The 54835-nt window shown below is 41.4% G+C and carries 74 protein-coding genes and 7 tRNA genes (2 of these 81 only partly in view); 70 read left to right on the forward strand and 11 right to left on the reverse strand.

Features of this window, described 5'->3' with window-relative positions:
• The 3 genes from AB5170_RS04900 to AB5170_RS04910 all read left to right on the forward strand — a co-directional run.
• On the forward strand, window positions 1–1132 hold the 3' portion of the coding sequence (locus AB5170_RS04900; protein WP_173734929.1) for a phosphodiester glycosidase family protein. 152 nt of this gene lie to the left of the window's left edge; the window shows 1132 of its 1284 coding nt (coding positions 153–1284); its start codon lies off the left edge, out of view; the stop codon is at window positions 1130–1132.
• 313 nt (window positions 1133–1445) lie between these two features.
• Window positions 1446–1979: a methylated-DNA--[protein]-cysteine S-methyltransferase gene (locus AB5170_RS04905; protein WP_148461765.1), complete on the forward strand. Its 534-nt coding sequence runs from the start codon at window positions 1446–1448 to the stop codon at window positions 1977–1979.
• 414 nt (window positions 1980–2393) lie between these two features.
• Window positions 2394–2564, forward strand: a complete 171-nt coding sequence (locus tag AB5170_RS04910) for a hypothetical protein (protein WP_173716171.1) — start codon at window positions 2394–2396, stop codon at window positions 2562–2564.
• 188 nt (window positions 2565–2752) lie between these two features.
• Here the strand turns inward: AB5170_RS04910 and AB5170_RS04915 are convergent, their stop codons facing one another.
• Window positions 2753–4237, reverse strand: coding sequence for a tagaturonate reductase (locus AB5170_RS04915; protein WP_118579823.1), 1485 nt, complete (start codon window positions 4235–4237; stop codon window positions 2753–2755).
• Between the two features lie 109 nt (window positions 4238–4346).
• Entirely contained in the window at window positions 4347–5828 is a 1482-nt protein-coding gene (locus AB5170_RS04920; protein WP_173771171.1) for a UxaA family hydrolase, read from the reverse strand.
• A gap of 258 nt (window positions 5829–6086) precedes the next feature.
• Between AB5170_RS04920 and uxaC the strand changes: the two genes are divergently transcribed.
• The 13 genes from uxaC (at window position 6087) to AB5170_RS04985 (ending at window position 12832) form a co-directional block, all read left to right on the forward strand.
• Window positions 6087–7493 (forward strand): glucuronate isomerase, encoded by a 1407-nt coding sequence (gene uxaC / locus AB5170_RS04925; protein WP_173771169.1) that lies wholly within the window; start codon window positions 6087–6089, stop codon window positions 7491–7493.
• A gap of 136 nt (window positions 7494–7629) precedes the next feature.
• Window positions 7630–8637, forward strand: a complete 1008-nt coding sequence (locus AB5170_RS04930) for a LacI family DNA-binding transcriptional regulator (RefSeq protein ID WP_368361488.1) — start codon at window positions 7630–7632, stop codon at window positions 8635–8637.
• 127 nt (window positions 8638–8764) lie between these two features.
• Window positions 8765–9082, forward strand: a complete 318-nt coding sequence (locus AB5170_RS04935) for a rhodanese-like domain-containing protein (RefSeq protein WP_118579811.1) — start codon at window positions 8765–8767, stop codon at window positions 9080–9082.
• Window positions 9083–9225: 143 nt separating this feature from the next.
• Entirely contained in the window at window positions 9226–9768 is a 543-nt protein-coding gene (yfcE, locus tag AB5170_RS04940) for a phosphodiesterase (RefSeq protein WP_342982016.1), read from the forward strand.
• Window positions 9769–9785: 17 nt separating this feature from the next.
• Window positions 9786–10967 (forward strand): class I SAM-dependent RNA methyltransferase, encoded by a 1182-nt coding sequence (locus tag AB5170_RS04945; protein ID WP_173773091.1) that lies wholly within the window; start codon window positions 9786–9788, stop codon window positions 10965–10967.
• A complete protein-coding gene (locus AB5170_RS04950; protein ID WP_195379511.1) occupies window positions 10964–11554 on the forward strand; it encodes an XTP/dITP diphosphatase in 591 nt (196 codons plus the stop codon). The genes AB5170_RS04945 and AB5170_RS04950 overlap by 4 nt, the downstream gene beginning before the upstream one ends.
• Window positions 11551–12030, forward strand: coding sequence for a metallophosphoesterase (locus AB5170_RS04955; RefSeq protein WP_148461758.1), 480 nt, complete (start codon window positions 11551–11553; stop codon window positions 12028–12030). Before AB5170_RS04950 ends, AB5170_RS04955 begins: the two co-directional genes overlap by 4 nt.
• Window positions 12031–12318: 288 nt before the next feature.
• Window positions 12319–12393 (forward strand) — tRNA-Pro (locus tag AB5170_RS04960).
• A gap of 33 nt (window positions 12394–12426) precedes the next feature.
• A tRNA-Gly gene (locus AB5170_RS04965) sits at window positions 12427–12497 on the forward strand.
• Between the two features lie 20 nt (window positions 12498–12517).
• Window positions 12518–12591 (forward strand) — tRNA-Arg (locus AB5170_RS04970).
• A 5-nt stretch (window positions 12592–12596) separates the two neighbouring features.
• A tRNA-His gene (locus AB5170_RS04975) sits at window positions 12597–12670 on the forward strand.
• 9 nt (window positions 12671–12679) lie between these two features.
• A tRNA-Gln gene (locus AB5170_RS04980) sits at window positions 12680–12751 on the forward strand.
• An 8-nt stretch (window positions 12752–12759) separates the two neighbouring features.
• Window positions 12760–12832: transfer RNA gene (locus AB5170_RS04985), tRNA-Lys, on the forward strand.
• 142 nt (window positions 12833–12974) lie between these two features.
• On the opposite strand, the gene AB5170_RS04990 is transcribed toward AB5170_RS04985, so the two are convergent.
• From AB5170_RS04990 to AB5170_RS05005, 4 genes are all read right to left on the reverse strand, one after another.
• Entirely contained in the window at window positions 12975–14069 is a 1095-nt protein-coding gene (locus tag AB5170_RS04990; RefSeq protein ID WP_368361487.1) for a tyrosine-type recombinase/integrase, read from the reverse strand.
• A 353-nt stretch (window positions 14070–14422) separates the two neighbouring features.
• Window positions 14423–14662, reverse strand: a complete 240-nt coding sequence (locus tag AB5170_RS04995) for a hypothetical protein (protein WP_173718585.1) — start codon at window positions 14660–14662, stop codon at window positions 14423–14425.
• Window positions 14663–14667: 5 nt separating this feature from the next.
• Entirely contained in the window at window positions 14668–14904 is a 237-nt protein-coding gene (locus AB5170_RS05000; protein WP_368361486.1) for a type II toxin-antitoxin system RelE/ParE family toxin, read from the reverse strand.
• 38 nt (window positions 14905–14942) lie between these two features.
• Window positions 14943–15998, reverse strand: coding sequence for a hypothetical protein (locus tag AB5170_RS05005; RefSeq protein ID WP_368361485.1), 1056 nt, complete (start codon window positions 15996–15998; stop codon window positions 14943–14945).
• Between the two features lie 95 nt (window positions 15999–16093).
• Here AB5170_RS05005 and AB5170_RS05010 point away from each other — a divergent pair, with 95 nt between their 5' ends.
• Window positions 16094–16267 (forward strand): helix-turn-helix transcriptional regulator, encoded by a 174-nt coding sequence (locus tag AB5170_RS05010; RefSeq protein WP_255610571.1) that lies wholly within the window; start codon window positions 16094–16096, stop codon window positions 16265–16267.
• A 188-nt stretch (window positions 16268–16455) separates the two neighbouring features.
• Complete coding sequence (locus tag AB5170_RS05015) at window positions 16456–16581, forward strand: hypothetical protein (RefSeq protein WP_255610567.1); 126 nt, start codon at window positions 16456–16458, stop codon at window positions 16579–16581.
• A 14-nt stretch (window positions 16582–16595) separates the two neighbouring features.
• Here AB5170_RS05015 and AB5170_RS05020 read toward each other — a convergent pair whose 3' ends face one another.
• The gene (locus tag AB5170_RS05020) at window positions 16596–16973 is read right to left on the reverse strand and encodes a helix-turn-helix domain-containing protein (RefSeq protein ID WP_187565580.1); all 378 of its coding nucleotides are present in this window, start codon (window positions 16971–16973) and stop codon (window positions 16596–16598) included.
• Window positions 16974–17077: 104 nt separating this feature from the next.
• Between AB5170_RS05020 and AB5170_RS05025 the strand changes: the two genes are divergently transcribed.
• Window positions 17078–17359 carry a helix-turn-helix transcriptional regulator gene (locus AB5170_RS05025; RefSeq protein WP_279310194.1) on the forward strand — a complete coding sequence of 94 codons (282 nt, stop codon included), beginning with the start codon at window positions 17078–17080 and terminating at the stop codon, window positions 17357–17359.
• Window positions 17343–17510: a hypothetical protein gene (locus AB5170_RS05030; protein ID WP_173773641.1), complete on the forward strand. Its 168-nt coding sequence runs from the start codon at window positions 17343–17345 to the stop codon at window positions 17508–17510. The genes AB5170_RS05025 and AB5170_RS05030 overlap by 17 nt, the downstream gene beginning before the upstream one ends.
• 6 nt (window positions 17511–17516) lie before the next feature.
• On the opposite strand, the gene AB5170_RS05035 is transcribed toward AB5170_RS05030, so the two are convergent.
• A complete protein-coding gene (locus AB5170_RS05035) occupies window positions 17517–17705 on the reverse strand; it encodes a hypothetical protein (protein WP_173773639.1) in 189 nt (62 codons plus the stop codon).
• A gap of 109 nt (window positions 17706–17814) precedes the next feature.
• On the opposite strand from AB5170_RS05035, the gene AB5170_RS05040 reads away from it, so the two are divergent.
• Window positions 17815–17976 (forward strand): hypothetical protein, encoded by a 162-nt coding sequence (locus AB5170_RS05040; RefSeq protein ID WP_173773637.1) that lies wholly within the window; start codon window positions 17815–17817, stop codon window positions 17974–17976.
• Complete coding sequence (locus tag AB5170_RS05045; RefSeq protein WP_368361484.1) at window positions 17954–18154, forward strand: hypothetical protein; 201 nt, start codon at window positions 17954–17956, stop codon at window positions 18152–18154. The genes AB5170_RS05040 and AB5170_RS05045 overlap by 23 nt, the downstream gene beginning before the upstream one ends.
• Here the strand turns inward: AB5170_RS05045 and AB5170_RS05050 are convergent.
• The gene (locus tag AB5170_RS05050; RefSeq protein WP_368361483.1) at window positions 18114–18452 is read right to left on the reverse strand and encodes a hypothetical protein; all 339 of its coding nucleotides are present in this window, start codon (window positions 18450–18452) and stop codon (window positions 18114–18116) included. The two genes, AB5170_RS05045 and AB5170_RS05050, sit on opposite strands and share 41 nt — an antisense overlap.
• Window positions 18453–18583: 131 nt before the next feature.
• On the opposite strand from AB5170_RS05050, the gene AB5170_RS05055 reads away from it, so the two are divergent.
• Window positions 18584–18730: a hypothetical protein gene (locus tag AB5170_RS05055; RefSeq protein ID WP_173718577.1), complete on the forward strand. Its 147-nt coding sequence runs from the start codon at window positions 18584–18586 to the stop codon at window positions 18728–18730.
• Between the two features lie 178 nt (window positions 18731–18908).
• Here the strand turns inward: AB5170_RS05055 and AB5170_RS05060 are convergent, their stop codons facing one another.
• Window positions 18909–19067, reverse strand: a complete 159-nt coding sequence (locus AB5170_RS05060; protein ID WP_173771042.1) for a hypothetical protein — start codon at window positions 19065–19067, stop codon at window positions 18909–18911.
• Window positions 19068–19182: 115 nt separating this feature from the next.
• Here AB5170_RS05060 and AB5170_RS05065 point away from each other — a divergent pair, with 115 nt between their 5' ends.
• The 3 genes from AB5170_RS05065 (at window position 19183) to AB5170_RS05075 (ending at window position 20136) form a co-directional block, all read left to right on the forward strand.
• The gene (locus AB5170_RS05065; RefSeq protein ID WP_368361482.1) at window positions 19183–19362 is read left to right on the forward strand and encodes a hypothetical protein; all 180 of its coding nucleotides are present in this window, start codon (window positions 19183–19185) and stop codon (window positions 19360–19362) included.
• Window positions 19363–19425: 63 nt separating this feature from the next.
• Window positions 19426–19878, forward strand: coding sequence for a hypothetical protein (locus tag AB5170_RS05070; protein WP_294432671.1), 453 nt, complete (start codon window positions 19426–19428; stop codon window positions 19876–19878).
• A 66-nt stretch (window positions 19879–19944) separates the two neighbouring features.
• Entirely contained in the window at window positions 19945–20136 is a 192-nt protein-coding gene (locus AB5170_RS05075) for a hypothetical protein (protein WP_368361481.1), read from the forward strand.
• Between the two features lie 322 nt (window positions 20137–20458).
• Here AB5170_RS05075 and AB5170_RS05080 read toward each other — a convergent pair whose 3' ends face one another.
• Window positions 20459–20998: a hypothetical protein gene (locus AB5170_RS05080; protein WP_294432680.1), complete on the reverse strand. Its 540-nt coding sequence runs from the start codon at window positions 20996–20998 to the stop codon at window positions 20459–20461.
• A 241-nt stretch (window positions 20999–21239) separates the two neighbouring features.
• Between AB5170_RS05080 and AB5170_RS05085 the strand changes: the two genes are divergently transcribed.
• The 44 genes from AB5170_RS05085 to pilV form a co-directional block, all read left to right on the forward strand.
• On the forward strand, window positions 21240–21476 hold the full coding sequence (locus AB5170_RS05085; protein ID WP_294432681.1) for a hypothetical protein: 237 nt from the start codon (window positions 21240–21242) through the stop codon (window positions 21474–21476).
• Window positions 21477–21675: 199 nt separating this feature from the next.
• Window positions 21676–22437: a hypothetical protein gene (locus tag AB5170_RS05090; protein ID WP_368361480.1), complete on the forward strand. Its 762-nt coding sequence runs from the start codon at window positions 21676–21678 to the stop codon at window positions 22435–22437.
• A 19-nt stretch (window positions 22438–22456) separates the two neighbouring features.
• Window positions 22457–22885, forward strand: coding sequence for a hypothetical protein (locus AB5170_RS05095; protein WP_294432684.1), 429 nt, complete (start codon window positions 22457–22459; stop codon window positions 22883–22885).
• Window positions 22872–23105, forward strand: coding sequence for a hypothetical protein (locus AB5170_RS05100; RefSeq protein ID WP_173718569.1), 234 nt, complete (start codon window positions 22872–22874; stop codon window positions 23103–23105). The genes AB5170_RS05095 and AB5170_RS05100 overlap by 14 nt, the downstream gene beginning before the upstream one ends.
• Before the next feature lie 13 nt (window positions 23106–23118).
• Window positions 23119–23925, forward strand: coding sequence for a ParA family protein (locus tag AB5170_RS05105; RefSeq protein ID WP_294432688.1), 807 nt, complete (start codon window positions 23119–23121; stop codon window positions 23923–23925).
• Entirely contained in the window at window positions 23925–26156 is a 2232-nt protein-coding gene (locus tag AB5170_RS05110; protein ID WP_294432689.1) for a ParB/RepB/Spo0J family partition protein, read from the forward strand. The genes AB5170_RS05105 and AB5170_RS05110 overlap by 1 nt, the downstream gene beginning before the upstream one ends.
• On the forward strand, window positions 26153–26614 hold the full coding sequence (locus AB5170_RS05115) for a hypothetical protein (RefSeq protein ID WP_368361479.1): 462 nt from the start codon (window positions 26153–26155) through the stop codon (window positions 26612–26614). The genes AB5170_RS05110 and AB5170_RS05115 overlap by 4 nt, the downstream gene beginning before the upstream one ends.
• A 3-nt stretch (window positions 26615–26617) precedes the next feature.
• Window positions 26618–27190 carry a helix-turn-helix domain-containing protein gene (locus tag AB5170_RS05120; protein WP_368361478.1) on the forward strand — a complete coding sequence of 191 codons (573 nt, stop codon included), beginning with the start codon at window positions 26618–26620 and terminating at the stop codon, window positions 27188–27190.
• Between the two features lie 43 nt (window positions 27191–27233).
• The gene (locus AB5170_RS05125) at window positions 27234–27494 is read left to right on the forward strand and encodes a hypothetical protein (protein WP_187565562.1); all 261 of its coding nucleotides are present in this window, start codon (window positions 27234–27236) and stop codon (window positions 27492–27494) included.
• A gap of 2 nt (window positions 27495–27496) precedes the next feature.
• Window positions 27497–27745: a hypothetical protein gene (locus tag AB5170_RS05130; RefSeq protein ID WP_187565561.1), complete on the forward strand. Its 249-nt coding sequence runs from the start codon at window positions 27497–27499 to the stop codon at window positions 27743–27745.
• On the forward strand, window positions 27742–28113 hold the full coding sequence (locus AB5170_RS05135) for a hypothetical protein (RefSeq protein ID WP_187565560.1): 372 nt from the start codon (window positions 27742–27744) through the stop codon (window positions 28111–28113). The genes AB5170_RS05130 and AB5170_RS05135 overlap by 4 nt, the downstream gene beginning before the upstream one ends.
• A gap of 222 nt (window positions 28114–28335) precedes the next feature.
• The gene (locus AB5170_RS05140) at window positions 28336–28497 is read left to right on the forward strand and encodes a hypothetical protein (RefSeq protein WP_204454212.1); all 162 of its coding nucleotides are present in this window, start codon (window positions 28336–28338) and stop codon (window positions 28495–28497) included.
• A gap of 4 nt (window positions 28498–28501) precedes the next feature.
• A complete protein-coding gene (locus AB5170_RS05145; RefSeq protein ID WP_187565558.1) occupies window positions 28502–28669 on the forward strand; it encodes a hypothetical protein in 168 nt (55 codons plus the stop codon).
• A gap of 1 nt (window position 28670) precedes the next feature.
• Window positions 28671–28940, forward strand: a complete 270-nt coding sequence (locus tag AB5170_RS05150; RefSeq protein WP_187565557.1) for a hypothetical protein — start codon at window positions 28671–28673, stop codon at window positions 28938–28940.
• Window positions 28937–29071 (forward strand): hypothetical protein, encoded by a 135-nt coding sequence (locus tag AB5170_RS05155; protein WP_368361477.1) that lies wholly within the window; start codon window positions 28937–28939, stop codon window positions 29069–29071. Before AB5170_RS05150 ends, AB5170_RS05155 begins: the two co-directional genes overlap by 4 nt.
• A gap of 220 nt (window positions 29072–29291) precedes the next feature.
• On the forward strand, window positions 29292–29723 hold the full coding sequence (locus tag AB5170_RS05160; RefSeq protein ID WP_187565555.1) for a single-stranded DNA-binding protein: 432 nt from the start codon (window positions 29292–29294) through the stop codon (window positions 29721–29723).
• 30 nt (window positions 29724–29753) lie between these two features.
• The gene (locus AB5170_RS05165) at window positions 29754–30089 is read left to right on the forward strand and encodes a hypothetical protein (RefSeq protein ID WP_187565554.1); all 336 of its coding nucleotides are present in this window, start codon (window positions 29754–29756) and stop codon (window positions 30087–30089) included.
• Complete coding sequence (locus AB5170_RS05170) at window positions 30086–30331, forward strand: hypothetical protein (RefSeq protein ID WP_187565553.1); 246 nt, start codon at window positions 30086–30088, stop codon at window positions 30329–30331. The genes AB5170_RS05165 and AB5170_RS05170 overlap by 4 nt, the downstream gene beginning before the upstream one ends.
• A 169-nt stretch (window positions 30332–30500) precedes the next feature.
• Window positions 30501–30884 (forward strand): hypothetical protein, encoded by a 384-nt coding sequence (locus AB5170_RS05175; protein ID WP_187565552.1) that lies wholly within the window; start codon window positions 30501–30503, stop codon window positions 30882–30884.
• Window positions 30871–31257, forward strand: coding sequence for a DUF551 domain-containing protein (locus AB5170_RS05180; protein ID WP_187565551.1), 387 nt, complete (start codon window positions 30871–30873; stop codon window positions 31255–31257). The genes AB5170_RS05175 and AB5170_RS05180 overlap by 14 nt, the downstream gene beginning before the upstream one ends.
• A 1-nt stretch (window position 31258) precedes the next feature.
• Window positions 31259–31540: a hypothetical protein gene (locus AB5170_RS05185; RefSeq protein ID WP_204454210.1), complete on the forward strand. Its 282-nt coding sequence runs from the start codon at window positions 31259–31261 to the stop codon at window positions 31538–31540.
• Window positions 31537–31728, forward strand: a complete 192-nt coding sequence (locus AB5170_RS05190; protein WP_368361476.1) for a hypothetical protein — start codon at window positions 31537–31539, stop codon at window positions 31726–31728. Before AB5170_RS05185 ends, AB5170_RS05190 begins: the two co-directional genes overlap by 4 nt.
• 182 nt (window positions 31729–31910) lie before the next feature.
• Window positions 31911–32330: an RNA polymerase subunit sigma-70 gene (locus AB5170_RS05195; RefSeq protein ID WP_187565547.1), complete on the forward strand. Its 420-nt coding sequence runs from the start codon at window positions 31911–31913 to the stop codon at window positions 32328–32330.
• 323 nt (window positions 32331–32653) lie between these two features.
• A tRNA-Ile gene (locus AB5170_RS05200) sits at window positions 32654–32727 on the forward strand.
• Window positions 32728–32813: 86 nt separating this feature from the next.
• Entirely contained in the window at window positions 32814–33161 is a 348-nt protein-coding gene (locus AB5170_RS05205) for a hypothetical protein (RefSeq protein WP_368361475.1), read from the forward strand.
• Window positions 33162–33246: 85 nt separating this feature from the next.
• Window positions 33247–33636, forward strand: a complete 390-nt coding sequence (locus AB5170_RS05210) for a hypothetical protein (protein ID WP_187565546.1) — start codon at window positions 33247–33249, stop codon at window positions 33634–33636.
• The gene (locus AB5170_RS05215; RefSeq protein ID WP_368361474.1) at window positions 33637–35292 is read left to right on the forward strand and encodes a terminase large subunit; all 1656 of its coding nucleotides are present in this window, start codon (window positions 33637–33639) and stop codon (window positions 35290–35292) included.
• 13 nt (window positions 35293–35305) lie between these two features.
• Complete coding sequence (locus AB5170_RS05220) at window positions 35306–36595, forward strand: phage portal protein (protein WP_368361473.1); 1290 nt, start codon at window positions 35306–35308, stop codon at window positions 36593–36595.
• A complete protein-coding gene (locus AB5170_RS05225; RefSeq protein WP_294432729.1) occupies window positions 36585–37304 on the forward strand; it encodes a head maturation protease, ClpP-related in 720 nt (239 codons plus the stop codon). Before AB5170_RS05220 ends, AB5170_RS05225 begins: the two co-directional genes overlap by 11 nt.
• Window positions 37305–37319: 15 nt before the next feature.
• The gene (locus AB5170_RS05230; RefSeq protein ID WP_294432730.1) at window positions 37320–38621 is read left to right on the forward strand and encodes a phage major capsid protein; all 1302 of its coding nucleotides are present in this window, start codon (window positions 37320–37322) and stop codon (window positions 38619–38621) included.
• 50 nt (window positions 38622–38671) lie between these two features.
• Window positions 38672–38773, forward strand: coding sequence for a Rho termination factor N-terminal domain-containing protein (locus AB5170_RS05235; RefSeq protein WP_368072577.1), 102 nt, complete (start codon window positions 38672–38674; stop codon window positions 38771–38773).
• The gene (locus tag AB5170_RS05240; protein ID WP_294432732.1) at window positions 38760–39059 is read left to right on the forward strand and encodes a DNA-packaging protein; all 300 of its coding nucleotides are present in this window, start codon (window positions 38760–38762) and stop codon (window positions 39057–39059) included. The genes AB5170_RS05235 and AB5170_RS05240 overlap by 14 nt, the downstream gene beginning before the upstream one ends.
• Window positions 39052–39369: a hypothetical protein gene (locus AB5170_RS05245; RefSeq protein WP_294432734.1), complete on the forward strand. Its 318-nt coding sequence runs from the start codon at window positions 39052–39054 to the stop codon at window positions 39367–39369. Before AB5170_RS05240 ends, AB5170_RS05245 begins: the two co-directional genes overlap by 8 nt.
• Window positions 39370–39379: 10 nt before the next feature.
• A complete protein-coding gene (locus AB5170_RS05250) occupies window positions 39380–39745 on the forward strand; it encodes a hypothetical protein (protein ID WP_302672389.1) in 366 nt (121 codons plus the stop codon).
• A gap of 4 nt (window positions 39746–39749) precedes the next feature.
• Entirely contained in the window at window positions 39750–40160 is a 411-nt protein-coding gene (locus AB5170_RS05255; protein WP_187565538.1) for an HK97-gp10 family putative phage morphogenesis protein, read from the forward strand.
• A 15-nt stretch (window positions 40161–40175) separates the two neighbouring features.
• On the forward strand, window positions 40176–40757 hold the full coding sequence (locus tag AB5170_RS05260) for a major tail protein (RefSeq protein WP_368361472.1): 582 nt from the start codon (window positions 40176–40178) through the stop codon (window positions 40755–40757).
• 10 nt (window positions 40758–40767) lie between these two features.
• A complete protein-coding gene (locus AB5170_RS05265) occupies window positions 40768–41157 on the forward strand; it encodes a hypothetical protein (RefSeq protein WP_187565536.1) in 390 nt (129 codons plus the stop codon).
• 213 nt (window positions 41158–41370) lie between these two features.
• On the forward strand, window positions 41371–47628 hold the full coding sequence (locus AB5170_RS05270; protein ID WP_368361471.1) for a phage tail tape measure protein: 6258 nt from the start codon (window positions 41371–41373) through the stop codon (window positions 47626–47628).
• Complete coding sequence (locus tag AB5170_RS05275) at window positions 47625–48386, forward strand: hypothetical protein (RefSeq protein WP_368361470.1); 762 nt, start codon at window positions 47625–47627, stop codon at window positions 48384–48386. Before AB5170_RS05270 ends, AB5170_RS05275 begins: the two co-directional genes overlap by 4 nt.
• Window positions 48387–48458: 72 nt before the next feature.
• Window positions 48459–48920, forward strand: coding sequence for a hypothetical protein (locus tag AB5170_RS05280; protein ID WP_368361469.1), 462 nt, complete (start codon window positions 48459–48461; stop codon window positions 48918–48920).
• Between the two features lie 14 nt (window positions 48921–48934).
• Window positions 48935–52048 carry a phage tail protein gene (locus AB5170_RS05285; protein WP_368361468.1) on the forward strand — a complete coding sequence of 1038 codons (3114 nt, stop codon included), beginning with the start codon at window positions 48935–48937 and terminating at the stop codon, window positions 52046–52048.
• A 1-nt stretch (window position 52049) separates the two neighbouring features.
• A complete protein-coding gene (locus tag AB5170_RS05290) occupies window positions 52050–52541 on the forward strand; it encodes a hypothetical protein (RefSeq protein WP_368361467.1) in 492 nt (163 codons plus the stop codon).
• Window positions 52542–53048: 507 nt separating this feature from the next.
• Window positions 53049–54041, forward strand: coding sequence for a tyrosine-type recombinase/integrase (locus AB5170_RS05295; protein ID WP_195477926.1), 993 nt, complete (start codon window positions 53049–53051; stop codon window positions 54039–54041).
• A gap of 668 nt (window positions 54042–54709) precedes the next feature.
• Window positions 54710–54835, forward strand: the beginning of a protein-coding gene (pilV, locus tag AB5170_RS05300) for a shufflon system plasmid conjugative transfer pilus tip adhesin PilV (protein WP_368361466.1). 1611 nt of this gene lie beyond the right edge of the window; only the first 126 of its 1737 coding nucleotides appear in the window; it begins with the start codon at window positions 54710–54712; its stop codon lies beyond the right edge, outside the window.

Genomic DNA, 54835 nt, shown 5'->3' on the forward strand with positions numbered 1-54835 from the left:
CTATTATTTTTATAATTCCAAGGGAAAACTGCTTTGGGGAAAAATTACCTACAAAGGTCAGCGTTATTACAGCACAAAGAATGGCAAACGCTATACAGGCTGGCTGAAATCAGGCGGAAAACGGTATTATTATAACCGGAAGAATGGCATTATGTTCCGTAACCGCTGGGCTACTGGAACAAAATACTCTTATTATTTTAATAAGTCAGGTGTTGCAATTGCCAACCGCTGGCTAAGCTACGGAGGAAAGCGATATTATTTCCTTCCTAATTCCAGAATGGCAACAGGATGGCAGAAAATTGGTGAATATCGTTATTATTTTGATAAGAAAACAGGTGCTTTGTATACAAATGTGTGGGTGGGGAAATATTATGTAAATGATAGCGGGAGAAGAACAGGACAAACCAGACCGGATGTGAAGGTGAATGATAACCGCTATACATATAAAAGCAGCTCTCTTAATATTGATCTGCGCAGAAAATTCACACATAATGTTCCTTACTGGGTAGCGCTGATAAAGATCAAAAATTCCAGACAGCTGAAATCTGCTCTGTCTTATGGAAGCTATGGTGGTGCCAGACAGACTACCTCCGGTGCAGTTTCTGGTAATGGGGGTATTATCGGAGTGAATGGAAGTGCGTTTAGTTACCAGACAGGGCGGCCGTCACCTCTTGGAATGTGCATCAAGAATGGTGTGATTTATGGAAATTATGAGACCAGTTACAGTGTAATGGCTGTAAGGTATGATGGCACTATTTATACACCAAAGCAGGGATTGAAAGGCGAAGCTCTTCTGGAAGAGGGGGTAAAAGATACCTATAATTTTGGCCCAATCCTGATCAAAGATGGCCAGGCCCAGCCGGCCTGGTCAGAAACAGCCAAATATTATCCGAGAACTGCTGTGGGAATGGTGAAACCTGGCATTTATGTGCTTCTTGTCACCGACACTGGCAGTTACGCCGGCCTGAACCACTGGGATCTTGTTAATATCTTCAACAGCTATGGCTGTCAGTACGCTTACAACCTGGACGGCGGCGGCTCCGCCACATTGTATTACAATGGTCAGGTCATGAATAAGCTGATTAATAATTACGAGAGACCATGTGGGGATTTTCTTTATTTTACGAATTGATGTGTTGACAATGAAAAGCATTTAAGGATCATGTTGTTTGAACGACGGTAGTGTAAAACGAATTAAGAAAAAATTATCTCTTTTTTCCTTGGTGCTGACCAAGTATATTTTACTTACGGAAACCCCGTCAAGGCTGAATTTTACGGGCTTTCAGCCCGGCCTTGACAGGTTTTCCAACGTAAAATTAAGGTCACCTAAACCAAAGAAAGGGGAGGTAAAGGCTATATAGCCCAGAATCGTTGATTTTACTGGGGGTGAGCCGATTTTGGAGGTATGAAGTTGACACTACCTCATGCATTTTTGAGGTATAAATATGATATACACATACAAATATAAATCGCCGTTAGGGCATATTTTACTGGCGGCAGATGAAGTGGGAATTACTGGTCTATGGTTTGAAGGACAGAAATATTTTGGGAATACACTTCCAGACAAGCATATTCCACAGGAAACAGAGATTCTCACGGAAGCGAAAAAATGGCTGGATGTTTATTTCTCCGGTGAAGAACCGAAATTTACTCCGCCACTTCATCCGGACGGCTCAACATTCAGACAGGCAGTGTGGAAGATTTTATTGCAGATTCCCTATGGACAGACGATCACATACGGAGAAATTGCCCGCAAAATGGCAGAGATGAAAAATGTATCCCGCATGTCTGCCCAGGCAGTTGGAGGTGCGGTTGGACACAATGAAATTTCTATTATCATTCCCTGCCATCGTGTGATAGGCACAAATGGAAGTCTGACAGGGTATGCCGGGGGAATTGATAAAAAGCTTTCGTTGCTTGAACTGGAACACGCGGATATGAGTTATTTATTTGTTCCAAAGAAAGGGACAGCATTGTAGGAGGCAGTGATAAAACTGTCCTCATTTTGGGTTATTTTGGAGAGCCAAGATTGGACGGAAAATAGAATCTTGGACATATTTTGGACATATCTATTAAATGTTACAGAAATATTACGAGAATGGTGAACCCCAAAACCCCGCAAACCCTTATAAATCCAAAGAGAAACACCCGGTAGGGGAGCTACCGGGTATTTCGAGGGGAGTATAAATAATTAAATAAGGGGTTATGTAAAAAAATTTTTGAAGGGTAAATTCTTTTACAAAGCCAATTATAATATAAATTGGAAAAAAAAGCAATATCATTTTGATGAATATTCTTTCTGCAATTGGTTACAATACACAAAGTAATTTGAAAACAGCTGCTGGGTGCGGAACAGAACGCGAACAGCGGCATTCAACAGGAGGAATACTCAAATGGCAAAAAATTATGAGTCTGAAAACAAGAACAGCAAAAATTCAACAAACAGATCTTATGAAAATGAGATGAATTCTCAGGATTGCAAGAATTCTTACTCAAAAAACAGCAGCAAAAACAAGAGTCGTAATTCTTACGAGTCTGGGGAAGATACTACTTCCAGATATTAAAATATTTTAAGAAAGGGCGCAGGGTCTGTTGACTCTGCGCCCATGTTGGGAGGTTTAATGTATGCCGGAGGTTTTTGATGAGCAATGCGGAAGAAAATCCAGAGCCTTTTTCAGACACGCTCTAACGTTGCACGCGTCCTGCACCGTCGCTTTCAATCATGGAAAGAACTTATGATTCAGTAATATATTTAAGCCAGTGCTTTCATTACTTCATACGCACCATTTTCACGGATCTGAGTTAAGTAATTGCATACAGCTGCTTCAAATCCGGAAATCTGTGTCAGATCTTCGCCCCAGAAGGAAGTATTGGTGCAGACTGCATGAACAAGATCCGCTGCGGAATCATCTTTATGTGCAAGGTAGAATTCGAGAACTGCTTTGTCATCTTTTACAGTGTATTCATTAGCTGCTCTTTTGGCTGTAAGTCCGTCTTCGCTCATAGCATATCCGTTATAGAATGCAATGTAGAAGGCGAAAGAAGCTGTGATGCATGCAGGAAGTGTACCTTTGCGTTCAACATATTTTTTGAGTGACGGCATAACACGTGCTTTCCATTTGGATGTAGAGTTCAGAGAAATGGAAAGAAGAGCGTGATCGATAAATGGGTTTTTGAAACGTTCTGTAACAGCAGCGGCAAAATCTTTGAGCTCTGCTTTTGGAAGGTCCAGAGTAGGGATGATCTCATCATAAATAGTTTTGTTCATAAATCCACAGATCACATCGTCGTTCATGCAGTCTCTGACAATATCCTGTCCTGCAAGGTAAGCACCCAGTACAAAGGAGGTATGAGCACCATTTAAGATACGTACTTTTCTCTGCTTGTATGGTTTGTGATTGTCTGTGATCAGGATTGGAAGGTTCGCTTTGTCAACCGGGAATTCGTCTTTGATTGACTGAGGTCCTTCGATTACCCAGAAGCCGAAGATTTCACCTGTGTCGATCAGGTTATCTTTATAGCCAAGTTCTTCACAGATTGCAGCAGCTTCATTTCTTGGATAACCTGTTACAATACGGTCTACAAGTGTAGAGCAGAAGATGTTTTCAGCTTTGATCCAGTTGATAAAGTCTTCACCAAGATTCCACTGTTCAGCATATTTTAATACACATTTTTCAAGCTCTTTTCCATTATCATCGATCAGCTCACAGGAAAGAATGATAAATCCTTTGCCGGCTTCCTGACCGAATTTCTGGAAACGGCGATACATAAATTGAGTAAGTTTTCCAGGATAGCTGCCAGCCGGAACATCAGTAAACTGACAGGAAGAATCATAAGTAATTCCGGCTTCTGTTGTATTACATGCGATAAAACGGAGGTCCGGGTTATCTGCACATGCGAGAACTGCTTCAAAATCCTTATATGGATTGAGACAACGGCTTACACAGGAGATAACACGCTTTTTATTTATTTTTTTGCCATCCTGGAATCCACGGAGAAATAAGGTATAAAGACCCTCTTGTTCGTTGAACCTGTCATCGAGATCTGGAGCGATTGGCTGGCACAGAACAACTTTGGAGTTGAATCCGGCTTTTTCGTTTAACTCATCTATAAAATAATCTACAAATGCACGGAGGAAGTTTCCTTCACCAAACTGAAGTACACGTTCCGGCGCTGATTCAAGAAGGTATCCATCATAGCCCTGTTCTTTTAAAACAGCATAAGATAATTTTTTCATTTTCATTTTTCCTCATATATAATGATATGAGTGTTAAAAGGTCTTTTGACACTCATTTGATATCCGGATTGCTACGCAGCTACGCTGCTTCCGCAATTCGATTTATGTTTTATAAAGTAACGCCCTGTTTGAAGATTGCCATATCATGGAAACCTGCTTCTTCGGATTTTGATTTCTTTCCGGATGCAATCTCAAGGACAAAATCCAGAAGATTTTCTGAAAGCTCATCAAGAGGAGTATCATTTACCATGACTCCACAGTTGAAATCAATCCAGTTCTGCTTCTTTTTTGCAAGCTGGTTATTTGTGGAGATTTTTACTGTAGGTACAGGACTTGCAAATGGTGTTCCGCGTCCGGTGGTAAAAAGTACAATGTGTGCACCGGATGCAGCAAGGGCAGTAGAGGCGACAAGATCATTGCCAGGTGCACTCAGCAGGTTTAATCCTTTTTCCTTTACAGGTTCTCCATAAGAAAGAACTCCCATGACAGGTGCACTTCCGGATTTTTGCGTACATCCGAGAGATTTATCTTCCAGACTGGAAATACCGCCTTTTTTGTTTCCAGGAGAAGGATTTTCATAAATGGTCTGGTTGTGACTTTTAAAATAGTTTTTGAAATCGTTGACAAGGGCAACTGTCTGGTTGAACAGATCTTCTGTCTCGCAGCGGTTCATAAGTAATTCCTCAGCACCGAACATTTCAGGAACTTCTGTAAGAATTGTAGATCCTCCCATAGAAATCAGTTTGTCAGAAAATGCACCAACAGTAGGGTTTGCCGTGATTCCGGACAAACCATCAGAGCCGCCGCATTTCATACCGATTATCAGTTCAGATGCACGGATTGGTTCACGTTTAAATGAGGATGCATAGGAAATCAGTTCTTTGACAGTTTCAATACCATCACGGATCTCGTCTTCACATTCCTGGGCAACGAGAAAACGTACACGCTCAGGATCATAGTTTCCGATAAATTTCTTTAATTCATCGATGTTGCTGTTTTCGCAGCCAAGTCCAAGAACCAGAACACCGCCTGCATTGGGATGGTTCACTAAATCAGCAAGAATCTGACGTGTGTTATTCTGATCATCACCCATCTGGGAACATCCGTAAGGATGGGGAAAAGCGCAGACACCATCAATCTGGTCTGTCATGTATTTCTGTGAGGCCCGCTCAATAGCAGATGCGACATTGTTAACGCAGCCTACTGTAGGGATGATCCAGATTTCATTACGTACACCAACACGGCCGTCTTTTCTGCGATAGCCCTGGAAGAATTTTGGCTTCTGGTGTGGAAGCTCTGTGACATTTTTATTGTATGTATAAGTAAGAAGATCTCCCAGCCCTGTTTTTAAATTGTGAGTATGAATCCAGGAACCTGCGGAAATTTCTGTGGTTGCACATCCAATGGGATTACCATATTTAATAATGGAATCACCAGGCTTGAGATTTTTTAATGCAAACTTGTGTCCCTGCATGATGTCTTCTGTAAGAGTGAGTGTGGAGTTATCAAGTTCGATCACAGTGCCTTTCGCCAGAGGCTGAAGCGCAACGGCTACATTATCTGAAGGATTAATTTTAATAAAAGATTTCAAGAAATCAACAACCTCCTTTATGTGAAAATAATATATGTAAGAGCTTACATTCAAATTACATCAACAAAACAGGAACGTCAATAGAAAATGGAAAAAAAGCTAAAAATGGTAAAAATACACAATATATCATGCGTAAATTTGGCTGTTCTTCAAATGCTGTATGAATTGAAAATGACACTTATTTATCGTATACTGTGATTAAAATGTAAGACCTTACATTTTCGCTGGAACGGATAGAGAGAAGAGGAGAATTATTCTATGAAAGCATTTATGGACAAAGATTTTTTACTTTCAACAGAAACTTCAAAAAAGTTATTTCATGAGTATGCAGAGACAATGCCAATTGTAGATTACCATTGCCATATCAATCCCCAGGAAATTGCAGAGGACCGTAAGTTTGAGAATATTACCCAGGTGTGGCTTGGCGGTGATCATTATAAATGGCGTCAGATGCGGTCAAATGGAGTAGATGAGTACTACATTACTGGTGGTGCCAGTGACCGTGAAAAATTCCAGAAATGGGCAGAAACTCTTGGTAAAGCAATCGGAAATCCGCTCTATCACTGGAGCCATCTGGAATTGCAGAGATATTTCGGATATACAGGATATCTGAACGGAGATACAGCCGAAGAAGTGTGGAACCTGTGTAACAAAAAGCTTCAGGAAGATGATATGTCTGTAAGAAACATTATTCGCAAATCCAATGTAAAATTAATCTGTACAACAGATGATCCGATAGATGATCTGAAATGGCATAAAGTTCTTGCAGAAGATGAAAGCTTTGAGGTAAAAGTGCTTCCTGCATGGCGTCCGGACAAGGCAATGAATCTGGAAAAACCGGAATATCCGGAATACATGAAAAAGCTTTCACAGGTTAGTGGCGTTGAAATTGCTGATTTCGCAGATCTGAAAGAAGCCCTTCTTAAGAGAATGGAATTCTTTGCACAGATGGGATGCAGTGTATCTGACCATGCACTGGAATATGTTATGTATGCGCCTGCGGCAGAAGAAAAAGTAAATGAAATCTTTAAAAAGAGACTGAATGGCGAAAGCATCTCAAGAGAAGAAGAAATGATCTTCAAGACAGCTTTTATGCAGTTTGTTGGAAAAGAATATCATAAAAAGAACTGGGTAATGCAGATCCATTATGGATGCAAGAGAGACAACAATGCATTTATGTATGAGCAGCTCGGACCGGATACCGGATATGACTGCATCAATAACTATGCGCCAAGTGCTCAGACAGCAGATTTCCTGAACTCTCTGATCGCATCAAATGAACTTCCAAAGACAATCCTGTACTCCCTCAATCCTAATGATAATGAGGCAATCGGAACAATCCTTGGCTGCTTCCAGGGAACAGAGGCAGCAGGCAAAATTCAGCAGGGAAGTGCATGGTGGTTCAACGATCACAAAACCGGTATGATCGCACAGATGACATCACTCGCAAATCTGGGACTGCTTGCAAACTTTGTTGGCATGCTTACTGATTCAAGAAGCTTTTTGTCTTATACCAGACATGAGTATTTCCGCAGAATTCTTTGCGAGCTTATTGGCGGATGGGTGGAAAATGGAGAGTATCCAGCTGATTATAAAACTTTAAAGGAAATTGTGTGCGGAATTTCGTACAATAATGCAGTAGACTATTTTGGATTTGACCTGTAAAATTATTGATGTTAAAATAAATAAACAGCTTGATAAAAGCATATCAGATATGAATCTGTCTGATATGCTTTTTCAATAGAATGTATTAAGCGAATGCTTATTTTCTATTATTACCAGAACGAACAGGAGAACTATAGTGAATATATATGATATTGCAAAGCTGGCAAATGTTTCCATCGCAACAGTATCCAGAGTGGTCAATAACAGTCCGAAAGTCAGCCCGAAGACAAAAGAAAAGGTTCTTACGGTTATGAAAGAAAATGAATACACGCCGAATGCGTTTGCCAGAGGCCTTGGTCTTGGATCGATGAAAACAGTAGGAATCATCTGTCCAAACATTGACGATATCTATATGGCAAAAGCAGTATCTTATCTGGAGCGAAATCTTCATGCTCATGGATATGACTGTATTCTTGGCTGCAGTGGATTTAAACAGGAAGAAAAGGAGGATTATGTCAGACTCCTTTTGTCTAAGAAAATAGACACGCTGATACTGGTTGGTTCTACATATGCAGGAAATGGTAAAGATGAATCTGACACAGATTATATTCGGGAGGCAGCGGAACAGGTTTCCATATTTATGATTAACGCAAAGGTTTCAGGCGATAATATTTACTGCACCTATGCGGATGATTTTCAGGCTACTTATGAAGTGACGAAAGCCTTTATACGGAGAGGAAAAGAGAAAATTCTTTTTATGTATGATTCAGAATCCTACAGTGCCAGGCAGAAAATGGCGGGATACGAAGCTGCATTGCAGGAAGCCGGATATCCGATTTGTGGAAATCTGAAATTCAAGACCAGAAATGACATTGAATATACACGGGATATGCTGCTTGAATACAACCGGACCCTTGATTTTGACAGTGTCCTTGCAACGGAGGATGGAATTGCAATCGGAGCAGTAAAGTATGCAAAGATTAAGGAACTGGCGATCCCTGAAGAGCTTCCGGTTGCCGGATATAATAATTCAATTCTTGCAATCAGCAGTGATCCTGAGCTCACGTCGGTGGACAGTAAGCTGGGCGTAATGTGCAAAAAGACAGTGGAACGAATGATCGATCTTCTTGAGAGAGAAATACAGATTGAAAAGAATGTGTGTGTTCCGTGCGAAATAGTCCGCAGGTGTACAACGGATTTCTGATCTTGATTTATATTTAACCGAATCAAGTAAGTCCCCTGCGGAGGTTACGAAAAGCAATACTTAAAAAAGGTGCATTTTGGCACCTTTTTTGTATTTGCGGATATACTGATAAAAAAGGGGATTTTCCATGTTTCCTGTAGAGCCGATTTCCGGAAAAATGCTGGATTATTATGTTGGACGGAAAGATTCCTTTCTTATAGATTTGAGAAATCCGAAAGAGTACCATACCGGACATATAAAGGGAGCGGTAAATGTGCCATATGAGAAGTTTGAAGAAATGCAGACATATGATTTTCCAAAAGGGAAAATACTGGTGCTGTATTGCGACAGAGGCGGGGCAAGTCTTCAGGCAGCCAGGATTCTGGCGCGAAATGGATATAAGACAAAAACGGTGATCGGGGGAATGAAGGAGTACAGAGGGAGAAATCTGATATGCGATATATGAGAAAAAATTCAAAAGAGTACTATCTTGTAATTTCCATCAAGGCATGATAATGTAAAGAAGAAAAATGTCCTTTTCATGAGGTTATGTAAACCGAAAAGGAGAGAGACAATTCGAACACTAAAAACAGAGGAGAAACCAAGTTTATGAAATATATGTTTGCTTCTGACATCCATGGTTCTGCTTACTATTGCAGGAAAATGCTGGATGCTTTTGAGAAAGAAGGGGCAGAGCGCCTGGTTCTGCTGGGCGATCTGCTTTATCACGGACCAAGAAATGATCTGCCAAAAGAATATGCACCGAAGCAGGTGATCCCCATGCTGAATGCCATGAAAGACAAAATTTATGCTGTGCGCGGTAACTGTGAGGCAGAAGTGGATCAGATGGTTCTGGAGTTTCCGGTGATGGCAGATTACTGCATTCTGTCAATTGACGGCAAGACACTTTATGCGACGCATGGACATGTTTATAATCAGAATAACCTTCCGCCTTTATGCAAGGGAGATATTCTGATCCATGGTCATACCCATGTTCTGAAAGCAGAGCAGATGGAGGGATACATTCTTTTGAATCCGGGTTCCGTATCCATTCCGAAAGAAGGAAATCCGCCTACCTATGCGGTGCTTGAGGACGGTGTTTTTTCCATCATGGATTTTGACGGAAATATTGTAAAAAGCATAGTGCTTTAAGAAGGGAAAAACGGTGAATGAGTACAGAAAGATTTGAACTGATCGCTCCCTGCCATTTTGGCCTGGAAGCGGTTTTGAAAAGAGAAATACTGGATCTGGGATATGAGATCAGCAAGGTGGAGGATGGCAAGGTTACTTTCCTGGCAGATGCCCAGGGAATTGCAGATGCCAATGTTTTTCTGCGTACTACAGAGCGTATTCTTCTGAAGGTTGCGGAAGTGAAAGCTGAGACATTTGATGAGCTTTTTGAGGCAACGAAGGCTTTGCCATGGGAACGTTATATTCCAGCAGATGGCAAATTCTGGATTGCGAAAGCCAATTCAGTGAAGAGTAAGCTGTTCAGCCCGTCTGATATCCAGTCTATTATGAAAAAAGCCATTGTAGAGCGTCTGAAGGGCGTATATAACGTGTCCTGGTTCCCGGAAGACGGAGCAAGTTTTCCTATCCGTGTGGCGTTTATGAAGGATGTGGCAACTATTGGAATCGATACTTCCGGTGTTTCTCTTCATAAGAGAGGATATCGTCAGATGACCGTGAAGGCACCTATTACAGAGACTCTTGCCAGCGCATTGATTATGTTAACTCCGTGGAAAAAGGACAGAAGTCTTGTGGATCCCTTTTGCGGAAGCGGTACTTTTCCAATCGAGGCGGCTATGATGGCTGCAGATATTGCACCGGGTATGAACCGTTCTTTCCTTGCAGAGGACTGGAAGCATGTTGTGCCGAGAAGATGCTGGTATGAGGCGGTAGAAGAGGCTCAGGACAGAGTGAATCTGAAAATCGAGACGGATATTCAGGGCTATGATATTGATGCTGAGGCACTGAAAGCGGCCAGGGCAAATGCGAAAATGGCAGGAGTAGAAAGCCTGATCCATTTTCAGCAGCGTCCGGTGAAGGAGCTTCATCACCCGAAGCCATACGGATTTATCATTACGAATCCCCCTTATGGCGAGCGTCTGGAAGAAAAAGCAGCTTTGCCGCAGCTTTACCGCGAGATCGGTGAGAGCTACCGCGGTCTGGATAAGTGGTCAATGTATCTGATCACTTCTTATGATAAAGCTGAGAATGACATTGGACGCAAGGCAGATAAGAACCGTAAAATCTATAACGGAATGCTGAAAACATATTTTTACCAGTTCCTGGGACCAAAGCCTCCAAGACGTGCGGCACAGGAAAAGAAAGAGGGCACTGATAAATGAAGAAGATAATTTTTGCAACAGGAAATGCAGATAAAATGAAAGAAATCCGTAAAATCCTGGCAGATCTGGATGCAGAAGTGGTATCCATGAAAGAGGCTGGAATCCAGGCGGATATTGTAGAAGATGGCAAAACCTTCGAGGAAAACGCAGTGATCAAGGCGACTGCCATCAGCAAGCTTACCGGTAATGGCGAAATTGTACTTGCAGATGACTCGGGGCTTGAGATTGATTATCTGAATAAAGAGCCGGGAGTTTATTCTGCACGTTATATGGGCGAGAATACAGACTATCATATTAAGAATGCAAATTTGATCCAGAGACTGGATGGCGTGCCGGATGAGCAGCGTACAGCCCGTTTTGTCTGCGCTATTGCAGCTGCCTTTCCAGACGGAAGAGTGGAAACTGTGCGCGGAACCATGGAAGGCCGTATTGGATATGAGGAAAAGGGTGCCAATGGATTTGGGTATGATCCTATCTTTTTCCTGCCGGAATATGGCTGTACATCTGCAGAGCTGTCTATGGAAGAAAAAAATAAAATCAGCCACAGAGGAAAAGCTTTGCAGGCAATAAAGGAAGAATTACGATGAAGGTGCTGGTTGTCAGTGATACTCATGGGAGAGATGAGTCACTGGAGATGGCAGTAGCTTTGGAGCAGCCCTTTGATTATCTGATCCATTGCGGCGACGTGGAGGGCAGGGAATTTTTTATTGAAGCGCTGGCAGAATGTCCCTGTACCATTGTGGCAGGAAATAATGATTTTTTCAGTGATCTTCCAAGAGAGGACGAGATTTTGCTGGAAGGACATAAGATCATGGTGACTCATGGGCACAATTATGGTGTGTCCATGGATCTTTATGGGGTTTCGGAAGAGGCGGCAGCCAGAGGCTGTGAGATTGTTTGCTTCGGACATACCCATAAGCCAGTGGTGGAGAAGAAAAATGGTGTACTGGTGATCAATCCGGGAAGCCTTTCTTTTCCGAGACAGGAAGGCCGCAGACCAAGTTATGCGGTGATGGAGCTGTATAAAGGGGAAGAGCCGGAAATTGAAATTCGGTATTTGTAACTGAAAAATACCTGTATATTTGACTGTGGAAACGAAATATTTTTTGAAATATTTTTTTGAAAATTGTCGAAAAAGAGAAAAATGCAGATGGTGGAGAACCTGGAAACCCGCATTTTTAGCGGGTTTTCGGGAATTACATCTTTTTTCGAAAAAAATATAAAAATTTATAAAAAAGGTGTTGACAAATGGGAGACCATATAATATAATAACTCTTGCCTTGAGCGAGAGAAAAGAAATTCTTGAGAGCACAAGGAACGACAACTTCATAGAAATGATGTTGTAAGACATCGGGGTGTGGCTCAGTTTGGCTAGAGCGCCTGGTTTGGGACCAGGAGGCCGCAAGTTCGAATCTTGTCACCCCGACTGCTGTAACAACATTACCGTTTCAGCGTAAATGCGGGTGTAGTTCAATGGTAGAACACTAGCCTTCCAAGCTAGATACGTGGGTTCGATTCCCATCACCCGCTTCTCTGATGAAGAGAGATATGTGTCAGTAGCTCAGCTGGATAGAGCAACGGCCTTCTAAGCCGTGGGTCGGGGGTTCGAATCCCTTCTGACACGCTGTGGTGGGTATAGCGCAGTTGGTTAGCGCGCCAGATTGTGGCTCTGGAGGCCCAGGGTTCGAATCCCTGTATCCACCCTTTGCCTTTGGGCTATCGCCAAGCGGTAAGGCACAGCACTTTGACTGCTGCATTCGCTGGTTCGAATCCAGCTAGCCCAGTCCTATATGGAGCATTAGCTCAGTTGGTAGAGCACTTGACTTTTAATCAAGTTGTCCGGGGTTCGAATCCCCGATGCTTCACTTCACGAAAGACCGGAAATCCTTTATTTTCAAGGGTTTCCGGTCTTTTTTATTATCATTCCAAAACCGAAAGTAACCGCAAATAAACGCGAGTAAATGTCTCAAAAGTGTCTCAATAGAATCAAGATGTCTCAAAAGTGTCTCAGAAATTGAGGGCTTTTTCAACTGCTGATACAGCATCCTCTTTCTCCAAAATAATATGATTATAAACCTCAATAACCATCTTTTCTGTATCTCCCATAAGAGCGGCAATTCGTTTTATACTTACTGTTGGAATCTGATAACAAAGATTCGTGCAGTAATTATGACGAAATACATGTGGGGTAAGCTTCTCTTGATCAGCACCGGCGGCAAGCATGGACTTATAAATCCTGTCCCACATCTTCCGGAAAGAGGACTTGGTAATATATTCAGATCCTCTGGTAATAAACAATTGAGACGTTCGCAGTTCCTGGCAATATGTAGATAAATAAGGGAATACATTTGATGGAATTGGAACTGTACGCTCCACTTGATTCTTAGTACTCTTCAGGTATGGTTCGTTTCCATCAAACGCCAGGGACTTATTTACATTTAAGGTTTTGGATTTTAGATTGAAATCAAATCTGGTTAAAGCCAGAGCTTCTCCACGCCGGAGGCCACATCCATAAATCAGATAGAGAAATGCTTTATCCATATCTGCCAGATTAGCAGCAAACACAGCTTTTTTCTCCGAGTCGGACAAGGCTCTTTTTTCGGATTTAGATTTTTTTACTGAGATGTCCTTAAAAAGTTCTTCCGGAGCAGAAGCTGGTAATAGCTTATCCGATACTGCTGCATTCACGATCTGCTTCATAGTGAGCAATATTTGCTCCTGAGTCCGATTCTTTCCAACTGCATTATTGATCACAAGTAGGACGTGAAGTTTTGTAATATCGTTAAGCTTAACCTTATCCAGTACGTCCAGATGCTTATCAATAATATTTTTGTACATGGCAATTGTATTTTTCTCTTTTCCTGCTTTGTATACAGAAAGCCATTTTGTGGCATAGTCCTGGATACAAATATCTGTCTGTCGAACGTATTTGCGTTCCTGGACTTTCTGTTCCATTTCTTTTACCATATTTTCCAGGTCTCTGCTTGATTTCTTAGACCTGAGAGTAATTCTCTTTTTCTTACCATCTTCGGTGTAGGTGCCATCCCAAATGCGTGCCTGGAAACACCCATCTGACCCACGCTTGTATTTGGCTGAGGCCATGGTATCCCTCCTTTTTATAACCATTACGGTGAAATCACCGAAATGGTTCATATTTTGTAATTTGCGCCGGAACAACCGGCAAAAATGGGTACAAAAAATACAGCCACACAAATGTTTTCACTTGTGCGCTGCCTCCGAAGATGATACAATATCAGTGTCAAATGAATGGTATCTCTTCGGAGATCCTCGCCGCTCTGGTGCTGGTAACACCGGAGCGGTATTTATTTTTTTACAAAGTAAAAGACACCCATGCAATATACTTGTATGAGTGCCTTTCAACCATAATCAATATGGTTCTCTCACAAGTATATTACTATAAAAGTAAAGTATCTGCAATTTTTTTTTCTTACAAATTAGTTCATTTCAAGTTCCTTCATCAGCTCTTCCTGAGAAACAAATTCGTGACACTCAGGATTCTTGCGGATTTCGTCCAATAGCATTAGATCAATTTCATCTGGTTCTACTTCCTCAATATCATCCCAGGTCTTGGGAGCAATGATGTAGCGGCTCTGGATCATCTTCCAGAAGAATTCGGCTTCTTTATCGTTCATAAGGGATACAGCACCGATGATACGTTCCTTTGTTGCTGTCATAGTAATCACACTCCTTTATAAATCTGTCCACGGTTTCCGATAGCTTCAATTAATAAAATATTTCCATTTATATCAAAAATAATACGATAATCTCCAACACGAAGCCGGTAATCATTTCTGCCCTGTAATGCTTTGACATCACCTGCAGGAAGAAGATTAATTGCATTTATGATTCTTTTTCGTGTAGTAGCATCTTGTTTCTTTAGGAATTTGAGAGCTTGCTTAGAATACTGGACTTCCAAATAAACACCTCCAATAATGTTGTAGCTATAAATTGCTATTAAAAATAATCGTTATATGCTTTTGTATAGTTACTGTGTAGTAAATTGTCTATTTTGCTGTTGAACGAAGTTATTTTCCAAGCTGATCCAGACTTCTTTAATTTTAAGATAAGATTTCCGTAGCTGTAATCTATTCCTGCTTTACTATGTACACAAATGCGTTCGTACATATACTTTAAAAGTTGAGATTCAGAAATGTTCGGATTTTTCAACTGGTAATAAACTGAGTTTTCAAATGCTGCTTTGAATACGTTATATCTGTTTGGATATTTGTAACTAAGCTTCACAGTGGCATTCTTTCCGCTGACTTTTATTGATTTTAGTTCATAAGAAATACGTTTGTTATATTTCTTATAATATTGAGGCATGTAGCTATTTTCAATGAATAATTTAACACTCGAAGGTTTGGTAAAGCATTTTGTTAGTTTACTTGTATTATATTGCTTCGCATATTTGAAAAAACGATCTACACTCTTTTTCACCTGTTTTTGCGCAGTGGTCATTTTTTGCTTTGGAATAATTATCTTATCTTCAGTGAGACAATTTATGCAATAACGCATACGCACACCAGTTTTAAATATAGTCGGCTTTTTATCAATGTACCATTCTCCCCATACATGATTAGAAGCTGGGATGATGGTAGTTTCTTGAGTATGACAATATGAACAGGATCTATAGGCTTTTTTTTCTTCTGTACATATATTAGTAGCAGTTTTCCAATCAGACCAGGAATGAATTCCGTTGGTTGGAACATCTTCTTGTTGAGTTTTGTAACAAAAAGTACAAGTGCGGGTCTTAATGCCAGTATATGTACAGTTTGGAGCAGTTGTAATTTGCCATTCTCCCCAAGGATGATCAGAAACTGGGAGACTAATGGTTTCAATTTTGCGACATTTTTGGCAAATTTTCATTTCTGATCCTTTGGAAAGACAATCAGGCTCAATTCTATAAACTGTTTCCCAGACATGCGAACATTCTGAAGCATAAATTGGAATTACTGACAATAAGCATAGAAGAAAACCGACAATGCAAGATAGTATTAATTTCTTTTTCATAAAATCCCCCTTCCGTATATTACCAAGATAGTAATAGTATCAAACATAATTTTTGTGTAAATAATAATCTTATGAAGATATTATTAACTCAAATTATGTATGAGAAAAATGTATCTGTACGGCAGCTGTCGCAGATGACAGGAATTACGAAATCTACTCTCAATAATATTATGATTGAGAAATACTCACCTACGCTGGATAATCTGGAAAAGATAGCCAGAGTTTTGAAAGTAAGGATCTCTGATCTATACGACTCACCGTACAAATAGTAAAAAGTGTCCAGCATACTGGACAATTGCGTTTCGGTGCTAAATATTGCCCTCTGTTTATCGTATAATAAGTATAAAAGATAATGCTAAACGAACAAATGTTTGTGAAATATATTGCGCTTCAAATATAAATGGTGTATATTAAAAACAAACAAACGTTCGAATAAACGAGAACGGGGGGCATACATATGATGAAGAATGATAAAGAAGAGTACAAGGGCAAAATAATTGAGTTGGTAAACTTGATTAAAGAAGAATCCGTTCTGAGGCGGATCTACTTAATAATAATTACCATGATAGGGGCCGACCATTGAGGTTGGCTCTTTTCTTATTCTATTCCCAGGCAAGCCTTCATAAATTCTTCAATATGTTTTAGCTTTTCCGGATCAGCTTCTGCGATAGCGTTTAACATATTTCTTGCCATCTGGTTCTCAGTCCTGCTAAGTTTTCCAAGATTAATAGAGAATCGATCTTCTTCATTCACTTTCGTGAACATGTTATCGTCTCCGCCTTCACCGGTTCGAAGCCAAATTTCATTTACTTCAAATTCACGACAAATAGATTTTATATTAGCCTCAGTTAAACTATTACGACCAGTTTCGATAGCACTCATAGTGTTCTTTTTCAAACCTATTTTTTCACCGAATTTTTCAAGCGTAAGTTGACGGGTTTTCCGAACTTTTTTTACGCGTTCGCCTTGCGTCATTACTAAATCCTCCTTTCTTATGAATCCAATATAGCACCCTGGGATTGCAAAGTCAACAAAAAAGTTCATTAAATAGACAAATAAATATTGACAAAGCCTATTTAATGAACTATTATGTCTATGTAAGGAACAATGAAAGCGAGGTGAGAAGTCAAACGTTAGCAAATATAGAAAAAGAAAGAATAAAGAGAAAAATTACCCAAGGACAGTTGGCTATGAAAATTGGAGTATCTCATAAGACTTATTACAACTGGATTAATGAAGTGCGAGATATTCCAAGTAGAAAATTGCAGAGGTTAGCCAAAATACTTGATGTAACAATGGAGTATCTGTTGGAAAGTAGTACAGAAATAGAAAGGAGCAGGGAAAATGAGAAATTTGGATGAATTGGATATTGTGTTTCAGAAACTTGAAACACTTGAAGATCAGAAAAGAGAAGCGGAGATTGCGAAATTACGTTCAAAAATTACAAAGAGCTATGTAATTAACACAGTGCTTGCCGCATTGATGTACATAGCCCTTAAGAAAAGTAAATAAGTGGAGCTATCTGCGACGACGGCGCTGATTCATGGACAGATCACTTTCGACCTGGTTAGTGAAATCCGAAGAACAGATAACTTTTTCAATGGATTGGGAAAGTAGCTTTATAAAGTCTTCTTTTGAGAGGTCAGAGACTTTTTCAAAAGAAAAAGTGTTGGCAACTTCCCGAACACAATCTTCTACATGTAACATAGGAAACCTCCTTTCTATAAAGATGTAGAAAGAGTTTACCACAATAGGAAATAAATTACCATAGAAAAGAAAAATGTTGAGATATATCGACAGAAAACGAGGTGAGAGAATGAAAATTAAAACAATCCCAGAAATCAACATGACAGATAATCCTTTAGACAACATTATTAAAATGGCTCCTTATTTGGATGAAGGAAGTCAGCGAACTGTATTCGGGATGATGCTGGAAGCGGTCATGAGCATAAAAGATGATGGAAAGAAAGCTGGATAAAGAAGCAACTATACTGTATTCAAACGAAACAGAAAGCGAGGTAAGAAGAATGAAAGATAAAAAAATCGCACGAAAATCTCAAATAATGTATTTTCGTGCGAAAGATGTAATGATTTTGCTGACATATAAAAAAGATACTAAGCGCCAAAATACTCATCAAAAACAGGAAGCAACTTGAGTATACCAAATACAGAATTCTGACAGATTTTTTTAGATTCTTCATCAGCAGGAATATCACCAGAAATAATTCCATCAGCAACTGTAAGTGCCATATAAAGCGTTTGCAGCATATTTCTGGATATATTGGTATTGTGGGATGAAAATGTTTCAACTATTTGTTCGCTGTAGAACAAAGCTAAGTCAATTGTTTCGGGAGGAAACAAGTCAGAATCTGGAATAACGTTAACCATAACGGCTAAAGCATCCATTAAAGTCTGGATATCATTATCCGACAATGGATATGTAAATTTCTTCATATACTTCTCCTTTCTATATACTTGGGCATGGCAGTGCCCTGTAAGACTAGAATAGGAAAAGTTACAAGAAAAGTCAATATAAAACAAAGGAAAGAAGTCGAGATATATCGACAGAAGGGTAGGTGAAAAATATGACCAAAGAAAAGAAAGAGCGTATCACAGCAATCGTACAGAATCTGAAACAGATGGATATTGTAAGCCTTAAGTTGATGGAGAATAACTCAGAACTCTTGAGAGCCAGAGATGCAATGGAAGTAGAAACCCAGAAAGCAGGATAACAGAAGCGAGGTGAAAAGATGGAAAGTGACCGAGACAGGAGATTTGCGCTTGAAGGATTTGTAAGATATCACGATGACAGAATCTGGAAGCAGACGCAAAAGCTTGTCAGAGAAGAAAAAGAAGCAATAACCAAAATGGCAGTTACCCTTACTGCAATAAGAATAACTGCCATGCTGCTTATCTCTTGGTTTGCGCTTCATAAGTTTTCAGGACAGTAGAAGCAACTTCATGTACTGCATTGACAAGTTCATCCTTGGAAAGTTCGTCAGCAGAGGAGTGATAGATTTCGTTGATCATTTCGTGACTGAACAGATCAATGACTTCGTGAATTGTCATATAAAGAACTCCTTTCATAATACTCGGGCATGCCAGTGCCCTGTACCTAAAGAATAGGAGAAAAGAAATAAAAAGTCAATGTAATTGGAGAAGTAACAGAAAGCGAGGTGAGAGGATGGAAAGAGTGCATTTCGATGAAAATGGAAATCGGCGTGATTACATTGGTGGAAAAATCAAAAAGGAAGACTATGAAATGGACAAAATAAGAAACAATTGCTACCAATCAATAATTATTTCGTTGGCAGCAGCTGTAGTGAGCGTGGCAGCGTTAGTGATTAACATAGTATTTGGATAATCACCGAAAAGAAATAAAAAGTCAATGTGATTGGTAAAGTAACAGGGAAGCGAGGTGAGAAAAATGGTGAATGTAGCATTACTGGTAGTCGCAGGAGCAACGTTCTTGAATTCAATCTCCGTGATTTTACTTGCAGTTTATGCAAGAAAAAAAGAGAAAGAAATTAGAAAACTGAAACTAGAACAAGACAAAATGTGGAAGAGTACAACAGAAAATATTTGGGTTTCTGATCAAAGCCGGGATAAACAAATAGAAAATCTTCAAAAAGATTTAAAGGATATGTACATGGAAAGATCAGTAGTAAGAAATATTTCGGTACCAAAGAAGTATTTTATGACACGAACTTTTAATGAGAAAAGGGGAAAGAAAAAGGAATTAGCAGATTATGTGGCTGCTGTTGCTTTAAAAACAATAGCGTCAGAACTTCCAGAGGAAGAACGGACGCCAGAGGTCATAGAGAATGTTATCATACCCAAAATCAAGGAAAAATTAAATGAAAGCTGTATCAGGTTATAAAGATTTGATGTGCATATCCTGGAGCGTTTCAGAGATTACTTCAAGGGCAGAAAAGGAGATGAAAAGATGGATGTAGATAAAAGAAATGAAGAGTTGGATGAAACAATAATCCAGACTTGCAAATGGATCCAGAAGAAACTTCAAATTTCAGACAAATCCATTAGAGATGAAAAAGTTCCGGAAATGATGAGTGCCCTGGCGGAGCTGGTGAGCGCCAGAAATGAGCGAGGTGAGAGAAGTTGCATCATAGTGGAATAGTATACGCTAAAGAAGTTCCTATGATAAAAGTCAAAACCGTAAAGGAGAAAAATGGAAAAGGAACCCCTCTGCAAACAGTAATACAGTAATGGACAAAAGATGGTGTGCTGGTTGCAGAAGGGCGTGTGAATCAACTTGATGAACCGGAAATAAATTGATCAGTTCCCTGGTGAATTTGTTTGCAGAGGAGATGAGAATACGAAAAAAAGAAAACGATATAGAGATATGACAGAAGAAGAACGGATAGAGCATGACAACAAAGTTATCGATCGGAACTACACAATAGCCTTGTATTTTAACCTGTTAAATCTTTTCATTCTATTTATTGCAAACCTAGATAAGATAGTATCTTTTGGACGTTATGTACTATCTTGTCTGCATTAGCCAGAAGACTGCAAATTGCGGTAATAACTGAAAGGATAAAGGATAAATTAGCTTTGAATTTAGCAGAAATAGATGTTTTTCTTGCACTATCGGCTTGTTCTTTTGCGAGATCTGCCCGGATAGATGCAGATTCTGCCAAAGAAGTTGTTTTATCTGCAATATCGTACAGTGGTTTAAGCTTTGTGTTAAACTCATCAGTCCGGCGCTTAGCTTGTTCAATAATTGCATTTCCGGAAGTTATGGTCACTAAGTGAGAAGAATCTACGAGGTTATAAGTTTCGTATTGATCAGTGTCTGCTTCTAGTGAACTTGCTTCTCTAAGTGAGATTAGATGTTGCTCATCGAACGATAGAACAAGATCTTCAATGTCATTATAAGAAGGAAATGTAGTTTTAAGCGAAGCATAAGAGATGTACGGATTGTTGTAGATGTATTCAAGAAGCGAAAAACTTCGATTATCTAATGTTATTTCGGACATATTAACCTCCACGTTTCCGGGTGTAGTGATAAGCAAGTGTTTATTAAAACTAGAATAGGAGAATTTAGGTAAAAAGTCAATATAAGAAATATCGGTAGTAGTAGAGTGAGGTGAGAATATGGAAAACATGGCATTAATGGCAATTGCAGCAGCAACACTCTTGAATTCAATCGGGTTGATTGTGCTTGCAATGGGAAGAAGATAATTTGAGTAAAGGGATAAAAAGAAGGGAGTGAGGAAGGTGACATATCCAAAACCATTTATGTCACTGGCGGATCTGGCAGCCTTTACCGGGCTGTCAGAGGAATACCTGTTGAGTGTGTACCGCCGCAAGGACAATGATTTTGCAGGGAAACTGGATCCAGCAAAGAAGAATAGCAAGATTTTCTTTGACACAGAGAAGTTCGATCAGTGGAGAGCAAAGCAGATCAAGCTGGAAGTGGAAGCAATGAGAAGAAAAGGTTGTGGGGTAGCGTGAAAACCGAACCAAGACAGAAATTATGTAAACCAAAGAAAAAGAGCCGATGCATGGGGTGCACCGACTCAGGTCCATATGTAATCAACCAATTACATAGTATCACTGGGCCGCAAAAAAGTCAAGAAATCGAGGAAAAACCAGGGGTGAAATTCCCCTGTTTGGTACTCGATTAAGATATTAAACTTAGGAGCCTTTTGGTATGAAAACAAAGCGTAAAACCTGGTATCTGCAGAAGAAGGATATCCTGTATGTGGAAGAGAATCATGATGGTAAATATGGAGCTAAGGGGCAGAAGAGATTGCCGAAGAGGAAGACCACTCCGGAAGACATCCAGAGAGTAAACCGCTGGAATAAGTCGAAAAAGGCAAAGATCCGCTTAATGGAATATTTTTCCCCAGGTGATCTGTGGGCCACCTACACATACAAGCCCGAGAACCGCCCTCCAGATATGGACACGGCAAAGAAACAGTTTTTGGCAGTAATGGACAAGCTAAGAAAGATTTACAGGAAAAGAGGAAGAGAGCTTTTCTGGATCCGAAACATTGAAAAAGGAACCAAGGGAGCCTGGCACATCCATTTTGTCATAAACGATATCGGAGACACCGCCAGTCTCATAGAAAGAGCCTGGCCCTACGGTGGGGTGTATGTAACCCAGATCAGAAAGAGTAACTGTCCGGAAGAAGATTTTCAAAAGTTGGCAGATTACATCACTAAGGATGAGAGAACCAGGGAAAAGAAGAAAGATGGTACCCTGGCAAAACCAAGAGTTAGTGAAAGCAGCTATAGCCATTCGAGAAATATGCCGCTCCCGGAACCAGTGCCGAAAGAATTGAAGCGCTGGCCGAAGAAAGTAAAGCCGAAGAAAGGTTATTACATAGCGAATCTGTATGAGGGAAAGAATCCGGTTTCTGGATATAATTACCGGCATTACACAATGATCCGGTTAAACAGACGAATTTAAAGAGAAGAGGGTTAGAACCATGAAGGTGAATATTTACCTGGAAACGGACAAACAGTGCCAGGCATGTATACAGAGAAAATATGGATACGTGATTGAAATCATGCATCATGGACAGATTGTGACCAGGGAAGGATTTGGATGTGTGGTAAGCACATATCATCAATGCAACCTGCAGGCGCTTGCGGAGGCACTGGCAAGATTTCATTCTTCCTGCGAGATCTGTATACACACGAAAGATACCTTCGTGGCATCCAGAGTTCTGAGAATATCAGATCTGGCAGCAGGTGGCTTTAAGGATACAAAGGGGAACGAGATAAAGAATGCGGATGAATGGAGAAAGGTTTACCAGCCTATTGACAGGCTTAAGCTGGAAGTTTCTTCATCTGCCGGTACACATTCATATTCACAGTGGCTCCAGGAGGAGATGATAAAGCATGGAGATAGCTGAACTTTGGGGAAAAGGATGGAGTCTGCGCCCGGAACAGGATCCCAGGACAATGACATACATAGGAACAATAACAAGAGCTGGTATGAACTTCCACTACTACAGAGGGGATGATGGCGAGATCTATTTTGATGATGAGCCGGAAGGTGGAAAGCCGGAGTGGATGGAAAAAGCCGACCGAAAGCAAAGAAATAGACGGAGCCGTAAAACCATAAAAAGATGAAAAGAGGAAAAGTATGAGGACGATAGCAGTAATCAATTTAAAAGGCGGTGTAGCCAAAACAATTACATCCAATAGCTTCGCCTATATTTTGGCGGAGCAGGGAAACCGAGTCCTCCTGGTGGACAACGATAAACAGGGGGACGCTTCCAGAGGATTGAATTGCCGCACACAGGATGGAGAAGGTATTGACCGGATTATGACTGCCAGACATCCGGAAGACTGGATGGGAAAGCTGATCAGACACACGGCATATTACAATCTGGATGTATTGCCGGCGAATATGCGTCTGTTGATGGCAAACCAGGAAGTGATGTTTGATCAGACGCGGCCACAGCAGTTCCGAATCAAAAATGCACTGGCATGCGTGGCGGAGCAGTATGATTTTTGCATAATCGATAATGCACCGGATATTAATATATCCACAATTAATGCGCTGACAGCCTGTGATGATGTTCTGATTCCAGTGGAAATTGATGATAATACCACAGAAGGTCTTCCGGAACTGGTGAATCAGATCGGATACACAAAAGAGGAATTGAATAAAGATCTGAAGAATTACTGGATCTTTATCACAAAGTATGACAAAAACAATCTGGCACAGGAGCAGGGAGCAGAACTGATACAGGCAGCAGGATATCCTATTCTCAGTACAAGAATCCGTTATTCCAGGAAAGTGTCTGAATGTACGTATGCAAGAAAGCCTATTCCGTTGTATTCTCCGCGTTCGTTGGCTGCAAAAGATTACAAACGCCTGGTAAAAGAGTATCTGGTGGCAGCAGGAATCATGATGGATAAATGGACGGAAGGGAGGGAAGCCTGATGGCATTTAATCTGGCAGATATGGTGAACAACCGAAAGCCCGTGGAGACTGAGAATATCAGTGATACAGTGTATCGTGATGTTTTTGAACTAGAACCATCCAAGGAGAATTTCTATTCTACAGATCCAGAGCGACTACAGGGACTGAAAAACTCAATTCTTTTGTTTGGTGTAATGCAGGATGTTCTGATTGAGGATGTGAATGGTAAAGACAGGATCATATCCGGACACTGCCGTACAATGTGCTGCAGAATGCTTGTAGAAGAGGGGCATGAAGAGTTCCGGAAGATTAATTGTAAATATACCAAAGTGACGCTGAACACGGAGAAGCTTCCAGAAGATAAAGATGAAAAAGTGGAACAGCTGCTTAATAAGCTGGGAATCATCCAGGCAAACCGGTTCCGGGAGAAAACCGACTGGGAGAAAATGAAGGAAGCCCTTATCACGGAGGAAGTGATTAAAGAGCTCCGGGATTTGGTCGATCTGCAGGGAACCACAAGGAAAATGGTACAGGCAACACTTGGAACATCCGGGACTCAGCTGGAAAGATATCATGCAATTCAGAAAAAGCTGAGCCCTGAGCTTATGCAGGAGTTTAAGAATGCGAAGATAAATATATCCGTGGCCAGGGAGCTGACCGATCTGGATGAGAATCACCAGAAAGAGGCTCTGGAACTGTATCAGAAGAATGGAGCAATTACACTTCCGGAAGTAAAGACGTTGAAAGAAAAACAGGAGCTAAACCGCCAGATTCCAGGACAGCTTACGCTGGCAGAAGTAACCGGGAAATATCGTCCGCCGGAAGATGACACGGTAATTGATGTGGACGTTCAGATTGACAGATTTTTTGAGAGTTTGAAGCGGTCCACGACAGAACGGATCCAGAAGCGAGATAAGAATATGTCAATTTACATGCTTAGCACCCTGTATGATGGTGTTCGGATCAGAAATGGACATCTGAATTATCAGGGGAAAAAGGATGGAATTCTTTTTAATCCGGACAGTGATGAGGAAAAGTTGATCACCTGGCAGCAGTTGGCAGAAACCTTGATAGAAAAATACGGAAAAAAACAGAAATCAGTAAAGATGGCTCCGCTGGTAGATCCACAGAAAGAGTGCCCGTATTACAGGGAAGATGAGGTATTTACTCCGGATATTGCAAGGATAATAAAAATCTTCCTGGAAGATGTATATGCCAAGATGTATGTGGGCGCCGCCAGACGCTTCCGGGCAATGGGAGCTGAATTTGCCGCAGTGCAGAGAGGCAAAGAAAAAGATTTTGTATTCTATGATGAAAAAGGTGGAAAGGTCTGCTATGTGTCGAAGAAACGCATGGAATTTGAGTACCAGGAGCGAGTTAAGAAAGAAGAACCAGATCCGCCTGAAACACAGCCAAATGAAGCAATGGAGACTCTTGAAGAGATAAATAATTCCTGGAGTGAATGGAAACCAGAAGAAGCTGTGAAAGAGCTTTGCACCAGGTATCCGGAACTGCTTAAGGGAATCATGCAGATTTGTCGAAAATATAAAAAAAACGGGGAGCGAGCTCAAGAGCTACAGAAAAAATATGCTCCTTATGGATATCATAGCCAGGCGTGTGATGGATTCAGCTATACATTCGAAGGGTATTCAAGGGGAATAACGATCCAATCCAATACCCAAAAGAAGGAAAGCAAGATGAGCTATATCCGTCTGGTGTTAGAGCTTGTTAATTTGTATGATCCAGATTCTTCAGAATTTGATCTTACAGAAGAAACAATGGAAATGTCCGACTCGGACAAGCCAGAATGCTGCCAACAGGCAGCTGAAATCACGGACGAAAGGCAGCAGGATACTGAAGAAAATCAGAGCTTGGTGTACGATTGCCGGGAAGAAGAACATGAACAAGAGCCTCTTGACATTATGGGAAATGACACAGAACGTAAGGCATGGCTGAGAAGTTATAAATTGTGGGGACTCTGGTACGAAGACAAACATATAGGCGCGAGGTATTACAAGTATGACTTCGAAAATGGCACACGACTGATCGTAGAAGAGTATGATCCAGAACCGCAGCAGTCACATTGGTATAATCCGGGCGAATCGTACTACATGCATTTAGTAGGTGGCCCAGAGCCAGACAGAAAAAATCAGATTCCAAAATGGACATACCATGCTAAATACAATAAATATCCAAACAGTGAGACGGAGCTTGTTGAGTTTCTGAAAGCGATTCAGAAAGGAAAAAGATGAACAGAGCAGAGAGAAGACGACAGGCAAAGGAACTGTCAAAAAGCAAGATGCCACTACCACTGAATGTTGCACTGCCGGTAGAGGGGGATGCTGACATAACTGGCCAGGAAGCTGTTGTCTTAAAGACATATTTGGAACTGAAGGAAAAAGAAATCAGAGAAAATGTTACTGCCGCTTTGATGAAGGAAGCCCAGGAGAAGCTTACCAGGGCAGAGGACTATATCGCCATCATCAATATATTGATTATCTTATATGCGAGTAAGATGGCTTGGGGATATACAGAAGAAAATAAAAAGCTCATGGAAAATTACAAAGCGGCCAGGGTTTATGTGGATCGCGTGGGAGCTGCAGCAGCCTATGCGCAGATAAAAAAAGAAATGGATATTGAAATCGAATTTGAAGATCTGGATAATTACAACATTTACAAAGAACTTGGATTTGACAGAGAGGCGGTGTGAGATGTGCTGCAGGAAATAAAGTTAGAGGATGCTCTGAAAAAGTTTCTCCAAGGGAAGAAAGTACTGGTGATGTATGATGAAAGTCTAAAAAACGATGGCACTGAATTCATAGTAGAGGCTCTGGAAAAAATGTTGGAGAGAAACCGTTACCTGGTGGATGTGCCTGCAATAGAGGATTTTGAGTTCAAACAAGAAGTAGAACAGATGGTAAAGACAGAAAAATCCTCCACTAAGGCTGTAAAAAAGAAATTGGTAGATCTGCCAAAGAACAAAAGCAAGCTGGATGATTGCCAGGAAGAAATCATCCAGATGCTGAAAGACGGAAAATCACAGTATGCAATTGCAAAGGAATTAGGCGTTGTTCAGTCAACGGTTACTCACTGGATGGCGAGACATGGAATTGACAAGCAAGGAAACCAAAAGAAGTGTGCAACCTGCCAATACAGAGAAACAAGCCCGGGAAAAGGCGGCTGTGACTACATAGGGAAAACTGGTCACAGAAGGGGCTGTAGTGTTGAGAATTGTGATAAATATGTGGAGGACAAGCATGAAAAGGCAGCTGCTCCTGGACTATGACAAGCCCAGGAGACAGCTCCGGGCAGCAGGGAGGCGGTGAAATATGAATTTCAGAATGTTGAAAAAGAAATATAGAAAAATGTATGGTCAAAATCCACCTAAATGGATGAAGGAAAGACTGATTAAAACAATGGTAAGTCCTTCAGAGTACAGAGAAATCAAAGCTATAGGGATAAAAACAAATTTTATGAAGGTAATATTTACAGTGGCTGATGAGCTGCGGAAAGAAATGCGCCAGTATGAACGTAATACGGCGAATTTGGTTAATGCTACCAGGATTTTATCTGAAAGGAGAAAAATGTAGAAATGAAAATCAGATCACAGAGTAATCAGCTGATAGATATGATTGGAAAAGCAACTACCACAGTCCGTATGCCAACCGGTTCCTATCAAATATTGGCACATACCAAAGACAAGAAGGTGGGAGCTGTCCTGGGAGAATATAGTACAGAACAAAAAACTGTTCGTGTTCTCTGTGCTATCCAGGTTGCCGCTCAGCATCCAGAAAAAATAAGAATCTTTAATATGCCCTCGGATGCAGAGGTGGTCCTGTGAAAAAATACGAGACCAAAGTACAAGAATTGGACGTGCACCGTAAAGAAATCATACAGATGGTGAAAACCGGAAGTTCACAGAAAGAGATTGCAGAAAAATATGAAACCTGGCCGTCAACAGTTAGGTATTGGTTCAGAAAGCGAGGTATTAAGCCGGAAGTGCTGAGGGGTAACAAGAAATCTACTGGGAGAAAATGTTCAAGCTGCATATACAGACAATTAAATCCCAATCTTGGAAATTGTGACTATATCTGCAAAACCGGACATTCCAGAGGTTGCAGTGCCATTAACTGCGACAAATATGTAAAAGGCAGACCTATAGCAAGTATGAAAGAAACGGTTGAGGATTATGATATCTTCGATGAATGAGGCAGAAAGGCGGTAAATCAAAGATGGCACCGAAATGTAGAGAATGTGAAAATACTGAGTTTCAAGATATGAATGGGAGACCTAATCACTGGTACTGTAAACATCCGGAGGTAAGGGAACATGTTAGTTGTCCGGCTGATACATTGATTTGCAAAACAGAGAGACATTCAACAGAGATAACAGTCAAGACAAGCCCTAAGTGGTGTCCAAGGAGGAAAACAGATGGAAGATAGAACATGTAAAACATGCGATTACAATGATGATCTTCTCTGCGACAAGAAGGGAATCTGGATCACAGATGACTACAGTTGTAACAAATGGGAATTCGAACAGGTAACAGACTGGAGAGACAGTATGCTGGCCAGGTTCCTCAGAACGAGGTGAGACAATGGAAAAAGAGACATACGAAGGAATCGAGAAAATTGCGGATAACCTCCAGGCAGCAGCCGGAAGAAAAAAGTGCAGGGAAATAGAAAGAGCCAACAGTTTCTATGAGGGCTACGAACAAGGAATTGAAGATATGCTTAGAAGCATCCGCCAGGAGGGAAGAAAATAACATGAGACTAATTGATGCAGATTTACTGGTGGAAAATTGCAAATGCACAGGGAAATTTGAAGATAATTTTAAATGTGTAAGTTTGTCAGATTTAAGGAGAGTTATTGGAAAACAACAAACTGCCTATGACGTAGACAAGGTTGTAGAGCAATTGGAAAAACTAAAAGATACTGAACAGGATGACAGTGTTGCTGAAAAGATAAGTACAAGAAATTGGAATAAGGCAATTCAGAATGCAATCAGTATCGTGAAAAAAGGTGGAGCTAAATGAGCAAGATTGGAAACAAGGAATACATAGATTGTCCAGAATGTCCAAGATGCAGACCACAGCCAGGATTAAGAAATGGTGTAAAATGGGGAATTTGCTATGGAAGTGGTAATCTTGTTTATTTAGAACCTTGAAGAGAAAAAAGAAATTGTGGATCTGGATGGATTAACTATCCAGTATCAAGCTGTGGCTTATATGAAAAGAATGATCCAGAAGCTCTTAAAAGATGTTTGGAATGGGGATGAATTAGATGGTAGATGTAATTGTTGCAATGGGGGTTGGTGTACTGATCGGAGCCTTTGGCGTGATCGCCTGGTGTTTGCATGAATCAAAGAAAGATAGGGGAGAGAAAAGATGAACAAAGCAATTTTAATGGGACGTTTAACAAGAGATCCAGAGGTAAGATACACCTCTGGAGAAAATTCATTGGCAATTGCCAGATACACGCTGGCCGTAGATAGAAAGATCAGAAAAGATGGAGATGCAACTGCGGACTTTATTCCCTGTGTAGTGTTTGGCAGATCTGCCGAGTTTGTGGAGAAATACTTCCGGAAAGGCTTGAAGATTGCTATTGTGGGACATGTTCAGACTGGAAGTTATACCAACCGGGATGGACAGAACGTTTATACTACAGAGGTTGTTGTGGAAGAACAGGAATTTGCTGAGAGTAAAAATTCTGGATCCGGCAGCAGCCAGCAGAATGCTCCGCAGCCATCTCCAGATGTAGGACAAGACGGCTTCATGAACATTCCAGACGGAATTGAAGAAGAACTTCCGTTCAGTTAGAAAACAAAGAAAAGGTAAGAAGGAAGAACTATGAGCGGACTAAAATTTCCGAAAGGTGAAAAAAAGAAAAAAAGAATGTCCCATCCAGTAAGTATTCTTGGAAGTAGAAAAGACAGGTGCTACTTGTGCGGCAGATATGGACATACTGAAGAACATCATATATTTGGTGGCCCGAATCGGACACTATCAGAAAAATATGGATTAAAGGTTTATTTGTGTCTGGAGTGTCATTCGAGTGGTAAACATGCTGTACATAGAGACAAAGCAGTAATGGATGAGCTTCACAGACAGGGACAGGAAGCCTTTGAGAACCAGATTGGCAGCAGGGAACAGTTCCGGAAGATCTTCGGGAGGAATTGGCTATGACATTATATGAGATCACAGAAGACATAACAAAAGAATCAGAAGAGGCAGTAACCATAAAAGAAGCATCAAAAAGGCTGAACCGAACAGTCGGGAGTTTGTACGGCGCCGCAGCTGAAGGAAGAAGGATAAACGACAGATATTATCTAAGAGCCGCAGACCGAACCCTCAGCAGAAACAAAGACCGGAACCTGCTTCTGGAGTATGATCTGATCCGGCAGCAGTTATTGAGGAAAAAGAAATGAGTGCCAAGATAATCTTGCACCCAGACCATCCTGGATATTGTAAAGAGTGTATATACGACACAAAAGACGGTCAGTGCAGGAATGAAGAGTATAAGAAAAACGCATATACAGTCATTTGTGTTTGGCGTTATTGCAAATATAAGAAAGTGATAAAAGAAAGGGAAAGGCTATGAGCAGAGTAAAAGAGAGACTCAAACAGTACAAGTGGGAACTGGAAAAGCAAACTCAATATAAGCAGGGACTTCCAGGAAGTGCACTTGATATTGTAAATACGCTTTTAGCAGATCTGGAAGAGGATGAGAAGAAAAAAGGTTGGATTCCAGCAAAGGAAAAACCTACAGAGTATGGACAGTATTTGGTTACTTTCAAGAAGAATACAAAGGTTTATATTGCAGAATATGGGATCTGCCAGATGCCAGTGACGGTATTGGGACAGCCTATTGGATGCGGATGGTACAGTTCAACGGGATATTACTATGCAGAAGATAGCATTGTTGCTTGGCGACCGCTTCCAGAACCGTATAAGGAGAATGAGAAACGTGAGATTGATTGATGCAGACTTACTGAAGAAAAATTGCAAATGCAGTGGAAAATTTGAAGATAACTTTCAATGCGTGCCATTATCTACACTCTCGAAAGTAATTGATAATCAGCCGACCGCCTATGATGCGGATAAGGTTGTGAAACAGTTGGAAGAAAATAGGTGGATTCCTGTTGCCAAGGGACTGCCAGAAGAATTAGAAACAGTACTTGTCTGGTTTGAATATTACAGATATGGAAATTTTAACTGTATGTATCAAACATATGGGCTAGGATATGTTGTTGGAGGTAAATTTAGTGGAATAATTAATGGGACGAGTGGCTGGAAGAAATTAAAAGTCATTGCATGGATGCCACTTCCAAGACCATATGAGGAGGGGAAATAGTATGAGACTGATTGACGCTGATAAGGTTCTTGAAAGATTACAAGAATGGAATACATCAGATAAAATGGATAAAGCACTATATAACTTTGCACGAAACAGAATTGTCGAACAACCAACAGCCTATAATAGGGATAAGGTTGTGGAGCAGCTGGAAGAGATCAAGAGAATGATGGAATCAAATATCAGCCCAGATTGTTTTCGGGAGGAATGTATAGAAGCTGATTGCACAGTCTGCCTTGCTGGTAAGGTGATCGAAATTGTGAAGGGTGGTGGGAATGAATGAGAGTGGAAGAAATTGCATTAAGACAGGAAATTAGACAAATGATGAATGAAGCTGGATTGAATAAGAATACTATTCGCAAAATGGCATCCATCAATTCATATGCCAAGAAAAGCAGCACGCATTTTTCTTGTGGTCAAAAACGTAAAATTAGAACCACTGCAGGATATAACAATAACCGAAATTCGTAACGAGGGACTTTCTTCCATGGCAGTTCATGCTGGAGATACGGAAATGGCAATGGCTGAATGGAAAAGCCTATGGAATGGCACTGTCAAGAAAAATGATCTTAACCGTTACGGCTGGGAAGCAAATCCATGGGTATGGGTAATTGAATTTGAACGAATTGACAGAATCGTGGGAGGTGAGACAAATGGACAAGAGAATTCTGGAACAGTACATAGATGCTTGTGCACTGATCGAGGAGACGGAAGTGGAGATTCAAAGGTTGAGGAAAAGAAAAGAAGTAACTCAGGATTCTGTCCGGGGCAGTAATCCTGAATTTCCTTACCAGCCGCAGAGCTTTCGAATCCAGGGAACGCGAGAAACCATGAAAGATAGAAATCTCATGGATGAAGAGGAAAAACTCCTGGAAGAAAGAAAAGAAAACGCGAACAGGATAAAACGAGACGTGGAGCAGTGGATGAATAGGATCCCAATGAGAATGCAAAGAATCATCAAGTGGAAGCTGTTTGATGGATTGACCTGGCAGCAGGTGGCACGAAAACTGGGACCTAAAGCCACAGAGAATTCTGTGAAAAAAGAATTCGAAAGATTTTTAAGAAAAAAATAAAAAATGTCACGAATGTCACACATGTCACGATTTAATATGTAATAATATAAACTGAACCAAGTGGATAAAGAACACTGTTCGGTTCAAGTAAACCCCACAGATTAAGTAAGTATGATTGCCAGGTAAAATGCCTGGCAGTTGTATTGAAAAATCAAAACTCTCCTTAATGAGTAATGAAGATGCAAGTGCCGCAACACTGTCTGTGTACTTCGAGGGTAGGAATGAGATTTCTTAAATAATGTTGCAGACGTAAATAAAAAGAATCAGGGAAGAACTGGGAAACCTCCATGCGATTGGTATAGCGGCACGTATGGATTGCAAACCCGGAACATAGCTCAGTGGTAGAGCAGCTGGCTTATAACCAGTGTGTCGGCGGTTTGATTCCGTAGGTTCCGATTCGGTTGTGCCGCCGATATAATGGTACGATATCGACTCATACATATTTTTCTAAGAACATCCGGTTGAATGCTGGATGTTCTTTTTATGCAGCAGAAAGGCAGGACAAGCATGGCAAGAGAATTTGCAAAAGCATTTTATCAATCAAGACAATGGCAGAAGTGCAGAGCTGCTTATATAGCTTACCGAAAATCTATTGATGGTGGAATGTGTGAGTCTTGCCATGAGGTACCTGGATATATTGTGCACCACAAGATACATCTTACTCCAGAGAATATCAATGATCCAGACATCAGTCTGGGCTTTGGTAATCTGAAATACGACTGCCATGCTTGCCATAATGCAGAGCATGGGGCAGCAGCTGTTCCTGGCTTGATTGAATATACCTTTGATTCACAGGGCAATCTGGTGCCAGTCCCCCCTAAAAACGATTAGGGCGTAGGGGAACACGAACCGGGAGGGGAGATTAATTTTTACGCACGAAGAAATCGCGTGACCGGTGTAGTAGGAGGTGAGAACGTTGCAGAAAAATAACCCGATTTTTGCCGAAACAGGGGAACTCTTGAATAAAGAAGCAATGATTAAAAAAGAACTGAAAAAAATAAAATCAATTTACAAAGATCTGGATTTGAAGCGTAAGAAAAATGCGGAATCGCTTATGAATTCTGCAGCGTTTATGGCTGTTTCCATGATGGAATTAGAGCACATTATCAACCTGAAAGGATACACGGAAGAGTACCAGAATGGGGCGAATCAGAAGGGGATTAAAAAGTGCAGTGAGGTTGAAATCTATAATAACCTGGCAAAAAATTATCTTTCTTACGTGAAACAGCTAGACGATATGCTTCAAAAAGCAGGAGGACAGACCAAGAGTGATGAGCTCATAGACTTTCTGACGGGCGGTGGGTAAATGACGGAATTTGAGCAGTATTTCACCGGCCTTTTGGATGGTAAGATTGTAGCCTGTGAAAAAATGAAAAGAGTTGCAGACATGCTCCTTGAACAGTATTACTCTCCAGGGGAATTTCATTTTGACTATGATATTGCAAAACGTCACACGGATTTTATCGAAAGATTTTGTAAGATTCCATCTGGCAGGATTGGAGCTCCTTTAAAGTTGGAGTTATTTCAGAAAGCCAGGTTTCAGGCAATATATGGATTTGTAGATGACAATAACCTTCGCCAGTACAATGAATGTTTGATTGTTGAAGGTCGAAAAAACGGTAAAACAACGGAAACTGCATCTGTGGAAATTGATCTTTTAGTAAATGATCGGGAAGGTGCTCCGCAGATTTACAATGTGGCAACCATGCGCGATCAGGCAGCTCTTGGATTTACTGCATGCTACAAAATGGTTCAGCAAAGTCCCTTGTTAAGCAAGCATATCAAAAAGAGAGCAAGCGACCTTTATTTTAAACAGAATTTTGGATTTATAAAAGCATTGGCAAGTAACACCAACAGCCTTGATGGACTTGATGTTCATGGTGGGGTTATTGATGAACTTGCTGCTATAAAAAACAGAGATATCTATGATTTGGTAAAACAGGCAATGGGAGCCAGACGGCAACCGTTGCTTTTTTGTATTACAACAAACGGATTTATCAGAAACGGAATATTTGACGCACAGTATGACTATGCAGCAGGAATCCTGGAGGGAAAAATACAGAATAATAGATTTATTCCGTTTATTTATGAACTTGATGACAGAGAAGAATGGGATAAAGAAGAATGCTGGGAAAAGGCAAATCCTGGCCTTGGTCCGATCAAATCTTACGATTATCTCCGGCAAATGGTGCAGAAAGCAAAAGATGATCCTACATTCAAACCAACAGTTCTTGTAAAAGACTTTAATCTTAAACAGACTGCGGAAACTGCATGGCTCCGTTGGGAAGATCTCAATAATGAAGAACGAATTGGGGATAAAAAATTCCGGTATGGAATTGGCGGGTTTGATGCAGCTGATTGTGTGGATCTGAATGCAGCGAAGGTACTTTGCATGCGCAAGGGTGATGAAAAGATTTATGTTAAGCAGATGTACTGGCTTCCACAGCGTGTATTGGATGAATATGAAAACTCCGGAAGAAGACAAGGACGTGACAATGCACCATACACCTTGTGGAAAGAACAGGGACTGCTGAGAACGGTTGATACCTATAAGGTGAATAAGAAGGTAATCTTAGACTGGTATCTGGAAATACAGGAAAAAGAGGATATTTACATGATGGCGATAGGTTATGATCCATGGCATATTGATGATTCACTTTTGCGAGAGTTCGAAGCTGCTTTTGGAAAATCTGCAATGATACCAATCCGGCAGGGCGTTGCAACTCTTTCTCAGCCCATGAAAGAGTTAAAGGCGGATCTGAGTGCCAAGAAGGTCGTTTACGATAACAATCCAATTGACAAAATGTGCCTGGCAAATACGGCGGTAAGGACTGACATAAATGGAAATATTCAGCCTGTAAAAACAGATGATCCAAGAAAAAGAATTGATGGAACTATGGCGTTGGTTGATGGCTACGTAGTCCTTAGAGATAAATTTGATGAGTATATAAGCTTGATTTAAGCAGGAGGTATATATGGCATTTTGGAACAGAAACAAAAATCGAGGGAGGGAACCTACCGCAGATAAGCCTAATACAAGTGAACAGTACAAGATGGTGATAACCTGGGGCGAACATTATTATTCCTGGAATGGAAAATTATATGACAGTGATATCATCCGGGCATGCATTCGTCCAAAGGTGAAAGCTATCGGAAAACTTGTGGCAAAACATATACAGGAAAACGAAAAAGGGTTAAAGGTAAACCCCAAAACCAGTATAAAGCTGCTTTTAAGTAACCCGAATCCTTATATGACAGGGCAGATGTTCCAGGAAAAGCTTGCGAATCAGCTATGCCTTAGCAACAATGCTTTTGCACTGATCGTTCGAGATGAGAATGGATATGCAGAGCAGATGTATCCGATTCCGGCAACAATGGTGGAAGCGATATATGGGACTGCAGAAGAACTTTTTCTGAAATTCACTTACAAGAATGGAAAAACGGGTACCTTTCGGTATTCGGATATTATCCACTTGCGCCAGGATTATGAGGGGAATGATATCTTCGGAGAAAATCCGGCACCGGCGCTGGCTCAGCTAATGGAGTGTGTTGGATACATAGACCAGGGAATTGTGAAGGCAATTAAAAATTCCGGAATTATCCGCTGGCTGCTGAAATTTACCAGTTCCATGCGTCCGGAAGATGTAAAAACCAATGTAGAACAGTTTGTAAAGAATTATCTTGCTATTGAAACGGATACTTTCGGAGCAGCTGGTGTGGATGCTAAGGTCGACGCAAAACAGATTGAAGCAAAGGACTATGTTCCGAATGCGTCACAGACGGACCGGATCACAGACCGGATTTATTCTTTCTTTAACACCAACAAACATATTGTGCAGTCAGATTGGAATGAAGATCAGTGGACAGCATATTATGAGGCGGAAATTGAACCGGTTGCAATACAGCTTGGGAAAGAGCTTACAACAAAGCTCTTTTCACCAAGAGAGAGAGGCTGTGGAAATTACATAACATATGAGTCCAGCAACCTCCAGTGTGCAAGCATGAGTACCAAACTTGCATTTCAGTCCATGGTGGATCGAGGAGCAATGACACCCAATGAATGGCGTGCAATCTTGAATCTGGCACCTATTGAGGGCGGAGATAAGCCAATCAGGAGACTGGATACCCAGGTGGTGGACATGCTGGAAAGTATGCTTAACAAAATGAACGGTGAAAATTACCGCGAAATGGCAGGATTAATGGGGCAGTTGTTAAAAGCTGCTTATATAGAGATGCATGGAGGTGAAAAGAAAGTTGAAACATAGAATTGATGTCAGAGGAGCAATGATACCAAATGACTATAAATGGTATTATGACTGGTTTGGCGAAGACAGTACATGTCCGAGAGACGTAATGAAGGTTTTATCGGCAGCAGTCCCAGGAGATGAGATTGAGGTATATATCAATTCCCCAGGCGGAATAATCGATGTTGGATCTGAGATTTATACCTTACTCAGGAGCGCTGCGGAAAAACATGATATGCGTATATACATTATGGGGGAGGCTTGCAGTGCTGCTTCTATAGTGGCATGTGCCGCTTACTGTGAAATGTCTCCAACGGCACTCATGATGGTGCATTGTGTATCTTCAGGAGCCAGGGGAAATCACAGTGATATGGAGCACATGGCAGAAGTTCTTAGAACTGCCGATCAGGCATTGTGCACAGCATACACTGCAAAGACTGGAATGTCCGAGTCGGACGCATTGGAAATGATGGAAAATGAAACCTGGCTTACTGCTGAACAGGCGAAAGAACGAGGGTTAATTGACAAGGTGATGTTTCAGGAGCCGGAAGAAAAGCAACCTTTCGTTGCTGCCGTAAATTTCCACTTGCCATCATCTGAGCAGATGGCGAAAGTAAAAGCTATGATGGAAGCTGATACAGGGGATGGCACAGAGAAAGAAAAAGCTGTAAAAATAGCCAGGGCAAGAGCTGAATTATTATCTTTGGCTGAAAGAAAATTAATGGATTAACAGGAGGAATGAGAGATGACTTATAACGAGTACACAGAAAGTCGTAAAAACCTTATCACAGAGGCTAACGGTCTTATCAATGAAGGAAAACTGGATGAAGCAAATGCAAAAATGGAAGAGGTAAAAGCTCTGGATGAAGAGTGGGACAAGACTGCAGAAGCAATGGCAACTGCAAAAGCCCTGGAAGGTAACCAGCGTGCATTCAACGTCCAGGATCTGAATGATTCCGTAGCAGCGGCTGCTGCAAGTGGTGGAGAGGCCACTGCGAAAATGAGTTTTGTTCAGGAAACTGCTGGCAGCTTAGAGAATGATCAGCATAGTACTGATGCTTATAAAATGGCATGGGCTAAAACCATGATGGGGAAAACTCTTACTGCAAAAGAAACAGAGATCATGGAAAAAGCAAATGCATATACCCATACAACTGAAAATACTGGAGTGGTTATTCCAAAAACAGTAGCTGACGGTATCTGGGATATGGTAGAAGAGCTGTATCCGTACTGGAACGATATTCAGAAAACCTATGTCAAAGGAAACTACAATGTTCCGATTGGAGATGAATCCACTGCTGCCGAATGGTACGAAGAGGCAGACGTAACTGCAGATGGAAAAGATACACTGAAGGAGCTCGCACTGAATGGCTGTGAATTATCCAGATGCGTAACCATTTCCTGGAAACTGAAAGAGATGGCAATTGATGATTTTATTAATTATATTCAGCGGAAACTGGCAAGAAAAATTGGTGCAGGGCTTGGATATGGAGTAACCCATGGTAAAGGAAAGCCAAGTGCAAGCGATCAGTTCAAGCCAGAACCTTTGGGGGTAGTTACAGCTCTGGAAAAGGAAGATAAGACTCCACAGATTACAACTTATGAGAAGGGAAAGCTTGCATACCAGGATTTGACCAATGCGAGAGCAAAGGTAAAAGTTGGGGCAAATGAGCTTAAAATTTATGCAAATTCCACCACTATTTGGAGTGAACTGGCAAATGTAACAGATAAAAATGGAAAACCGATTTTCATTCCGGATCCATCTGAATCCGGTGTATTTAGAGTGCTTGGAATGATGGTAAAACAGGATGATTCCATGGAGGACGGTGAAGTCCTGATGTCCAGTCCATATGTAGGCTATCAGGCAAACGTAAACAAAGATCTCACAGTAATGACTGAGGATCATGTAAAAGCCAGAAACACTGATTATTGTGGATATGCTATCGCGGATGGTGGTGTTACTTCCACAAAGGCACATGCTCTGTTGAAATATACCGTGACAGAAGCCACAAGTGATACAGATCAGAAAACTCAGGCGGGGGAATAACAAGCCGGGCAGCAGCGGCGGCAAATACTGTTGACTACAGTGCTTACACAATAGCACAGCTAAAAGCAGCAGCCAAGGAAAAAGAAATCCCAGGATATTCTAAAATGAAAAAAGAAGAACTGCTGGAGGTGCTTATGAATGACGTTTTCTGAAAATCTGATACAAGACCTTATGAGAACAGTTCGGGGAAAATCTCAGGTGACAAAGTTGGACGTCACGGATCTTGCCGAGGCGTGTGTAGTAGATCTTAGCTTGGTTGGAGTATATGTAACTGATCCAGAAGAACCCCTGTGTAAGCAGGCTTTAAAACTTTATTGCAAGGGGCATTATGGATATGACAAAGATCAAACAACATTCAGGGCGGCATATGCCGCCTTGAGAGATTCTATGGCTCTTTCTGGAGATTACGGTAAAAAAGAGGTGAACCAGGATGGATGAAGAAGCAAAGCTTCTGGTAGTGAAAAATGCGAAGGATAAAGATGGATTTGCGGAGGAAAGCATCACAGAAGAATATCCAGTTTATGTAACTGAAAAATCTGCTACAAGATCTGAGTATTATGCTGCTTTACAAGCCGGAATTCAGATTAAGCTTGTGCTTGAAATGAGACTGGAAGACTGGGAACAGACTGCGCACCTATCGGGAAACAGAAAGGAATATGCTACACAGCTGGAATATGACGGAGCTGTATATGATATTTTGAGAACCTACAGGGCAGATAAGGCAAAAATAGAAATCATATGCACATAGGGGTGAGAAGATGAATGTGAACCAGAAAATTGAAAATGCACTTTCGGACTTGGTAGCAGGAAATATCTGGCCGCTGGCGTGTCCGTTGGAGGAAAAACCGAATACATTTGCAGTATATATGATTGAACGGACAACCCCGGCGGATTATGGGGATGATTCGCACAGTGAATGGATTCAACACCTGGAAATCACATGGTTTTCTCGTTCTGCATCCGGGAGCAAAAGGAAACCGGTTAATTACCTGGCAGCCGAGGAAAAGATTATTGCAGCGCTTGAAACAGCAGGGTTCACAGTCAAGAATTCTATTCCTGGCTATGAAGGGGATACTGGTTATACAACTTGTACCATTACATTTTGCATCAGGAAGGAGCAATGAAGCAATGGCAAAGTGCAGGGTGGATTCCATGGATGATCTGCTGCAGACACTGGAGAATGCTGCAGATGTTGACTCAATATCAGAAGAAATGCTCACAGAAGGAGCGCAGGTCCTTCAAAAGAACATTCGTGAAGAGATAACCAGCGCGGCAGACCGCGGATATGCAACAGGAGAACTGGCAAGCTCGGTGATACCAGATACTCCAGAGAAAAATGCGTTTGGCCATTACGTTAGTGTCAGACCGGTTGGAATTGACAGTAAAGGCGTAAGAAACGGAGAAAAGTGGGGATATCTGGAGAATGGAAACGGAGGTAATCAGAAACCTCACCCATTTGAAGATAGAGCAACAAAAAGATCAGAGACTGAATGTACAGAGAAAATGCAGGAAGTATTTAATAGACATATAAACATATAGTAGGAGGATATTAACATGGCTAAAATTGGATTTGAGTACATTGTAGCAGCAAAATTAGATACAGAGGCGTCTGTAAGCAAAGCAACAGCAAAGTATAAGGAAGCGAGAGTAATTGGTCCGGCAGCAAATGCAAACTTTAATATTAACACCAGCGATGTAAAAGATTATGGTGATGATAATGTAGTAGAAACAGACGTATCTCCGACAGGTGGTACAGCTTCACTGGAACTGAATGAGCCAACTATGCAGAATGAAGGATGGCTGCTGGGACATACAGTGACAGAAGATGACGGAATGGTCAGAAATGCGAACGATATTCCGCCATATGTAGGTATTGGATTTGTTGGGAAATCTGTCCGGGCACATGAAACAGTATTTAAAGCAAAGGTTTATTTAAAAGTACAGTTTAAAGAACCAAATGATGAGAATGCAACCAAACAGGACACTGTAACATTTACACATACAACAATGGAAGGTAATTTATACACTTTGCAGAATGGTGATATGAAAGCCGAAAATGAGTTTAAAACACTTGCGGAAGCAAAAACATATGTGAATAAAATTCTTGGGGTTACCGATTCTTCAACCGGTAAGTAAGGAGTAAAACATGGGCATATTTAAACCAAGAGGAGTGGCAATTGTTTTGAATGGAGAGGAAAGACATTTCCTCTTCACTCTCAACATGATTGATCAGATTGAAGAAAAGTATGATAAACCATTAATGGAAGTGCTTGAGGATGTAGCAAATGACACAGGAAATGGACATTTGATGCGCGATATTGTGGTCATACTTCTGAATGACGAAGCAGAGCGAAATAAACGTATGAAGGCAAGCGTTGAATACTCAACTGTGACAGAAGCAGATGTGGGAGACATGATCGGGCTTGACAATTACTATGAAGTTATGAAAGCGCTTCTGAAAGCCTATGGAATATCCATGCCAGAGGTAGATGAGGACGAGGACCCAAACCAGAAGAGCGGGCAAATGAAAAGCTGAATATTGCCCGCATAGTTTACATCGGAATGACAAAATTGTATTATACGGAATCCGGAGTGCTGGATATGACGCCCAGGAAATTTTACAGGATGTATGATGAATATTTAATTATGAATGGGCTGAAGAAAGAAATTGATTCAGCAATTGATGCATTACCATAGGAGTGTTCATGTAAGGTGAACACTCCTTTTGTTATGCTTAAAAGGAGTTAAAATGGCAAAAAAAGAAGTTGGAATTACGCTGGCGCTCGGCGGGGAAAAAGAATATACACAGGGATTTTCAAATGCTGTAAAGGTTACGAAAATGCTGCAGGCAGAAACCAAAAGCCTTGCGCAGGAATTTGAAGGAAGCGCAAACTCCATGCAGGCCTTGCAGTCTAAGCAGGAAAACTTAATCCGGCTGCAGGACTCTTTTAAGCAGAAACTAAATGCAGCAAATACGGGACTTGGAAATGCAAGAAAGCAATATGAGGAGCAGGCAAAGGCAGTAGAAACGCTTAAGGAAAAGCTTGATACTGCACAGAAATCCCTGGACAAAATGAAGGAGCAGGGCGAGGAAGGCTCCGATTCTTATAAAAAACAGGAAAAAGCAATTGAAGAGCTGAATAATGCCCTTACAAAGCAGACGACAAACATGTTGAATGCACAGGGCCGTGTAACGGACTGGAATAAGAAAGTAATTCAGGCTGAAACGGATGTGCGCAAAAACAGTAAGGCACTTGAAGAAAACGGAAAATACCTTGAAGAAGCAAAAAACTCAGCAGATGGGTGCGCTACCAGCATTGATGAATTTGGAAAATCAGTAAAAAAGGCAAACTCTGAAGTTGATGATTTAAATACAAATGCAGGAGAAGCTGGCGAAGTATTTACTGGAATTGGTGAAAAAATTGCCAGTGCTGTTGTAATGAAAGGTGTATCTGTTGCGGCAGATGCACTTGGTACTTTAAAGGATAAGGCTGTTGAAGCGGCTGAGTATGTGGTAGAGGTAGGAAGCTCTTTCGAAGCCGGAATGAGTGAAGTGGAGGCTATCTCCGGAGCTACTGGTTCAGAATTGGAAGCACTGGAATCCAAGGCGAAGAGTCTCGGTAGCAGTACGAAATTCTCTGCTACCGAAGTTGCCGGTGCAATGACAAACATGTCCTTGGCAGGATGGTCTGTTAACCAGACCCTTTCTGGTATTGATGGTGTTCTGCAGTTGGCAGCCGCTTCCAATATGGATCTGGCAGATGCATCCCAGATTGTTACAGACAATATCAGTACTTTTAATCTGGAAGCTTCACAGTCAACCCATTTAGCAGATATGATGGCATACGCGCAGGCGAACAGTTCGACTACAGCAGCAGAGCTAGGGGAGGCATACAAGAACTGTGGCGCCAACATGAATGCCGCCGGTCAGGACATTGAGACTACAACCTCTTTCCTGGAGGCTTTGGCAAACAACGGACTCCGGAGCAGTGAAGCTGGTACTTCTCTTGCTGCTATAATGAGAGATCTGACCAGCAAGATGAAAGATGGAAAGATCGCCATTGGCGATACTTCTGTAGCAGTCATGGACTCAAACGGAAATTTCCGTGATGCGACTGACATCCTGAAAGATGTAGAGTCTGCTACAGATGGAATGGGAGATGCGCAGAAGCAGGCTGCGCTCATGGCTACATTTACATCTGACTCCATTAAGGGCTTGAACATGCTCCTTAATACTGGAGCTGATCAGGTAGCTGGCTATGAAGAAAGTCTGAGAAATTGTTCTGGTGCTGCTTCAGATATGGCAGATACCATGCAGGATAATCTGCAGGGTAAATTGACAGAGCTTAGTTCTGCTACTGAGGGACTGGGAATTGCGGCGTATGATTACATTTCAGGTCCTTTGCAGGATGGTGTGGAACTGCTTACGGATATTGTATCTGGCTTAACAGACGTGATTACACCTCAAAAAGATGCAATGGAAGAAATGTACGATCAAGTTGTACAATCCTCCCAGAAAGTTGCCGATAATGTACAGGCGATTGACGATCAGTTTACCGGAACCCTGAATTCCGTGGAAAATGTAGGCGCTCTGGCTGACAGACTGGAAGAGTTAAATAATGTTGAAGATAGAACAGCTGTCCAGAAACAGGAAATGGCATCCATCGTGGACAAACTGTCACAGTCCATTCCAGAACTGGCTGGTGCTTATGATGATGAAAATGATAAACTGAGTGTAACTAATGATGAGCTGGAAAAACTGGTAGAAAACTATCAGCAAACAGCAATCCAACAGGCGGTAATTGCAGCCACACAGGATTTAATCAATGAGTCTTTAGCGGCACAGGTACAGCTGGATAAAGCACAGGAACAGAAAAAAATCACTGAAGATAGAATGGAACTCTTGGAAAAAGAGAGAGAATTAATTGTAAAGCTCCAAGAGGAAAGACAGAAGGCCAGTGTAGATCCAAGCTATCAAGTTGATATTGATTTTCCAACAGAGAAAACAAAACTTTATACAGAGGCATTGGAAAAAGGTGCAATAACACAGGATGAATTTAATTATGCTATGGAACATCTAAGCGATAGTAGCAGCGAATTGGATTCACGTTTGGATGGTATTGATGGAAGAACAGTAGCATATGGTGATGCAACTGGAATAGCAGCTACGAGCATAGCTGATTGTGCAGAGAAAATGGAAGGATATTCTCAAGCAATTGAGGAAAATCAAAAAACAATTGATAAATGCTCGGAAGAACAGGAAAGATATGCCAAAAGTGCAGAAAACATTACAAAAGTAAAAAAGGATAATACTGAATCAACAGAAGACAATACAAAGGCACAAGAAGAAAATGCTGATGCAATCCAAGCAACCGGCTTGGCAGCAGCAGGAGCTGGCACAGCCCTGGAAGGGTTCAACAAAACTATGGAACGCTCCCAGGAAGCTGCGGACGCTGCCAAGACAGCCATGCGCCAGATCCTGGATGAATACAATTCCACCATGGATTCTATCAAAGCTGATTTGCAGGATAAAATCAGTTTTGCAGATAAATTCGATGGTGGGGATGATATCACCACAGAACAGATGAACGAAAACCTGCAGTCCTGGGTGGATGGAATCCAGAACTATCAGCAGAATCTCCAGCGTCTTAAAGAAGCCACAGATGAGAGCGGACAAGCGATTTTCTCCGCCGAGTTTATCCAGGCAATCCAGGAGCAAGGAACTGATGCGGCTAATATGCTCCAGCATATGGTATGGACCTTGGACAACCAGGGAGAATACGGTGTTGAACAGCTGAAAGGTATCTCCAAGAAGTGGACTGATGCAATGGATATTTCTGAGGATACAGCAACGGTGATGGCAGCAAACAAGACCGCTTATGAGCTGGCGGTGGGAGAACTTGGCTCCACAGATTATGATTTTTCTGATCTGCGCGAGTCTATTGACAATGCCGTTGCTTCGGCTGTAGAAGGCTGGGCTGAGCTTCCGGCAGCCACACAGGAATCTCTCATGCAGACTGTCCAGATGGCGCAGGAATGCGGTGTACAGATCCCAGAGGGACTTGCAGATGGAATTGCAAGCGGTGAGATAACCCCTCAGCAGGCAATAGATCAGCTGAACGGAACTATTGAAGGAACAATCCAGGGCGTGGCAGAAATTGCCAATAAAGCGGGCATCCAGATTCCGAAAGAAATCCAGGCAGGAATTAATGCCGGTGGTACGCAGGCAGCAGATGCACAGTCTGCAGGTGAAGATGTGGGTACTGCTGTAGGAGAAGGAACCCAGAATTCAATTAAAGATCAGCAGTCTGGCGTTGAACAGGCTGGTGGCGAGATGGCGTCCGCCGGAGCGAAGGCAGCCGAAGAGAAAAAAGGCGAATATGAGAAAGCCGGAACGGTAGCCGCTCAGCAGTATCAGACTGGTATAAATTCCGGAAAAAGTGGCGCAATCAGCGCTTCCGGAACCATGGCAAGCCAGGCAGCGGCCGCAGTCCGGACCTATCAGAATAGCTTTTACACTGCGGGATACAACGCGGCTGCTGGTGTAGCACAAGGTATATCAGCAGGCCAGTCCCAGGTCATCAGCGCTTCAATAAGAATGATCAATGCAGGTATTGCCGCAGCCAAGGCAGCAGCAGAGATCCATTCTCCATCAAAGAAATTTGAGAAAGAAGTCGGCTATCAGTTACCTGCTGGTACTGCATCTGGTATAACTAAAAACACAAAGGTAGCAACTGCAGCCGCTGGAAAAATGTCAAAGGCTGTGTTGAAAAACGCCACAAGCTGGCTTAAGCAATACAATAAGAGCCATGAAGTGTCCTTGGACAATGAAAAATGGTACTGGCAACAGATACGTGATACAGCTGTGAAAGGATCCACAGCCTATAAACAGGCAACCGCTCAGCTTAATAAGCTTAACAGCAGTTCCACGATCAGCAAGGCACTGAGTAGCAGTATAAAGAACAATTTTGGCGTATCCAAAGAAAAAGTCACCGGATCCGGAGATAATCAAAAGAAAACTACTAAGGACTCAGAAACTTATAATTCTGAAGTCCTCAGTGCTGCTGAAAAACGGTTGGAAAAGTACAAGACATTACATGCTGCCTCTTTAGCCCAGGAGAAAAATTACTGGACCACCGTTCGAAAGAATTTAAAGAGCGGAACTGATGCCTGGTATGAAGCAACACAAAAGATCCAGGAACTGGACACTCAGATTTACGAGGAAAAGCAGGAGAAGCAGGAAGAGGTAGCCAAAGCCAGAGAGGAAGCTGCAAAGACCCAGGCTTCAGTACAGAAATCCCTTTTGGAGACCTACCAGACCTATTATTCCATGTCCGCCAGGGCAGAGATGGAATATTGGGATATTGCCAGAAAACAGTTCACAGCCGGTACGGATGAGCGCATAGAAGCAGACAAAAAGTACCTGGAAGCCAAAGAAGATTACGAAAAAGAAAAGCTGCAGCTTGATGAAGATTACAATGATAAGCGGGAAAAGCTTGAAAAAGAACTAAATGAAACCATACAGGATCTGGAAGAAAAAAGGGACAGTGCCATAGCTGATCGGAAGAAAGACATCCTTTCATCCATGAATAACTATGATGCCTGGGACGCTTCCGGATATACTGCAGATCGTCTGATTTACAATATGAATACCCAGGTTGAGGGACTGAAACTGTGGGAAAACCAGTTACAGGAACTGAGCGGAAAGGAACTTTCAGAGGGGCTGCTGCAGGAATTGAAAGATGCAGGACCAGAAGCAGCCGCCAATATTTACAGCCTGAATCAGATGACTGCAGAGCAGCTGGATGAATTTAACAAGCTTTGGGAAGAAAAGCAGGAGATAGCAGACCGGCAGGCCAAAAAAGATACACAGGCTACGCGGGATGCTATTGACCAGCAGATAAGTGACACCAGGAAAGATTATAAGAAACAGATGGATGATCTGGCGGCTGAAAATGCTTCCGCGGTTGCAAAGCTGAATGAGGGCTTATCTACCGGTCTGAAGTCTCTGGTGGAACAGGCTGGCCAGATTGGTGAGGACATTGTAGGGAGTCTGATCGCCGGAATTCAGAAAGCAGGAACCGGCGGGACATTGCTTGATGTAAATGTATCGCCGGCTGGAAAAAATGTGTCAGCTTCTTCCGGAACCAGTGGAGCAGCTGCTTCCAGCTCAGCTTCTTCCGGATCTGGCACTTCTGGAAATATATCCAAGACAGAAATTGCGCCGGCGCAAAAGAAAGAACTGGATAAAGTGACTGTGGGCGCAGCTGAGGAACCGGCAGAGATTGCAGAAGTACAGAAGCTGATAAATGCAGGCAAGGCGCATAAGAAATCTGTGTCGGATGCAGAAAAAAAGAAACATTCAGATCTGTGGCAGTATATTGTAAAGAAATATGGTCGGAGTGTGAATGATTCTACTGTAAAGAAGATTGCTGATGCTCTTAGTGTAGAAGCTGACCAAAAGCCTACATCAGCGCAGAAAAAGGCAATCCTGGCAGCTATGAAAAAGAACGGACTGAAAACTGGTACTCAGAATATTATAGAGGATCAGCTGGCGTGGCTGTTTGAAAACAACGCCCAGGAGTATGTCCTTAGGAAATCAGATGGGGCAATCATGCAGAACATGCTCACTGGGGATAAGGTGATCAATCCGCAGGGTGCGGAGAACCTGTACAATTTTGCAATGAATCCGGATCAGTTCCTGGCAAACAGATCTTCTCTGGATGTAGGGGCAGCTGGAATTGAAAAGCTTAACAAGCTGATCCGGCAGCAGTCTGAGCGGCAAGCAAAGCTTGTAGGAAGCTCACAGACAGATAATTCCGATATTCTGAATAAAATGGATTCAATGATGAGTAACATGGAATCCATGACGGAGAGCATGATAAGCGCCATGAAGAATTTAAAGGTATTCATGGATAAAGATAAATTGGTCGGAGAAATCCGAGAAGACATGAACACAAAGAATGAAATGGCAGCTACAAGGCATACAAGGGGGCGGCTGAGATGAAAATAAATGGCTGGGATATATCCGGAGCACAAGCCAGACAATGGAATGTGACTCCGGCTTTTTCAAATATTGAAAATGAAAGTGAATGGCAGAGGGGCAGCCCACTGCCATTTTTTGTCAACGGTTCCATCGGGTTCAAAACAATACAGATCACTTTCCTGGTATATGGCGCGGATCGGAATGAAATCCTGCAGAACTGCAGCACCTTGCTTTCCAAGATGATGTCCGAGTCGGTCATCCTGGAACTGGATAAGTTCGACCATAAATTTTGCGGATATATGGTAAAACATGATTTTGCTGAAAACCCACTTGGAAAACTGCGGGTAACATCCAATAGACTGAGCAGGATTACGGTTGATTTTTCATGCTATGAATACGCTGAAAAACCGGATGGTTCTCCATATTCACAGTCTGCATCCGGAATGTTGGAAATAGTAATAACAAACCCTGGAAATATCTGGACGCCCTGCATAGTGGAAATTACTCCGCGTGCTGCAGGTGCGTCAGCATTCACGGTTAAGGGAATTAATCGTAATCCGGATACAGGGGAGAGCCTGCCGGTTACAATCAGGAATACAACAAAGGATAAAACCGTTATCCTGGATGGTGAAACCGGAAAAATCACAGAGGCAGGAGTAAATAAATCAGCTGATGTAGACATCTGGAGCCTGCCGGTACTTATGCCGGGAACGAACAGAATCACATTGGATAATACCTGGATGGATATCACGGTTAAATACCGTCCAAGATTTATGTAATTGCGGAAAAATCGCCAGGAATGTTGAAAAAACATAAATTTTTCAAAGAAATATGTGTGTTAAGGAGGATTTTTGAAAGTGACAAATCAGGAAATGATATTAGCATACAATGGGATTATGCAGTTCCAGAATATGGAACAAAAGAAATTTGAAGAATCAGGGAAGAAAATTCTTTCCGGAAAAATTCAGCTTGCTTTTTCAATTAATAAAAATAAAGCAGCAATTGTTCAGGCATTGCAGCCATATGAGGAAACGAAGAAATCAATCATTGAAGAGTACAGAGACACAGCCGCAGAACGGAAGGCCTGGGAGGAAGAGCAAAAAGCTGCAGAGGCAGAAAAACGACCTGTGCAGGATATAAGCATAAGTCTCCGTCCAGGTAAAAGTATGGAGGAGTATCAAAAAAAACTTAATGAGCTGGCAATCCAGGAAACCGATTTTGAGCCTAAAAAAGTGCCATTATCATTATTTGAAGGGCTGGATCTGACCAGCGCAGAGCTGGAACCGTTTATTTTTATGATTTCTGAAGATTAAAAGAAGGAGGCCCTATGCTTAAGATCTACGATACAAACCACAATGCCATAGGGCATATTGTTAAATACAAGGACTTAAAGATTGAGGGCGACGTTACTACAGGTGACCGGACGCTCTCTTTTACATACATGGCCCGTCATCATGAAATCTGTGAGGAATTCTATATTGAGACTCAGGATGATGAATATGTAGTAAAAGAAAAAGGTGTGAGTACAGATGGATTTCTTTCTTTTGTAGCAGTGCTGAACCTGGAAGAACTGGAAGCTAAACCATGGAGCTCTTTCAGCATTGCAGATTCCACAATTTCAGATGCGGCCAAGCTTGCCCTGGCTGGATCCGGCTGGACAGTGGGTGAATGCACGGTGACAAAGAAAAGAAATGCAGGTATCCTGCAAACGAACACGCTTGGAGTAATCCAGAAGCTGTGCACCGCATTCATGTGTGAAGTTGTTTATGACACCAAGAAAAAGACGGTATCATTTTATGAGCAGGTTGGACAGGATAAGGGAACCTTTTTCCTTACCGGGCTCAATCTTAAAAGACTGCAGAGAAAAGGCAGTTCCTACGATTATTACACAAGAATTATTCCAATTGGACAGGACGGACTTACTGTTGAATCGGTAAATGATGGAAAGAACTATCTGGAAAATTATCAGTACACGAAAAAAGTTAAGACATACATCTGGAAGGATGAATTCTATACGGATGCTGCAGCATTGAAGGAAGATGCAGAAGCGAAACTGAAGGATCTGTCTAAGCCGGAAGTATCTTACAGCGCTGATATTATCAATCTGGCGAAACAGAAAGCTGGATACAGTGGATTCTCTTTTTCTCTGGGAGATACAATCACATTGATTGATGCCGCTACCGGGATACGTGAAAAACAGCGGATTATCAAGCTTACACAGTATCCGCAGAATCATACGAAAGATGAGTGCGAACTGGCGAATAAGCTTCCGTCTTTCGAAGAAGCCAGGGAAAAGCTCCAGGCGGCACAGGAGATTATCAATACTGTAATCAGTGATGATGGACGGTACACAGGAACGATCAATGTATCGGATATTTTGCATTTTGAAGAGGGGGTATCCGGAAGTGGTGCGGTTGGAAATCTTCAGGGACTATATAATGCTCTGAATGGAGATCTGTCTGAGTTAAAAGTATCTGTTGGACAAATTGAAACCAACTACATTAAAGCGGAAGACGCTGATTTAAAATATGCAACAATAAAAAAGCTGGAAGTGGAACAGGAAAAAGTAAAAAATCTGGATGTATTATACGGAAACATCAAGAATCTTCTTTCCGGAGCTGCCGGTATCGGAGAACTACAGAATATTCACCTCACATCACAGAATGCAGTATTGGAAGAAGCTTTAATTAAAAATGCAGTAATTCAATATGTTTCTGTGGGAGATTTACAGGCTGGAACAATCCTTACAAGCAAATTCACCATAATGGATCCAGATGGAGGACTTCTGATCAAAGGTCCCACAGCGCAGTGGAGTGACAAAAACGGAAATGTTCGTATTCAGATTGGTCAGGATGTCAGGAAGAATTTTACATTTTCTTTATTTGATGAGACTGGTACTGGTGTACTTATTGATTCAACCGGAATCAAGGAAAAAGCCATTGCTGACGGTTTGATCGTAAATAAGATGGTATCCGATGATGCAGCCATTGCCGGCACAAAGCTTGATATTCCGTCTGTGGTATTGGCAATTAATGGAAGTGATTCAACTATTAAGAGCAGCCGGATCTGGATGGATGAATCCGGACAATCTTTGAACCAGATGTATACCCGGCTGGATCAGAATATTACAGTTATTGATCAGAGCGCTTCAGAAGCCAAAAAGACAGCAGCGGCTGCAAACAGTACTGCATCTGCAGCAGCGGATACCGCACAGCAGGCGCTTTCAGTATTATCAGGTATCTCTACTCTGGATGCTCTTGGAGCTTCCCTGGATAATGATTCCCATGTGGTTCATACCAACACGGATGGATCCGGGGGAGATTACAGCGATTGCTATACAAGGATGACGGTGTATTTAGGAGATACGGATGTATCATATGATGCGGTTTTTGAAGTGGCGGTATCAGAAGGAGTTTCCGGCAACTGGAATGCGAAGCTTAGAACATATTATGTAAAATCAATGTCCACAGATGATGGATATGTTGATATAGAAGCAGTGTATGGCTCCGGTGAAAGATATTTAACTACCCGGTCAGGTTTGCGACTGACTACCCGATCCGGTGCTTACCTTACTGCAATATGCGGTGGCTCACGCATCAAAAAGAGATTTTCCATCAGCAAAGCGAAAGACGGAAAGATTGGTATTAACTACAATCTGCGGGCGTCTGTTCTTGCTATCCGTAAGCAAAAAGATGGAAAAACATTGATTCCGGCAAGTGTGACTTTTTCCGCGCTGGAGTTGGATAATGGTACAGTACACAGCTATACAGGGCGGTACAAAGTGGAAGAGTCCACAGATGGCATAAATTATACCGTAAAATATCAGCCGACTGCTGATGAATTGCAGAAGGTTTATACACCTTCAAGTTCTGACATTAAAGCAATTCGCGCTACATTATACGCCGCAGGCAGCAGTACACAGGAGCTGGACAGCCAGACAGTTATTGTTCTGGCAGATGCAGAAGGCCTGAGTAGTGATATAGCCGCTGCTCAGAAGACTGCAGACCAGGCTAAGGAAGCCATTGCAACAACTCAGCAGAATGTAACGAAGATAGAATCAAGTGTAAAAGGCTTTGAGGCATCTTTGAAGGAAACAAATTCGGAACTTCAAGGTGTAACAGACGGAACGCTTCTGTATAACATTCGGTACTTGGACAACGGAAATGACACCACGACATTGTACGCGACAGTCTACCAAAAGGGAAAGGATGTAACAAAGAACTATCCGGACAAATGGTTTACCTGGAGGCGAAAGACTGAATCAGGAGAATACTATCTGGGATATGGCTATCAAATTACAGTTCAGAACAAAGATTACGAATTCGGCGGCGCCTGCGCCGGCAGATTCACAACCTACGACACATATAACCTTACAACCAAATCCGGAAAATATCTTACCACAAGATCCGGAAAACAAATAACAATATGGAGGGAAAACTAATATGGCAGATCAAGCAATAAATGCACTTTCAACCAAAACAGCCCCAGAAACCTCAGATCAGCTGCTCCTTGTTGGCGCAGGAGAACCACAGCTGATTGACTACGATAAATTGGCAGATGCGATTCTGAATAAAATTACATCAAAAAATTATGCTTTGGATGCCGGACAGATGACACTTCTAGCGGCACTCAACAAATTAAATAGTGAGACCAAAAAATACATTAGCAGAGCTGAATATATAAAAACCGAAAATAATCGTACTCTATATCGTATTGCACCAATCGTTTCAGATATTAGCGTATTGTGCATTAATAGAACTGGGCTTTATCTTATAACTCTCGGACAAACTGGTGGAGTATTTAATAATGCATCAGTAAAAAAAATATATGAAGGTGGAAATGATGCCAAAATTCAAATTGGTGAGAATAGAAAAAGTATAATTTTTGAATGTGATATATATTCCAATCCTATTTTTATTAGTGTTTTTAAATAACCTTGTATAATTATTATTTTAGTAAAGTAATCGTCAGATTGTCGCCTGATGATAATACCATTCCATGAAGCCATTCAAGAGATTTGCTTTTAAATGTGACTGTTTTAAAATCTGTAGAAACAGATATTAACAGATCATTGTCTTGGAATGAGTGGAAAAAGCTTGTTTCTTAATACAAAATCTTTTTACACGATACCCAATTATTACTTGACTTATAGGCTACAGTGATTTGATTAGTATTAGTAAAAATTGCGCAAGCGTCAGAGCCGTATGTAGAAGGTAAAAAAATTCCAAAAGACCATGCTGGAATTTTCTCACCAGTATTTCCCACGTTAACACTTGTTCCTCCAACACTTAATAATTTTGCCTTAGTTCCATCCGGCATTTGCGTAATTCTCTCGGCAATATTGGGAAGCGAGTCACTATTTTGTTTGCTGGAGCTTATAGGAAAAAGTAGCTTCCTTACCATAATACCAATTATACTTGTGGTAAGGAGGTGATACTTTTATGACAGAAAATTTTATTAAAAATGTAGTGGCAGCTATGCAGGACAGTTTAACAGATGAACAATTACAGAAACTGGAAAACGTATTGGCAATTAATCTACATGGATTGGAAGTAAAAGAGGAATGCACGCAATTAGTAACATCAGAGCGGCATTGGGAAAGAATTCTGAAAATGTACATAGCCAGTAAGCGCTTAGAAAATTGTGCGGAATCTACTCTGATTGCTTACAAACGGTGCATTTCAATGTTGTTTATAGGACTGAATAAGAAAATCCATGAGATAACTACTAACGATTTGAGATATTATCTTGCCATGTACCAGGAACAAAGAAAGATTTCTCTGTCATATTTGGAGACTCTTAGGCACTATATAAGCAGTTTCTTCACATGGGCTACGGATGAAGGCTACATCAATCGGGATCCTTCCAGGAGACTGCGAAGGGTGAAAGTACCTCAGAAGCTTAAGAAACCATATACCGCAGAAGAAAGGGAACATCTTAAAGATATAGCCAAGACAGAACGAGACGTAGCCATCATGGAGCTACTTTACAGTACTGCTGGGCGTATTGGAGAGGTAGTATCAATCAATCGGGAAGATGTAGATTTTCCTAACCGTGAAATTGTGATATATGGACAGAAGGGAAAGAAAGAACGCAAAGTGTATCTTACAGAGGGGTGCATATATCATTTGAAGAAATACCTGGCAAGCCGAACAGATGACAATCCAGCTTTATTTGTTGTAGATCGGAAACCTTATAGCCGACTGCAAAGGGAAGCGATTCAAACAATGTTACGCAAGCTTGGAACAGAAGCCGGAATACATGCACATCCACATAAGTTTCGGCGAACACTGCTTACTGATGCAGGAACCAGAGGTGTACCGTTGCAGGAGATCCAAGCTTATGCCGGTCACGCCAAACCTGATACGACCATGTTATACGTATCAGTTAAAGATGAAACAGTGAAAGCTTCATTTATGCGATTAATGGCATAAAGTAACTTGCAATAGGCGAAGAAAACAGCCGGCTGAAAAGGTGGCTTGGGTAAACACGGCCTGTTGAGGATTGGATGGACATTTATAGCGAAAAGGAAGACCGCATATAAAATAGTGATAAAGCAAATTACGGATCATATACTGATGATTTAAACAATATTCCAGTAATCGTAAACGAACAAACTATTTATAGAGTAATTCCAAATTGTAAAAATAGTCCAGCACCAGGAGAACATGGTATTTTAAGAACCATGTATATTGATAATTCCAAATATGCGATACAAGAATTTTTATCACATGCTAATACAAAATTATTTATTAGATCAAAATCAAATAATGTATGGGGTAATTGGATAGAGAAATAAGTATTTACATAATTTTTGTCCACGTACCATTACTGTATTGTGCAACGGCAAGCTTTTTGCCTACTGTAGCTACTCCAATAAAATTTGCAATATTGTTAGCTGTTAGAACTATACCCCAAGCCCAAGAGGGATATAAACCTCCAATATTTCCCCATGCTGGAACAATATTGCAATAGTTGCCAGCTATCAATATATCGTTGATATTATCGTTTAAAACTGATACTCTTTTTAAGACTGTCTCACTATTTTGTATGCAGAAAAGAAGAATTCATGCTAAAGGGCACCCATGTGGTGTCTTTTATTATGAATTTTTTCAAAAAAGAAAAGGAGGGAGGTAGTGTGCGCTTTGAAAAAGAAGTATCCATATTTGCCAAGAATGCCATCCTAAAAAGATTTCAGGCAAATGAAACAAATTTATCCATAGTGCAG

It is taken from the genome of Ruminococcus sp. RTP21484sp1_RTP21281st1_A8_RTP21281_210402 (assembly GCF_040914025.1).
In the GTDB taxonomy this organism is placed as follows: Bacteria; Bacillota; Clostridia; order Lachnospirales; family Lachnospiraceae; genus Blautia_A; species Blautia_A faecis.

Excerpts from the sequence above, each read along its gene's own strand:
- AB5170_RS05015 (WP_255610567.1), top strand. The coding sequence starts at position 16,456 with ATGATGAAGAATGATAAAGAAGAGTACAAGGGCAAAATAATTGAGTTG.
- AB5170_RS05250 (WP_302672389.1), top strand. The coding sequence starts at position 39,380 with ATGAATGTGAACCAGAAAATTGAAAATGCACTTTCGGACTTGGTAGCA.
- AB5170_RS05245 (WP_294432734.1), top strand. The coding sequence starts at position 39,052 with ATGGATGAAGAAGCAAAGCTTCTGGTAGTGAAAAATGCGAAGGATAAA.
- AB5170_RS05195 (WP_187565547.1), top strand. The coding sequence starts at position 31,911 with ATGGACAAGAGAATTCTGGAACAGTACATAGATGCTTGTGCACTGATC.
- AB5170_RS05285 (WP_368361468.1), top strand. The coding sequence starts at position 48,935 with ATGCTTAAGATCTACGATACAAACCACAATGCCATAGGGCATATTGTT.
- AB5170_RS05265 (WP_187565536.1), top strand. The coding sequence starts at position 40,768 with ATGGGCATATTTAAACCAAGAGGAGTGGCAATTGTTTTGAATGGAGAG.
- AB5170_RS05125 (WP_187565562.1), top strand. The coding sequence starts at position 27,234 with ATGAATTTCAGAATGTTGAAAAAGAAATATAGAAAAATGTATGGTCAA.
- AB5170_RS05105 (WP_294432688.1), top strand. The coding sequence starts at position 23,119 with ATGAGGACGATAGCAGTAATCAATTTAAAAGGCGGTGTAGCCAAAACA.
- AB5170_RS05270 (WP_368361471.1), top strand. The coding sequence starts at position 41,371 with ATGGCAAAAAAAGAAGTTGGAATTACGCTGGCGCTCGGCGGGGAAAAA.
- AB5170_RS05260 (WP_368361472.1), top strand. The coding sequence starts at position 40,176 with ATGGCTAAAATTGGATTTGAGTACATTGTAGCAGCAAAATTAGATACA.
- AB5170_RS05205 (WP_368361475.1), top strand. The coding sequence starts at position 32,814 with ATGCAGCAGAAAGGCAGGACAAGCATGGCAAGAGAATTTGCAAAAGCA.
- AB5170_RS05040 (WP_173773637.1), top strand. The coding sequence starts at position 17,815 with ATGAAAATTAAAACAATCCCAGAAATCAACATGACAGATAATCCTTTA.
- AB5170_RS05090 (WP_368361480.1), top strand. The coding sequence starts at position 21,676 with ATGAAAACAAAGCGTAAAACCTGGTATCTGCAGAAGAAGGATATCCTG.
- AB5170_RS05100 (WP_173718569.1), top strand. The coding sequence starts at position 22,872 with ATGGAGATAGCTGAACTTTGGGGAAAAGGATGGAGTCTGCGCCCGGAA.
- AB5170_RS05230 (WP_294432730.1), top strand. The coding sequence starts at position 37,320 with ATGACTTATAACGAGTACACAGAAAGTCGTAAAAACCTTATCACAGAG.
- AB5170_RS05290 (WP_368361467.1), top strand. The coding sequence starts at position 52,050 with ATGGCAGATCAAGCAATAAATGCACTTTCAACCAAAACAGCCCCAGAA.
- AB5170_RS05070 (WP_294432671.1), top strand. The coding sequence starts at position 19,426 with ATGGTGAATGTAGCATTACTGGTAGTCGCAGGAGCAACGTTCTTGAAT.
- AB5170_RS04990 (WP_368361487.1), bottom strand. The coding sequence starts at position 14,069 with ATGGCCTCAGCCAAATACAAGCGTGGGTCAGATGGGTGTTTCCAGGCA.
- AB5170_RS05145 (WP_187565558.1), top strand. The coding sequence starts at position 28,502 with ATGGAAAAAGAGACATACGAAGGAATCGAGAAAATTGCGGATAACCTC.
- AB5170_RS05095 (WP_294432684.1), top strand. The coding sequence starts at position 22,457 with ATGAAGGTGAATATTTACCTGGAAACGGACAAACAGTGCCAGGCATGT.
- AB5170_RS05030 (WP_173773641.1), top strand. The coding sequence starts at position 17,343 with ATGAGAAATTTGGATGAATTGGATATTGTGTTTCAGAAACTTGAAACA.
- AB5170_RS05175 (WP_187565552.1), top strand. The coding sequence starts at position 30,501 with ATGAGCAGAGTAAAAGAGAGACTCAAACAGTACAAGTGGGAACTGGAA.
- AB5170_RS05220 (WP_368361473.1), top strand. The coding sequence starts at position 35,306 with ATGGCATTTTGGAACAGAAACAAAAATCGAGGGAGGGAACCTACCGCA.
- AB5170_RS04915 (WP_118579823.1), bottom strand. The coding sequence starts at position 4,237 with ATGAAAAAATTATCTTATGCTGTTTTAAAAGAACAGGGCTATGATGGA.
- AB5170_RS05035 (WP_173773639.1), bottom strand. The coding sequence starts at position 17,705 with ATGTTACATGTAGAAGATTGTGTTCGGGAAGTTGCCAACACTTTTTCT.
- AB5170_RS04955 (WP_148461758.1), top strand. The coding sequence starts at position 11,551 with ATGAAGGTGCTGGTTGTCAGTGATACTCATGGGAGAGATGAGTCACTG.
- AB5170_RS05150 (WP_187565557.1), top strand. The coding sequence starts at position 28,671 with ATGAGACTAATTGATGCAGATTTACTGGTGGAAAATTGCAAATGCACA.
- AB5170_RS05080 (WP_294432680.1), bottom strand. The coding sequence starts at position 20,998 with ATGTCCGAAATAACATTAGATAATCGAAGTTTTTCGCTTCTTGAATAC.
- AB5170_RS04945 (WP_173773091.1), top strand. The coding sequence starts at position 9,786 with ATGAGTACAGAAAGATTTGAACTGATCGCTCCCTGCCATTTTGGCCTG.
- AB5170_RS05055 (WP_173718577.1), top strand. The coding sequence starts at position 18,584 with ATGACCAAAGAAAAGAAAGAGCGTATCACAGCAATCGTACAGAATCTG.
- AB5170_RS05065 (WP_368361482.1), top strand. The coding sequence starts at position 19,183 with ATGGAAAGAGTGCATTTCGATGAAAATGGAAATCGGCGTGATTACATT.
- AB5170_RS05155 (WP_368361477.1), top strand. The coding sequence starts at position 28,937 with ATGAGCAAGATTGGAAACAAGGAATACATAGATTGTCCAGAATGTCCA.
- AB5170_RS05050 (WP_368361483.1), bottom strand. The coding sequence starts at position 18,452 with ATGAAGAAATTTACATATCCATTGTCGGATAATGATATCCAGACTTTA.
- AB5170_RS05295 (WP_195477926.1), top strand. The coding sequence starts at position 53,049 with ATGACAGAAAATTTTATTAAAAATGTAGTGGCAGCTATGCAGGACAGT.
- AB5170_RS05215 (WP_368361474.1), top strand. The coding sequence starts at position 33,637 with ATGACGGAATTTGAGCAGTATTTCACCGGCCTTTTGGATGGTAAGATT.
- AB5170_RS05005 (WP_368361485.1), bottom strand. The coding sequence starts at position 15,998 with ATGAAAAAGAAATTAATACTATCTTGCATTGTCGGTTTTCTTCTATGC.
- AB5170_RS05170 (WP_187565553.1), top strand. The coding sequence starts at position 30,086 with ATGACATTATATGAGATCACAGAAGACATAACAAAAGAATCAGAAGAG.
- AB5170_RS05130 (WP_187565561.1), top strand. The coding sequence starts at position 27,497 with ATGAAAATCAGATCACAGAGTAATCAGCTGATAGATATGATTGGAAAA.
- AB5170_RS05075 (WP_368361481.1), top strand. The coding sequence starts at position 19,945 with ATGGATGTAGATAAAAGAAATGAAGAGTTGGATGAAACAATAATCCAG.
- AB5170_RS05165 (WP_187565554.1), top strand. The coding sequence starts at position 29,754 with ATGAGCGGACTAAAATTTCCGAAAGGTGAAAAAAAGAAAAAAAGAATG.
- AB5170_RS05020 (WP_187565580.1), bottom strand. The coding sequence starts at position 16,973 with ATGACGCAAGGCGAACGCGTAAAAAAAGTTCGGAAAACCCGTCAACTT.
- AB5170_RS05255 (WP_187565538.1), top strand. The coding sequence starts at position 39,750 with ATGGCAAAGTGCAGGGTGGATTCCATGGATGATCTGCTGCAGACACTG.
- AB5170_RS04905 (WP_148461765.1), top strand. The coding sequence starts at position 1,446 with ATGATATACACATACAAATATAAATCGCCGTTAGGGCATATTTTACTG.
- AB5170_RS05060 (WP_173771042.1), bottom strand. The coding sequence starts at position 19,067 with ATGACAATTCACGAAGTCATTGATCTGTTCAGTCACGAAATGATCAAC.
- AB5170_RS05275 (WP_368361470.1), top strand. The coding sequence starts at position 47,625 with ATGAAAATAAATGGCTGGGATATATCCGGAGCACAAGCCAGACAATGG.
- AB5170_RS04950 (WP_195379511.1), top strand. The coding sequence starts at position 10,964 with ATGAAGAAGATAATTTTTGCAACAGGAAATGCAGATAAAATGAAAGAA.
- AB5170_RS05240 (WP_294432732.1), top strand. The coding sequence starts at position 38,760 with ATGACGTTTTCTGAAAATCTGATACAAGACCTTATGAGAACAGTTCGG.
- uxaC (WP_173771169.1), top strand. The coding sequence starts at position 6,087 with ATGAAAGCATTTATGGACAAAGATTTTTTACTTTCAACAGAAACTTCA.
- AB5170_RS05045 (WP_368361484.1), top strand. The coding sequence starts at position 17,954 with ATGATGGAAAGAAAGCTGGATAAAGAAGCAACTATACTGTATTCAAAC.
- AB5170_RS05110 (WP_294432689.1), top strand. The coding sequence starts at position 23,925 with ATGGCATTTAATCTGGCAGATATGGTGAACAACCGAAAGCCCGTGGAG.
- AB5170_RS05190 (WP_368361476.1), top strand. The coding sequence starts at position 31,537 with ATGAGAGTGGAAGAAATTGCATTAAGACAGGAAATTAGACAAATGATG.
- AB5170_RS05115 (WP_368361479.1), top strand. The coding sequence starts at position 26,153 with ATGAACAGAGCAGAGAGAAGACGACAGGCAAAGGAACTGTCAAAAAGC.
- yfcE (WP_342982016.1), top strand. The coding sequence starts at position 9,226 with ATGAAATATATGTTTGCTTCTGACATCCATGGTTCTGCTTACTATTGC.
- AB5170_RS04995 (WP_173718585.1), bottom strand. The coding sequence starts at position 14,662 with ATGACAGCAACAAAGGAACGTATCATCGGTGCTGTATCCCTTATGAAC.
- AB5170_RS05140 (WP_204454212.1), top strand. The coding sequence starts at position 28,336 with ATGGAAGATAGAACATGTAAAACATGCGATTACAATGATGATCTTCTC.
- AB5170_RS05010 (WP_255610571.1), top strand. The coding sequence starts at position 16,094 with ATGTATGAGAAAAATGTATCTGTACGGCAGCTGTCGCAGATGACAGGA.
- AB5170_RS05185 (WP_204454210.1), top strand. The coding sequence starts at position 31,259 with ATGAGACTGATTGACGCTGATAAGGTTCTTGAAAGATTACAAGAATGG.
- AB5170_RS05025 (WP_279310194.1), top strand. The coding sequence starts at position 17,078 with ATGAACTATTATGTCTATGTAAGGAACAATGAAAGCGAGGTGAGAAGT.
- AB5170_RS04935 (WP_118579811.1), top strand. The coding sequence starts at position 8,765 with ATGTTTCCTGTAGAGCCGATTTCCGGAAAAATGCTGGATTATTATGTT.
- AB5170_RS05160 (WP_187565555.1), top strand. The coding sequence starts at position 29,292 with ATGAACAAAGCAATTTTAATGGGACGTTTAACAAGAGATCCAGAGGTA.
- AB5170_RS04910 (WP_173716171.1), top strand. The coding sequence starts at position 2,394 with ATGGCAAAAAATTATGAGTCTGAAAACAAGAACAGCAAAAATTCAACA.